Source organism: Erwinia sp. S43 (assembly GCF_016624745.1).
Taxonomy (GTDB): Bacteria; Pseudomonadota; Gammaproteobacteria; order Enterobacterales; family Enterobacteriaceae; genus Erwinia; species Erwinia coffeiphila.
Genome location: NZ_JACVTX010000014.1, coordinates 1 through 57,169 on the forward strand (window position 1 = coordinate 1; position 57,169 = coordinate 57,169).

Consider the following 57,169-nt stretch of genomic DNA (forward strand, 5'->3'; position numbering starts at 1 on the left):
AGGCATCAAATAAAGCAGAAGGCCATCCTCACGGATGGCCTTTTTGCGTTTACGCGTTATCAATACTCCCTTGACGAACTCCCCACGGTACAGGTATCCATTTTTTACTATCCGTGTACCTGTCTTCTGCCAGTTCCTAACAACGTTAACCACTCCGAATAAGACATTGTTACTCAACCTTTTCACCACTCAGAACAGTAAAAATCGCTAAATCCACTGCATTAGATGTCCGAATAATTTCCTCAGGTTGTGCCATAATCGGGCTGCGTCTAAAAGGCTATATGCCATATAAATCATAATGTTATAAACACATCATCATCACTACCAATAGCTTTCTTTGGCACTAAAGTTGGCGAGGAAAACTTACGAGGATTTTACATGGACTCAATTACCGAAAAGCAGCAGGGAGACACACTGACTGCACGGCAACGAATCTGGGCGATTGTCGGAGCATCGTCCGGCAACCTGGTTGAATGGTTTGATTTCTACGTTTATTCATTCTGTTCGCTCTATTTTGCTCATATTTTCTTCCCCTCGGGCAATCCAACTACCCAGCTGTTACAGACTGCCGGTATTTTTGCCGCGGGATTCCTGATGCGGCCGATCGGCGGCTGGCTGTTTGGTTACATTGGTGACAAGCACGGGCGCAAGACCTCTATGCTGATTTCCGTCTGCATGATGTGCTTTGGTTCGCTGGTTATCGCCTGTTTGCCGGGCTACGATACCATTGGCGTCTGGGCTCCTGCGCTGCTACTGCTGGCGCGTCTGTTCCAGGGGTTATCAGTGGGGGGAGAATATGGCACCAGCGCAACCTACATGAGTGAAGTTGCGGCAGAAGGGCGTAAGGGTTTTTACGCTTCTTTTCAGTATGTTACGCTGATCGGTGGTCAGCTAATGGCTCTTCTGACGGTGGTCGTGCTCCAGCAAATTCTCTCCGATCAGGAACTGCGCAGCTGGGGTTGGCGTATTCCATTTGCCCTGGGCGCGGCGCTGGCCATCGTGGCACTTTATCTGCGCCGTTCACTGAATGAAACCTCAGACAGCGCCTCACGCGAGAGTAAAGATGCCGGATCGCTGAAGGGATTATGGAAGCATCGCCGTGCGTTCATTATGGTACTGGGTTTTACCGCAGGTGGTTCACTCAGCTTTTATACCTTCACCACCTACATGCAGAAATATCTGGTCAACACGTCCGGTATGGATCATAAGACGGCCAGTGGCTTGATGACCGCCGCGCTGTTTGTATTTATGCTGCTGCAGCCTGTTATCGGCGGCTTATCGGATAAAATTGGCCGCAGGAGCTCCATGCTGATCTTTGGCGGGCTGGCTGCGGTTTGCACGGTGCCGATCCTGACGTTATTGCAAAGCGTACACGATCCGATCATCGCGTTCGTTTTAGTGATGCTGGCGCTGGTAATCACCAGTTTTTACACCTCAATTAGCGGCATCCTGAAGGCTGAGATGTTCCCGCCAGAAGTCAGGGCGCTGGGGGTAGGGCTGTCCTATGCGGTGGCCAATGCGTTGTTCGGGGGATCTGCGGAATACGTAGCTCTGTCGCTGAAGGCGGTGGGCAGTGAAACCACTTTCTTCTGGTACGTCTCCCTGATGGGCGCGGTGACTTTCCTGGTGTCACTGATGCTACATAAGCGGGGCAAGGGTCTTAAGCTGTAACTAGTGGCCGATATTCCATAACGTATAGCCGGTGGCAGCACCGGCTAAATCCCAGGTAAAATCTTTCCAGCTCCATCCGGTTCCGCCTTCCCGACTGTCGTACAGCTCTTTCGCCGCACCAAGGGAGATGGCAAACGTCAGGCCAAAACTTGCACTACGTCCTTCGCTCCAGTTTTGTCGTTCACCGTAGGCATTTCCCGCTGCCGCCAGAAAGGCGGAAGAGATAAAATGCTGAGCCTTATCACGCCCGGTCCATTCATCCTGGGCCAGATGAGTGCAGCCGCTACAGCAAAGCAAAACCAGGGGAAAACAGATGCGCATATTCGCTCCGGTTAAAAAAGCCCCGTAAAAACGAGGCTGTATAACAGGTCAGACACTACAGAATTCTGCTAATCAGTCGGTCAATGCGAATGCGCCGCAGACGACGGATCAGCTTACGGACCTTAACTGGATAATCGGCAATGCTTTCCAGATCGCGGAAGTGCTCAACCACGGTGGTATGCTGACGGATCAGGCTAAGTTCGCGATCGCGCTGTTCAGTCAGCTGCTGGAGAGGATCGTGGATCAGGACCGCATTTTCCAGATCGAGGCGCCAGGCGCGTGGATTCAGGTTATTGCCGGTGACCATAATCCATTCATCATCTACCCAGAGTCCCTTAAGGTGATAACTGTTCTCGCCGTCTTTCCATAAACGCACGGTAAGCTGCCCGACATCAATGTAATACTGCAGGCGGCTAAGGAAGCGGCGCAGGTTGATTTCGTACAGATAGGGCAGCGCACCGATAATCTTAAATGGCTGATCTTCAGGGATATAGAAATCATTCGCCGTCTTATCGCCAACGATAATCTCAACCTCTTTGCCCCGGCGCAGCAGCCAGATAATGTTTCGAACCAGAATCGCCGGCAGGTTGAAGTAGGGGGTGCAGATCGTCAGCTTGCGCTCGGCGCAGGGCATCAGATGGTAGATGGTTTTATTCAGCAGACTGCGTTTACCCAGCCCAACCAGTGGGGTGACCGCAAGCTGCTCATTGTTGGCGTTGCCGGTGAACTGATAGTCAAAACCACGCAGATCCTGGCGGAACTGGCGGGTTTCATTTTTGATTTCCGGGCTTTTAGGTCGCTGGTGACGATCCAGGCGGTGAACGGCTTCGGCCTGGATCAGATTTTTATCGATCCATCTGAACATCGTATCGGCCAGCTCACGGTTGGTAATGAGCTGATAGCGGTCATAGCGGTATCGGTCACGCTGATGCAGATAGACATCGTTGAAGCTGGCACCGGTATACAGCACCGTATCATCGATAATCGAACCTTTCAGGTGCAGCACGCCCAAAGCTTCGCGGGTGTTGACCGGAATGCCGTAAACCGGGATCGCAATATCTTCGTTCTGACTGGCCATTTCACAGTACCAGTCTGCATTCGTTGCGGAAGCCGCTGCGCCGATTCGGCCGCGCTGAGCGCGGTGCCAGTCGACCAGGACGCAAATATCCAGCGTGGGCCGCAGCCGTTTAGCCGCGTAAAGCGCTGAGAGAATCGCCTGGCCGCCTTCATCATTTTCCAGATAGAGAGCCACGATGCAGATACGCCGTGTCGCCGTCGCGATTTTTTCCAGCAGCGTCTGGCGAAAATCCGCAGGAGAATACAGCGTGGCGAAATCAGCAACTGACTGAGAAAGTTTAGGCAGTTGCGCAAGGTGCTGTTGGTGTTTATTGCGTTTAAAATTTGACAACATCACAGTGCGTTTCTTCTCTGTTCATTGAATGGCCTTTATCCGTAAAATCATGACCCTAACCGAGAATAATACCATTAGTTTGTGCGAAAGGCGTTAGATTTACTTTTCATTGCCGCCTTCCTGTTCGCGCAGCGGCAGCGACAGACCAACAATATCGTCTTCCAACTGCACGTCGACGACAAACCCCAGTTTGCGTGCCAGTGCCAGCATGCCCTGATTACGCGGCATCGTAATACCATTTAACTGCTGCAGGCCGTGATCGCGGGTGTAAACAATCATTTTCTCCAGCAGGCGTCGGCCAAGCCCAAGGCCTTTCAGATCGGAGCGCACCAGGACGGAAAACTCCGCGTCGATATTGTCCGCATCTGAAATTGCGCGGGTTACACCGATAATCTCATCCAGTCCATTATGCTGACGGATGGCAACAATCGCCATTTCCCGATCGTAGTCGATTTGCGTCATGTTAGCCAAATCATCATGGGTGAACTCATTGATCTCGCTGAAGTAGCGATAGTAGAGATCTTCTTTGGTTACCTGAGCGATAAACTGCTGTAGCAGAGGTTCGTCCTCTGGAAGAATGGGCCTGAAGAGGCACTCTTGTCCATTCTTCAGGACGATTGTCTCTTCCAGCGCATGCGGATAGGGACGGATGGTCAGACGGTCTTCCGCATCACCGTGAAACTCCGCCAGCTGAAGCGTTACGTCCAGCAGGGTAAACTCGTTGCCTGTGGCCAGCAGGGGGTGAATATCCAGACGAACAATCTGCGGGCAGTCGACAATCAGGTCAGACACCTGAACCAGCACCTGGCTCAGGCCAACGATATCAAGCGGATGTAGCGCACTACGTCCGCGGATCTTGCCGCTTTTAATCGCCTGAATCACCAGATAGCGCGCCAGCGTCATATTCAGCGGCGGCAGTGCCACCACTGCCTGGCGGTCACCCTGCCAGGAGATACCGCCTTCACCCAGCATAATCACCGGACCGAATAGCGGGTCCTGCTCAACCACAATTCGCAATTCCTGCGCCCCGGCACGGTTCGCCATACTTTGTACCAGCAGGCCGTGAATGCGTGCCTGCGGCGAAGTCAGCCTGACGCGATCGATAATCGCCTCGGCTGCCTGCTGCACCTCGGTCGAAGTCCGGAGATACAGCATCACCCCCTGGACTTCTGACTTATGGCGGATATCCGGCGAGCGCAGCTTCAGCGCCACCGGATAGCCAATCTGCGTGGCGATCTGTACCGCTTCACTGCTATCGCCGGCAATCCAGGTCGGAAGCGTATTCAGCCCGTAGGACTGGAGAATTGGCTGTACTTCATGCGTATCCAGCGTGGTGGCACCATTTTCCAGCGCCTGCTGGATCAACTGATGAGCATCACTGGTATTGGCGGTGAGGTTCGCGGGCAGAGCCGGGGTTTCACGCAGCTGCTTCTGGTTACGCCGGTACTCAACCATATGCATAAAGGCCGTCACCGTCCCTTCCGGTGTACGATAGGTGGGGATACCGGCATCGCTGAACAGTCTTCGGGCTTCCTGGGAAGAATGTTCGCCACACCAGTTAGTCAGCAGCGTTATCTGCCTGCCGCGCGGATGCTGTTTCACCAGCTCAATCACCCGCTGAGCCGTTAGCGTCGGTGGCGCAACGGCGCTGGGCGCATGAATGATCAGCAGGGCATCAACGTCATGGCTGTCGAGCAATAGCGACAGCGCCTGCAAATAGCGCTCCGGCGTGGCGTCATCTTTTAAATCCAGCGGGTTACCCGGTGTAATCCCTTCCGGGAGCCGCTCACCGAGTTCAGTAAGTAAAGACTCACTCAGCGTTGCCAGCTTGCCGTTGCGGTCGTACAGCTCGTCCAGCGCCAGCGCGGAGGGCGCGCCGCCGTTGCTGACAATCATCAGCCGTTCGCCGCGCAGCGGGCGCATATGGCTGAGCGTTTCCACTGCTGAAAACAGTTCGTGAGTATCCTGCACGCGCAGCAGACCGGCGCGCTGAATGGCCGCATCCCAGGCGGCATCCATTCCGCCATGGGACTTCAGCAGCTGGTTGGCGTGAGGGCTGCGGCCACTTTTGATCACCAGAATCGGTTTATTACGCGATGCGCTGCGGGCGGCAGAAACAAAGCGGCGCGCATCGCTAAGATGCTCCAGATAGAGCAAAATCGCGCTGGTTTTGCCATCGCGCGCCAGGAAGTCGAGCAGATCGTCGGCATCGATATCCAGGCTGTCGCCCAGTGCTATAAACCAGGAGAAGCCAAGCTGGCGCTGCTGCGCCCAGTCGAGAATCGTGTTTGACACTGCCGCCGACTGTGAGATAAAAGCCAGCTTGCCTTTAAGAATCGGCACCGGGGAGAAACTGGCATTCAGCCCCTGCCACGGGGCCAGCAGCCCAAGGCTGTTCGGGCCAAGCAGGCGGATTTGCCAGCGGCTGGCGCAGGCTTCCAGCTCGGCGAGCTGGCTGGCGGGCGCGGAGAGAATAATGCAGGCTTTACAGCCACGTTCGCCGAGCGCGGTCAGCAGCTCCAGATTACGCCGGGCGTGAGTGCAGATAATGGCGAGGTCCGGGGAAAGCGGCAGGCTGGCAATATCAGGCCAGGCCAGTACGCCGCAAACTGCCTGATATTTTGGCGTCACTGGCAGTACCGGTCCGCTGAACCCGCCCGCCAGCAGATTACGCATCATCAGATATCCGGCGCGTTCGGGCCGGGTGGAGGCTCCGATCACGGCGATCGATTTCGGTCGCAACAGTGCTTCTAAACCGCGTTGACTCATCTCCGCTCCCTTCGAGAAATTATCCGCTACCCTGCAGTAACGTATTTTGATTCTACTCCGGGCGGCGAGAAGATGCTGCGCTGCGTATCAGTTAATTGATCGTGGGCAGAATTTGCGATTCTTCATCAACATTCTCAACGGAAGCCTGATACAGAGGGTGGTGCGGTTTCCCGGCCAGATAACGCTGGCGGAACAGATCGAAATGGCGGAACAGCGCTTCACCGGCAGCGGTATCTCCGGCCTGTAACAGCAGTTCTGCGGCGACTTCAGCGGTACAGTGCTGGCCCTCGCCGTGCGACTCGCGTAACAGATAGTTTGAAGGGCGGGTCAGCGTTAGCGACATCACCGGCAGGTCATCGAGCCACGGGCTTTTGCGAAACATTTTCCGCGCTTCAGTCCAGGTGCCGTCCAGCATAATAAACAGCGGCGGCTTGCCGCTGAGCGGCGGAGTATTCAGCACCGGACGATCGGTATCGGCGTAAGACTGCGGAAAAACCACCATTGGCTGGAAGTCGGGATTCTGAACAGCCCGGAGCAGGTCGGGATCGGGCTCCGTGCGTGACCAGCCAAACGCCTCGGTATCCGGCAGGATATCGGCAATCAGCCGCCCGGTGTTGCTGGGTTTCATCGGCTCGCTGTCGAACATCACCAGACAAAAGCGGCTGCGGGCCTGCTGCGGTTCGAGCGTGGCGCACAGGCAGTTCTTCTGCGGCAGCAGGCAGCGCTGGCAGCGTTTGATGCGGTTACCACGGGCAAGGAACGGGCGGGTGGCGCGGGCAAGTCGTGCGGCGCGCAGACGAAGGACGGCGTTATCGGTCATCAGAGATCATCAGCAAAAAACGCTATTCTAGCGGATTCTGGCCGGGCGTGCCCGGCCTTGGTAACGCAGTAGGGTGAAGACCTAATTACTGGTCCTCAGTACATCCTTTTTTCCAACAGGATATCGGCACAGGCCTAGATGTTTTCATCAAGCCACTGGTCGAACGGCGCTTTCGGCATTGCGCCGCTGAGCATATCTGCCATCTGACCCTGCTTAAAGACCATGATGGTAGGAATGCTGCGGATGCGGAAGCGTGCGCTCAGCTGCTGTTCGGCCTCGGTATTCACTTTCAGGAAGCGTACTTTACCGCTGCGTTCTTTTGCTACGGTTTCATAAACCGGTGCGAAGTTCACGCACGGCCCGCACCACGGAGCCCAGAAATCAATGACTACCGGCAGATCGTCCTGTAGATATTTATCCAGCGTATCGGCAGTGGCATTAATCACCTGGCCATCAAACAGCGGGTCACCGCAGCGACCGCATTTCGCACCATCGGTAATACGCTCTTCAGGCACGCGATTGGTTGCCTGGCAGGATACACAAACTGTATTCATCATTTACCTCGCAGATCGGCGAAAGGGTAAGCGTTCACTTACCTCATTGATCGTTATAGTCCTGTTATTATGAGGGGCGAGAATCCTGGCAACAAAGAGATTTGTTCAATGGATATAATAGGTAATGTCTCATACGCTTCAGGATACAAAACGCGCGGCTGCACTGGCGATATTTGCCGAACGGCGGCTTTTATTGGAAGTTGATAGCTAACTGTTGCCACATCAGGTAATCTGCGCGCTTCGCGCTCAGCCCAGGTGGAGGAAAAATGAACGACGAATCGAAAGGTAAAAGCAGCAAGGTTAAAGTGATGTATGTCCGCAGTGATGATGAAGGCGGCGGCAGCAAGGGTGGATATAATCCTCGCACCGGTAAAGGCCCTCGTCAGGATGACGCGCGGCGTCCATCTCGTCATGCTGACAGTAAGCCACGCGGCGGGCGCGATCGCAGCGAAGGGCGTTCTGACTCTCCGTGGCGCACCGTTTCCCGTGCACCCAATACCACGCCAGATGCGGATAAACCGGATCATGGTGGTATCAGCGGTAAAAGCTTTATTGATCCGGAACAGCTGCGCCGTCAGCGTATGGAAGAGACTCGCGTGTATGGCGAAAATGCCTGTCAGGCGCTGTTCCAGAGCCGTCCGGAGTGCATCGTACGCGCCTGGTTTGTGCAGAGCGTAACGCCACGTTTCCGTGATGCATTAAAGTGGATGGCGGCAAATCGTAAGGCTTATCACACCGTTGATGAAGCCGAGCTGCAAAAAGCGTCCGGTACTGAACACCACGGCGGCGTGTGCTTCCTGATTAAGAAGCGCGTTGGCACGCCGGTGAGCGAGTGGCTGGCTAAAGCCGATCAAAAAGATTGTGTGCTGGCGCTGGAAGGCATCGGTAACCCGCACAATCTTGGTGGCATCATGCGTAGCTGCGCGCACTTCGGTGCAAAAGGCGTGCTGGTGGACGACGCGGCGCTGCTGGAATCCGGTGCGGCAGTGCGAACCGCCGAAGGCGGCGCTGAGCATGTGCAGGCGATCACCGATGAGAGCTTTGCCGTGGGTCTGGATGCATTCCGCCGTGCAGGCTACACCATCGTTACCACATCCAGTCATAAAGGGACTTCCCTGTCGCAGGCAGAACTGCCGGCGAAAATGGTCCTGGTTCTCGGTCAGGAGCGTGATGGTCTGTCAGACAGCACTTTCCAGCAGGGCGATCTGAGCGTATCGATCGGTGGAACGGGCAACGTGGAAAGTCTGAACGTTTCCGTAGCAACCGGTATTCTGCTTGCCGAATGGTGGCGCCAGAACAAGGCGTAATGCCATAAAAAAGGCGGATAGTCTTATCCGCCCTTGAAAATATCGCTGAAGGCGGCCGGTTCACCGGCCGCCTTTTTTAATGCGCGCCGCCGCCGCCGCCTCCGGCACCAAACGGAGGGCGGGCGAACCACACCAATATCAGCAGGATCAGGAACACCCCGGCAGATGCCCAGAAAATCTCATTGGCGGAGATAATCAATCCCTGGTTGGTGATCTGCTGCGCCAGATAAGCGGATGCCTGATCGTGGCTCATGCCTAACTGCTCCAGCTTGCTGTACATCTCCTGAGTATTGGCGCTGTAGGGCGTTACGGACTCGGTAAGATGGGCATGGTGTAGCGACTCACGGTCAGTCCACATGGTCGTGGTGATCGATGTACCAATCGAACCGGCCAGCGTACGGGTAAAGTTAGACAGGCTTGATGCCGCCGCCAGCCTCTCCGGCGGCAGGCCGGATAAGGTTATCGTGGTGAGCGGCATAAAGAAGCAGGCCACGGCAAAGCCCTGAATAAACTGCGGCCACGCCGATGCGGCAAAATCCATCCCCGGCTCGAAAGTGTACGCACGCCAGTAGAAGCATATCGCGTAAACAATAAAGCTGAAGGTCACCAGCCGTCGCATATCCAGCTTATGGGCGAAACGGCCGATAATCGGCGACAGAATCACCGGGATGATCCCAACCGGGGCCGACGCCAATCCTGCCCAGGTGGCGGTATAGCCATACACCTCCTGCAACAGCTGCGGTAGCAGAACGATAGAACCAAAGTAGAGCATATAGGCGAGGCTGATCGACAGACAGCCAATGGTGAAATTGCGCGACTTAAATAGCGACAGATCCACAATCGGATGATCGTCGGTCAGTTCCCAAACCAGTAGGACAACCAGAGCCACCACGGCGACCACCGTCAGCGTAATAATCTCCGGGGAACTAAACCAGTCCAGCTCTTTACCCCGGTCTAGCATCACCTGCAGACAGCCGACGCCGACAACCAGCAGCACCAGACCGACAGTATCAATCGGTCGGATCACCGTTGGCGTCTCGCGATTGCGCAGCGTTTGCAGCGTCAGCACCACCACCGCAACGCCAATCGGCACGTTGATAAAGAAGATCCAGCCCCAGTGGTAGTTATCGCTGATCCAGCCGCCCAGAATCGGGCCGCAGATCGGCGCGACGATCACCGTCATCGCCCACAGCGATAGTGCAATACTGCGCTTCGCCGGAGGATAGTTGCTGAGCAGCAGGCTCTGCGAGAGCGGGATAAGCGGACCGGCAACGATCCCCTGAATCACGCGGAAGAAGATCAGCATGCTCAGGCTTTCCGACATGCCGCACAGCCACGAGGCGACGGCAAATGCCACCGTTGACCACAGGAACAGTTTCACTTCGCCGATGCGCTTTGCCAGCCAGCCGGTAATCGGGATCGAAATGGCGTTTGCCACGCCAAACGAGGTGATAACCCACGTTCCCTGGGAGTTTGACGCCCCCAGGTTACCGGCAATCGTTGGAATGGCCACGTTTGCAATCGTGGAGTCCAGAACCTGCATAAACGTAGCCAGCGACAGCGCAATGGTCATCAGGACCAGTGGCGCGCCCTCAAGCGGTTTTTGTGCCATCACAGCCTCCCGCTGGCTTAGTTAGCATTCGCGCGGATGATATCGGCAATCAGGGCGTTAGCCGGGGCCAGATCCAGCGCCAGCGCATCACTTTCGTAAGCAGGTTTACTGCGCACGCTGGTGGCCAGAACCGCGCCGTCACGATTGCTGGTATCAATTTTTACCAGTGTAGACAGACCGATACGCAGCGGATGTTTTGCCACTTCCTGCGCATCCAGCTCAATACGCACCGGCAGGCGCTGAACCACTTTGATCCAGTTGCCGGTCGCATTCTGCGCTGGCAGCAGTGAGAACACACTGCCGGTGCCCATATCCAGGCCGACGACCTTACCGTGATAGACCACGTCATCACCGTAGATATCACTCACCACGGTAGCGGACTGGCCAATACGCACGCCTTCCAGCTGAGTTTCTTTAAAGTTAGCATCCACCCACAGATTATCAGCAGGAACCACGGCCAGCAGTGGTGTAGCGCTGGTGATCTGAGAACCCACCTGTACGCTGCGGCGTGAAACATAACCATTAATCGGGCTGATTATGCTGGTACGCTGCAGGGCCAGCCAGGCATCGCGCAGTTCGGCCGCGCTTTGCTTAACGGCAGGCTGATTTTCCAGCGAGGTATCCAGAATCATCGCCTGATTGGCATTGTACTGCTGGGTAGCCACATCGAGCTGAGCCTGAGCCGTAGCCACGGCATCACGAGCGTGTTGCAGGTCTTCACGACCAATCAGATTGGCGGCACCCAGCGGTTCACGGCGCTTTAAATCTGCCTGCGCTTGTTCCAGGGCCGTTTTTTGCAGTGCGATGGTGGCCTGATACTGCTTGCCGTTGATAATGAGCTGATGGGTTTGCCGAACGCTGGTTGCGAGTGCCGTTTGCGCTTTTTCAAACGCCTGCTCGGCATCGGTTCGATCCAGAGTGATCAGGACATCGCCTTTTTTCACATAATCGGTGTCATCAAACCACACTTTATTGACGCTGCCTGAAACCTGCGCCATAACCTGGGTCTGGTTACCGGCAACGTAGGCGTCGTCCGTTTCCTGATAATGACGTAATACCAGGAACCAGTAAGTCAGATAGGCTACCCCGATAATAACGAACAGCACAGCCAGAAAAATCAGCGCGCCTTTGCGCGTCTTTTTTTTATTTTTCGGCTGCTGCGGATCCTGCGTGACCGCGTTTGCACTCATGTTTTTCTCCACGTTCTCTTGCCATTCAGGTTCGCCGGACATCCTGTCAGCAACAGCCTGAGTCTAAAATGCCAGCGGGATTAGCGCTGGCATGAGTTTATTTTTGGATGCTTAAAGTAACGATTCCCTGATACGGGTGTGTCGCACAATATGCTATTAGTGGTTCAATTAACGAGAAAGTGAGGCGATAACCTGTTCTTCATCCATTTTATCAAGGCGATTTAATAATTTACGGATAATGCCTTCCAGCTGAGATTTTTCGGAATCATTCAGCGATGACCACAGAAGCTGCAGGCTCTGATGCTGAGGTGGCAGCAGCTGGCGCAGGAAATCATTGCCCTTAGGCGTAAGATGCAGGTGCAGACAGCGGCGATCGTTATCGCTCTCGCGGCGTTCAATCCATCCACGTTTTTCCAGTTCGTCGGCGATACGGGTCGCGTTTGTACGGGAAGACCCGAGAGCTGAACTCAGCTCGGAAGGTTGAATGCTGTGATCTTCCTGCGCATCCAGCGTGATCAACGCCATGAACAGCGTCTCGTTAATTCCCTGTGCCTTCAGCATCTTGTTGCGGTTTTCCAGTAGTTTGCTCTGCATATGCATACACAAACGGGTCAGCATGATCTCCTGTAACGGGAAATCTTTCTGACGGTTCGCTCGAAAATTAAGCATCTGTTCAATGGGAGAAAACGAACTTTCCATTATAAAGGGACCTCATTAATTGAAACTGGTGTCGTAACGATGATGGCATTAGAGAAAGATCGCTTTCCCGGTTGGTGGCTGTTCACAAAGCCGCACTCATCATCAGTAATTTCCAGGTCACTCCATAACCCAGGGCGCTGAGCAGCGTTGATAAAACAATGCTGCGCGAAAAATAGAACGTCATACACAGCACGGCGAAACCGAGCAGCGTAGGAATTAATCGATCAGGATGCCGCAAAATATCGGGCAGGCTGGAGACAATCAGCAGGGCGCAGATAGAGGCAATGCCGATACTGTCTAACAGCAGGCCGGTCACGCCACGCTTGATGCTGGTGGCCTTGTTCCTGCCGTGCAGGCGCAGAGGCAGATAGCGAAACAGGAAGTTCACCAGGCCTACCAGCACACCGAGTATAAGAATTTGTGAACTCACGGGCGCTCCCTGCCGCCCGGCGGCGGTAACAGTCCTGCCAGACAGCCGGCAACAATACCGCTGAGAATGGCAACCGGAATAGAGAACAGCATCATTCCGGCCAGCGCGCCCGCCAGCGCGGCGATAACGGTAAAGCTCTGTCGGCGCTGGAACGAGGCCAGCAAAAAGCTCAGGAACAGCGCGGGTAGCATAAAGGTCAGCGCGCCTTCAACGGCGGGGTAATCATCTAAAAGGCCGTTACCGGACCACGCGCCTGCAACCGTGCCGGCAACCCAGGAAAACCAGGAGCAGATGGCAATACCCAGCATCCAGTTTTCGCTCCAGCCACGGTTGTCTCGGTAAAGTTTTGCGGTCGCTGCGGCGAAGACTTCATCAGTCAGGCCAAATGCCCAAAAAGGTGTTTTACGTGGGTTAAGTTTTTGGGTGATGCGCTGGCGCAGGGAAGGACCGTAAAGAATGTGTCGCACATCCATCGCCATCACGGTTAGTGCTGCGATCCACAGGGAAGCTCCGGCGCTGAGCAGTGCGGTAATCACAAACTGGCTGGCTCCGGCATAGATAATGCAGGAAAAAAATATCGCTTCTAACGGCGTGAAGCCCAGCTTTGTTGCATTCAGTCCAAACGCAAAGGCAACCGGCACGTAGCCAATAACGATTGGCAGACTGTCGATAACACCTTCGCGCCAGCTGGAAGGTGGGAAATCTGTATTTTCCGAAAGATAATTTTGTTCAGCTGTCATAGCCCGTATCGCTTGTGTTGCTGAATAATTGCATGTGAAAAAATAACCAGCTTGAATAAATCGCGTCTAACATTACCAGAGTGTGAAATCTGTTAACAGGCCGTCATACTTGAAAAAACTTCATTTTTGACTCAAAAAATCAGCTGAAGCAGACTCATGCTTAGAGTTTCGCCACCAGTTGAATAGATTAACGACGGTTAACAGAGCGCCACAAACGCAGACGCCATACCAGCCTGCCATCTGATAGGCCGATGCGGAAAGCAGTGAGCCCGCGGCACCACCAATAAAGTAGCAGGTCATGTAACCTGAGGTCAGACGATTACGCGCTTCCGGCATATGGCGATAGATCACGCTCTGGTTGGTGATATGCACACCCTGAACGGCCAGATCGAGCAGCAAAATGCCAATAACCAGTGCGATAAGTGAGTGAGCGCCAACTGCTGTGATTCCCCACGACAGCAGCAGAAGTATCAGTCCTACGCTGGTGGTCAGCCGGGCTTTACCTTTATCGGCCAGCGCGCCAGCCTGGCGTGCTGCCAGTGCTCCTGCCGCACCGACCAGTCCCAGCAGACCGATTTTGCCCTCGGAATAGCCCCATTCGGGCGAAGAGAGCAGAAACGCCATTGAGGTCCAGAGCACGCTGAAGTTAGCAAAAATCAGGCAACCAGTGATGGCCCGGGTGCGCAGAATGGGGTGCTGAGCAAACAGTGAGAAAATCGAACCCAGCAGCTGGCCGTAGTTCAGCGAAACCGATTGCTTATAGCGCGGCAGATAGCGCCACAGGGCCAGAGACATACAGACCATCAGCACGCTGGCGACCCAGTACACGGTACGCCAGCCGCCCAGCTGTGCCAGCCCGCCCGCAACGGTCCGCGCCAGCAGTATCCCCAGCAGCAGCCCGCTCATTACCGTGCCAACAACCCGGCCGCGTTTTTCCGGTGCAGCCAGCGTAGCGGCCAGAGGGACAAGGATTTGCGCCACCACGGAAAACAGTCCGGTGAGAACGGTTCCCAGCAGCATTAGCGGCAGCGTTGGGGAGAGCGCGGTAATGACCATCCCGCCTGCCGCCAGCAGACTCATGGTGACAATTAAACCACGCCGCTCAAGCATATCGCCCAGTGGCACCAGCAGCAGCAGCCCGGCGGCGTAGCCAAGCTGAGCGGTGGTGACGATAAAACCGGCCTGATGGAAAGAGAGATCGAATGCCTGGGCAATGGTTGCCAGCAGCGGTTGAACATAATAATTACAGGCAACGGACAAACCGGTGGCGACAGACATCAGCGCAACCAGCGCCGGATTCAGTCCGGTATGGGGGGATTTCATAGCAGCCAGAACAGGGGTAAGAAATATCTCATAGGCTAATAGTAACCTAAAAAACTATTTCACTCACAGAATAATTAACAGGACAAACCAGTTCGCCCGGAGCTCTCCGCGCTGTGAATACTGCCCTCAATGCGGACTTTTACAGCCTGGGAGGAGTGTGAGATCGGGGGGATGGCGCGATCGAAATAAAAGGGCCGCTCGTTGAAGACGAGCGGCCCTTGAAAACGCGTTGTCGAAATGATTTCGCAGCGGCTAATGTGCCTTTATTTCGCTGCGGCCAGCGCGTCCTTCACCCAGCCATCGAACAGCGCCTGGTGTGCTTTGATCCAGCCGTCAACGTGGGCGTTGATATCCGCTTCTGAAGCCTGGCCGCTGTGCATACGTGCATTCTGTGCGTTGATATCGGCAATCGGCAGCTTCATTTCCGAGAACAGTTTCGCCGCGGCAGGGTTTTTCTCCGCCCAGGCTTTGTTAGCAACAATGTGCATGGTGTTCACCGGGAAGCCATAGTTCGCGCCGTTAGGCAGCTTGGTATCCACATCTTTCTGCTCGCCAGGCATAGAGGAGAACGGCACCTGCAGCCACACTACATCGCGGCCCGGCACCAGCACGTCGCTGACCCAGTACGGCGTCCAGGTGTAATACAGGATCGGTTTACCTTCTTTAAAGCGGGTAATGGTATCGGCGATCATTGCCGAGTAGTTGCCCTGATTATGCTCAACGCTGTTGCTGAGATTGAAGGCTTTAATCTGGTGGTTAATCACCGCTTCACAGCCCCAGCCAGGCGTACAGCCGGTCAGATCCGCTTTGCCATCGCCGTTGGTATCAAACAGCTTCGCCAGTTTCGGGTCTTTCAGCTGATCGATACGCGTAATGTGGTATTTCTCGGCGGTTTTCTTGTCGATCAGATAGCCCTGAGCAGCGCCCTGGACGTAGGTACCTTCACGGTAGAATTTTGCGTCGCCGCCTGCGGCTTTATACATATCGTCGTGCAGCGGCTGCCAGTTAACGGCGGTAAAGGTGGCATCACCGGAGGCAATCGAGGTGTAACCCACGTTGTAATCCACCTCGCTGGTGCTGTCTACGGTATAGCCCAGTTTTTCCAGCGCGCGGCTGACCAGCTGCGTCTGGAAGCTCTCTTCGCTGATGGTGCTCTGAACCGGCTTAACGGTAATACCTTTACCCGGCAGATCGGCGGCGGAAACCTGAGCGGCGGCCAGCGTAGTTAACGCGGCGGCCAGCAGTGCGGTCTTGCGCATAGTAACTCCTGGTTGTCATTAATTGTGGGGAGGTGAGCGGCGGCACGATGTCATGCCGCCGAAAGCTTATTTGATAAACGGACGGGTCAGCAGACCGAGTGGCCCGGTGGCGTACCAGCGGCGGTTACCCCGGCTGCGAACGTCGCGGCCCAGTGACTGGGTCAGACGGTCGAGGATAATCGCCAGAATCACAATACCGACGCCGCCTACGGTAGCCAGACCCATATCAAGTCGACCGATTCCGCGCAGGACCATCTGGCCCAGACCGCCGACGGCAATCATTGAGGCGATCACCACCATCGACAGGGCCAGCATCAGCGTCTGGTTCACGCCGGCCATAATGGTCGGCATCGCCAGCGGCAGCTGCACTTTGAACAGCATCTGGCGCGGGCTGGCACCGAACGATTCCGATGCCTCGATCAGATCGGCAGGCACCTGCTTGATGCCAAGAATGGTCAGACGAACGATCGGCGGCAGAGCAAAGATAATCGTCACGACTACGCCTGGGACGTTACCGATACCGAACAGCATGACGATCGGCACCAGATAAACAAAGGCCGGTGTCGTCTGCATGGCATCCAGCAGCGGGCGGATAATTTTTGCCGCTCGCTCGCTGCGTGCCAGCCAGATCCCCAGAGGGAGCCCGATGACGATACAAAACAGCAGTGCGGTCAGCACCAGCGCCAGGGTGACCATTGCCTGCGACCAGGCACCAATAGCCCCGATGGCGACCAGCGAGATAAGCGTGGCGATACCCATTCCCAGGCCTGACATCTGCCAGGCAATCAGCGCAAACAGCACGATGGCCACCGGGGCGGGCATGCCCGTTAACAGCTGCTGAAATCCACTCAGAATGTAATCCACCGGCAGGCGGATACCCTGGAACAGCGGACGGAAGTGAGAAACTACCCAGTCGATGCCGTTTGTCACCCAGCTATCCAGTGGGATCAGCGTTTTGTGAAACGGATCGAGAATATTGAAGTGTTCCACCTGCGGAGCGGGCGCGCTGTTCAGCCAGTCGCTGCCGCCGCTGGCTGCTGCATGACCACCGTCCGGCGCACCCCAGGCATCTCCGCCCGCTGCGCTGCCGCCGTCGGCAGGGGCAGCACTGCTGCCAGACGTTGCGCCACCGTCGGCAGGTGCTGCCGCACTGCCACCCCAGGGATCGCTGCTGGCGGAAGCTGCGCTACCGTCAGCCGGTGCGTTGGATGATGCGCCACCATCGGCAGGTGCTGCCGTGCTGCCACCCCAGGGATCGCTGCTGGCTGAAGCAGCGCTACCGTCAGCCGGTGCGGCCGCTGTATTGCCGCCATCGGCCGCGCTGGTGGAGGTATCCCACGGATTACTGGTTTGTTTGCTCATGGTTGGCCTCCATCACGATCTAATGCCTGTAGTAACATGCCCTTGGAAATAATACCGATGTATTGACCCTGTTCGCCGGTAACCGGAACCGCGCAGGGAGCCTGCGCCACATGGGACAGCAGATCGCTTAACGAGGTATCGCCCGGCACCGCCGCAGGATTTTCCAGTAGTGCATGATTCAGCCCCTCTCCGGCGGCGAGAGCCGCTTTCAGGGAATCGGTGGAAACTACGCCAATAAATTTTTCTTTCGCCAGCACGTAGCCGTACTCGCGGTCGTTATCCTGCAGCAGCTTGATTGCTGAACGCGGGCCAAAGCCCGGAGCCTGACGAATCAGCGCTGCGGCGCTGCGGCGGGCAATATCTTTTGCGCTGAATACCTGGCTGATATCCACGCCGCGGAAGAAGGTGCGGACATAGTCATTGGCCGGGTTATTGAGGATCTCATCCGGCGTGCCGACCTGCACCACTTCACCGCCCTGCATAATCGCAATACGGTCGCCAATACGCATGGCTTCATCAAGATCGTGGGAGATAAATACGATAGTGCGCTGATGCTTCGATTGCAGTTTTACCAGCTCATCCTGCATCTCAGTACGAATTAATGGATCGAGAGCAGAGAACGCTTCATCCATTAATAATATATCCGGATTAATCGCCAGAGCGCGGGCTAATCCAACACGCTGACGCATACCGCCGGAGAGTTCATCAGGATAAGAATGCGCGTAATTTTCCAGTCCGACCTGACGCAGTGCTTCCAGGGCTTTTTCCTGTCTTTCCTGCAACGGCGTTCCCGCTAATTCCATGCCGAAAGCGGTATTATTTAATACCGTCATATGCGGCATTAGCGCGAATGACTGGAATACCATGCTGATCTTATTTCGGCGAACCTGGCGCAATTCACTGTCAGATATTTTGGCAATATCTTCGCCGTCGATGATGACCTGGCCGCGGGTGGGTTCAATCAGACGATTGAGAAGGCGAACCATGGTGGACTTGCCGGAACCGGAGAGCCCCATGATGACGAAAATCTCGCCTTCTTCAATGGCCAGACTGGCGTTCTTAACGCCAAGAGACAGTCCGGTTTTTTCCAGAATGGCCTCTTTGCTGAGCCCTTTATCAATATACTTAAATGCCCGCTCGGGATGTTCCCCAAATACTTTATATAAATTCTTAACTTCTAATTTAATTGCCATGCATTAATTAATTCCTGGTTGATTAATTTTCTTATAGGGGTTCTTCTTTCAGTTTAGTTATTAACGATATATACCGTAGCACACTGAGACTGAGAGGCAACCCTTGAGGTGGAATTTGAAAATGATCGGGGAGATGTCAGTATCAAAGAATGTCAGTGCTGGTAAGGGATTGAGCGGTGTTGAGCTGCGGTGAAAAAAATCAATATTTACCTAAGAAACATCCTTATGTTGCGGAAATATGAACCCGTCATGGGTAAATATAAGGCTAAACAGACGGGTCTGGCAGGCAGTTATTGAAAGCAAAAAATCAGCCGATTGGCTGATTTTAATTACTAATTTCGCGAGGGACTATTATAAGCGGGGATTCGGCAAGAATCCCCCGATGAAGCAATTAAAAATCCCAGTCTTCGTCTTCAGTATCGACGGCTTTACCCATCACGTAGGATGAACCGGAGCCGGAGAAGAAGTCGTGGTTTTCATCGGCATTCGGTGACAGTGCAGACAGGATCGCCGGGTTCACGTCGGTCATTTCCGCCGGGAACAGCGCCTCATAGCCCAGGTTCATCAGCGCCTTATTGGCATTGTAGTGCAGGAACTTCTTCACATCTTCCTGCCAGCCAACGCCCTGATACAGCGCATCGGTATATTCCACTTCGTTTTCATAGAGTTCCAGCAGCAGGCCAATGGCGAACTGTTGCAGGTCCTCTTTACGCTCGGCGCTCTCACTTTCCAGCGCTTTCTGGTACTTATAGCCAATGTAGTAGCCGTGCACCGCTTCATCCTTAATAATCAGTCGGATAAGGTCGGCGGTGTTGGTCAGCTTGCCGCGGCTGGACCAGTACATCGGCAGATAAAAACCGGAGTAGAACAGGAACGATTCCAGGAACACGCTGGCGATTTTCTTCTTCAGCGGGTCATTTTCGTAGTAGTGCTGCAGAATGATGTCGGCCTTACGCTGCAGCGGCTCGTTTTCCTCGCTCCAGGCGTAGGCGGCATCCACATCGCTGGTGTGGCACAGGGTGGAGAAGATCGAGCTGTAGGAGCGAGCATGCACCGCCTCCATAAAGCTGATGTTCGACATCACCGCTTCTTCATGCGGGGTCAGCGCGTCGGCCATCAGCGCCGGTGCGCCCAGGGTATTCTGAATGGTATCCAACAGCGTCAGACCGGTGAACACACGGATGGTCAGCTGTTGTTCATCGGCATTAAGGCCGTTCCACGCCGGAATATCGTTCGACAACGGAACCTTTTCCGGCAGCCAGAAGTTACTGGTCAGGCGGTTCCACACTTCCAAATCCTTTTCGTCTTCGATTTTATTCCAGTTAATAGCGTGAACTTTCTTCAGTTTCATAGTGATATCGTGAGTTCCGATTCGGCACCGGCCGGTAGAAAAAAAGTTGACGGGCCGGAAGATCCGGCCCGCGATTTAATGTGCTGTTACAGCGAGCAGGAAACGCAGCCTTCGACTTCGGTTCCCTGTAGCGCCATCTGGCGAAGACGGATGTAGTAGAGCGTCTTGATGCCTTTCTTCCACGCATAGATCTGCGCTTTATTGATATCGCGGGTGGTGGCGGTATCGCGGAAGAACAGGGTCAGTGACAGGCCCTGATCGACATGGCGTGTGGCTTCGGCGTAGGTATCGATAATCGCTTCCGGCCCGATGTCGTACGCATCGCGGTAGTAGTCCTGATTATCGTTATTCATAAACGGTGCCGGATAGTACACGCGGCCGGTTTTACCCTCTTTACGAATCTCAATCCGCGACACAATCGGGTGAATGCTCGACGTTGCGTGGTTGATATACGAGATCGAACCGGTTGGCGGGATAGCCTGCAGGTTCTGGTTATACAGCCCGTCTTTCATCACCGCCGCTTTCAGCGCCTGCCACTGTTCCTGGGTTGGAATTTCGATCCCGGCATCGGCAAACAGGGCGGCAACGCGAGCGGTGCGCGGCTGCCAGCTCTGCTCAACGTACTGATTGAAATACTCACCGCTGGCATAGCGTGAATCGCTAAAGCCGCTGAAGGTGGTCCCGCGCTCGCGTGCCAGCAGGTTCGACGTGCGCAGCGCGTGATAGGTGACGGTATAGAAGTAGATATTGGTGAAATCCAGGCCTTCTTCACTGCCGTACTGAATGCGCTCACGCGCCAGATAGCCGTGCAGGTTCATCTGCCCCAGGCCGATAGCGTGCGACAGCGCGTTACCCTGCTCAACGGAAGGTACCGAGCCGATGTGGCTCTGATCGGAAACCGCCGTCAGGCCGCGCACGGCGATTTCAATCGTCCACGCGAAGTCTTCGGAATCCATCGCATGGGCGATATTCAGCGAGCCAAGGTTGCAGGAAATATCCTTACCGATGCGGCGATAGCTGAGATCGTCGTTGTATTCGGTTGGCGTATTGACCTGCAGGATCTCCGAGCACAGATTGCTCATATTAATCCGGCCGTGGATCGGGTTAGCGCGGTTGACCGTATCTTCAAACATGATGTACGGGTAGCCGGATTCAAACTGGATTTCCGCCAGCGTCTGGAAGAATTCGCGCGGATTAATAAACGTACGGCGGATGCGTTCGTCGGCCAGCATCTCGTCATATTTCTCGCTAATGCTGATATCGGCAAACGGCAGGCCGTAGAGGCGCTCCACGTCATACGGCGAGAACAGCGCCATCGGCTGATTGTCTTTCGCCAGCTGGAAGGTCACGTCCGGGATCACCACGCCGAGCGACAGTGTTTTGATACGGATTTTTTCATCGGCGTTTTCGCGCTTGGTATCGAGGAAGCGCAGGATATCCGGGTGGTGAGCGTTCAGATAAACGGCACCGGCACCCTGGCGTGCGCCCAGCTGGTTCGCATAGGAGAAGGCATCTTCCAGCATTTTCATTACCGGAATAACGCCGGATGACTGGTTTTCAATACGCTTAATCGGTGCACCCGACTCGCGCAGGTTGGAGAGCAGGAATGCCACGCCGCCGCCGCGTTTGGACAGCTGGAGCGCCGAGTTTACCGCACGGCCAATCGACTCCATATTGTCTTCAATACGCAGCAGGAAGCAGGATACCAGCTCGCCGCGCTGCTGCTTGCCGCAGTTCAGGAAAGTTGGCGTAGCGGGCTGGAAGCGTCCGGCAAGGATCTCATCGGTCAGCGCCAGCGCCAGCCCCTGGTCACCCTGAGCCAGGGTCAGCGCCACCATGCACACGCGCTCGGTAAAGCCTTCAAGATAGCGTTTGCCGTCGAAGGTTTTCAGCGTATAGCTGGTGTAAAACTTCCAGGCACCGAGGAAGGTCTGGAAGCGGAAGCGGCGCGAATAGGCCTGCTCGAACAGCGCGCAGACGAAGTCGAACGGGTAGGCGTTCAGCACATCGGCTTCGTAGTAGCCTTCAGCAACCAGATACTGCAAACGTTCGGCCACGGAAGAGAACTGCACGCTATTTGGGATCACGTGCTGAATAAAATACTGACGCGTGGCTTCGCGATCTTTTTCGAACTGGATGTTGCCTGCGGCATCATACAGATTCAGCATCGCATTGAGCGCGTGATAATCAGGTGCGGCCGCTGCGGCCTCTATGAGGGTGCTGTCTGTCGCTGCCAAAATTCGGTTACTCCCTTGTAAACGTTAGCGATATCGTCTGCGGTGCCCATTAGCTCAAAGCGATAGAGGTACGGCACCTGACATTTACGCGCAATAATATCGCCAGCGAGGCAGTAGGCCTCACCGAAGTTCCGGTTTCCGGCGGCAATCACACCGCGGATAAGCTGACGATTATTGGTATCATTAAGAAATTGAATCACCTGCTTAGGTACCGCGCCATGACTGGTGCCCCCGCCGTAGCTGGGCACTATCAGAATGTAGGGCTGGTCGACCTGCAGGCGCTGAGCGCTGTCTAACGGAATGCGTCGCGCCGGCAGGTTTAAGCGGGTGATAAATCGATGGGTGTTTTCCGACTGGCTGGAAAAATATACCAGCGTAGTCATCGCCTTAACCCCGGACGGCTGCCAAATGGCTCAGTGCCTGAATTTTATCCGGGCGGAAGCCGCTCCAGTGATCCTGTTCGGCCATCACGACCGGGACCTGGCGATAACCAAGAGATTTAAGAGTTTCTACGTGAGCAGGTTCGCTATCGAGGTTGATCAGCTGATAGTCGATCCCTTTCTTATCCATCGCATTTTTTGTCGCGTTGCACTGGACACAATTATTTTTAGTGTAAATAATAATGCGCATGATTCGTATTCACCTTACGGGCTGGTTAACTGAGTATCTGGCGCGGAAATTACTGCCCGACTCGCGCCGCCACTGCCACGCCATGTTGCGTGGTCTTGATGAAGTGAATACTAGATATAGTGGCCTTAAAAAGCAACCACACAAGATATAGGAAAAGCGTATTTATTTAGTCAACATGCTCACAAGCCTTACGCCACAAGGTTTTGTGCAGATAAAAAAAATGCCCACACTGTGATCTGTGAGCATTTGTTCAAAAAATAAACGGTACTAACGGCGGGTTGTGCTAGTGGTGATTAATGCGCCGATCAGCACGCCGAGAGCGGTACCGATCCCCACGCCGTGCCAGGGTTTATCACGCACGTAAGTGTCAACCTGAGCACCTGCATCTCTCGCTGCCTGAGTCACCCGATTATGCCCCTGTAGTTTGGCACGAGTCTCTTTTAGCAGTGTTTCAGCACGGTTTTTGGCACCTTCCACGTCATCCTTAGCTTTACTGCCGTAGGATTTCAGCAGGTCATCAAGCGTATCTGCCAGCAGTGATACATCTTCACTCAGATCAATATCGTTATTTTTCACTGTCCGATTGAACATTTTTGCTCCCTAATTCTGAAATGTACTATTAAGTATAGGACAGGCTAAAAATCGGTAACGCTGAAAATCTGCGTTTTGGATTATTCCGAAAGCACTGACTATGTGGCCTGAGGTAAGGTTGCGGGGTTTGCAGACACAGAGGAAAAAGCATGTATTTACGACCTGATGAGGTAGCTCGCGTACTGGAAAAGGCGGGATTTGAGATGGATACGGTCACTGCCAAAAGCTACGGTTACAGTCGGGGTGAAAACTACGTCTATGTTAATCGTGAGGCGCGTTTAGGTCGTACGGCGCTGGTTATCCATCCGACACTGAAAGAGAAAAGCCAGGCGATTGCGGTACCGGCATCGGATATAAAAACCTGCGAACATTACGTCCGCTTTCCCATGTATCTGGTGGGCGACACAAACGATCACTACGGAATTCCCTACGGATTCAGCTCACGCGCCGCGCTCGAGCGCTATCTGGAACGGATGTTTGACTGATTTCCCCGCCGGATGCCGAAATCACGCAAAAAAAATGCGCCCGCAGGCGCATTCGGAATTCAGTACGTTTTTGCCACAATCAGAAGTTGTAACCTACAACCAGGTAGTAGCCAAAGCCGTTAGATTTGACGTGGAACGGACCGTTGCCGAAGTTCAGCTCGGTGCCATCGTTCCACTGGCCGCCGTTGTGGAAGTAACGTGCCACGAACGAGTAGTGCCAGTGATCGTAACCCAGTGACAGAATATGGCTGGAGGCGATGGAGTTGCTGGTACGCGCAGGCGCAGAGTTATCGCCCAGATCGGAGCCCCAGTCAAAGTTGGTGAAACCGATATAGCTCAGGTTACCGCCCCACAGACTGGTGATCGGCACAAAGTATTTCACCTTGAAGCGATAGCCATCCCACTCATTTTCGTTCGCGGCACCGTAGTTCGCCCACTGATATTTTGCGTAAACGTTCAGTGACAGGCCAACATCTGAATGCGTATCGATATCAGTACCCAGACCCATATACCAGGTGTTCTGGCGGTTTGCGCGGTTGTCGCCCATATCGTAGATATAGTTGTTAGCGAAATACCACTCTTTAAACGGACCAAAGCCCAGATTAACGCCGGTCAGCTTATCGATAGAGAAACGTGGCTCAATTTCCATAAAGAATGGAGAACCGTTATCCCAGGCACCTTTATCGTTGCCGTTGCCCACGCCGAAGAATTTAGGCACATCGATATAGCCGTAGAAATCAAACCAGTCTTTTTTCGCGAAGGCTTCATATTCCAGGTAAACATCGTTGTTCAGCTGCGGTCCGAAACGGGTGTGGTAGCTTCCAACAACGTTAACACTCTGGTGCCACCAGTCGGAAACGTATTCAGGGCTGCTCGAATCAGCGAAAGAGACGTTGGTATAAGACAACGCTGCCAGTGCACCAGCCATCATAATTTTATATTTCATTATATTACCACATGCTCAGAGACCATCCTCCGCAGCCAGCGCGAGGGTCAGGTTGGGTTAGTAAAGCCTTCAAAACGGGTACCGCCGCAATTGACGAAAATCCCCATCAGTAATGTTGCGGCAGTGTGCCGTTATCCGGCCATTAGGAAATAGAGATTGCTCACACTTGTCAAATTCTGTTTCATTTCAAGTCAGCTAAAGTGTGATGAATGTCACACAAATGTGTGTGGGATTAGGGAACTTTACGTTTTAGTGCCAGTTAGCTCATTAAATCAGCAGTTAAACGTTTGCCTGTGGCGAGTTTTAGAAAAGGGGATCGCCGGTAGAAAAAAAGCTGATGTGCTGAGGTTAAAAATTGAAATGAAATATAACTTTTGATTATGGCTTTTCGGCGTGAAAGGTGGTTTTTTGCTCAGTTGCAGCGGTAATGTAAATTGGCCAAATGCTGTAAATCGGCTTTTTTTGCCTCCCTGGCCAGTGCGGGGAAATCAGAAAACAGGTAGCGTGAAACCGGTGCAGGCAGGCGAGCCATTGAGCGCCCGGGGCGTATTTCAAGGCGGCCAAAGTGGGAAAGCTCAACGCCGTTAAAGCGGTCGGGCAACGTCAGCCAGAGCGGAGGAACACTTTCCGGTGCACGTGACGGCAGCCGCCTTTCGCTAACGTCATAATTACGGTAGCGCAGCAGAAATTTATCCGGCAGGCGACAGGCACTGTTCCACCAGAGACGATCGAGCATATCGAAATGAAAGCGCGTTGCGGCGGGAGGCTCTGCTTCAAGCTGTTCCAGCGCCTGCGGGATCATCGTGCGCATGGCGTGCTGATAGCGAGACAGCGATGCGCCACCTCCCGCATTGAGTAAATCGATCGCCACGCGGGCACCGAGCAGATTGGAATAGAGGTCTTCCGGAGAAAAAGCGGAAACGCCTTCGGAAAATCCCTTCACTGATTCAAATCCATACCACTGTGCCACCTCGTGCCATGCGGCAAGTTCAAATGCCAGATGCGCTGCCAGAAATACTGCCAGTCTGTAACGCTCTGTGGCACTGGCCGGTGCAGGATAGGAAAACAGCTGGATTTCGCGCTCACCTAACTCATCGCCCAGTTTCAGCGTTGTTGCCTGGCCTATCCGGGGCCAGATATGGCTGAACAGCCATAGCGTGTTATCAGCGCTGTCGCGCAGATGGGCCAGATCGATGAAGCCGCCCCGCCGCGTGTAGACCAGGCCGTTGTGTTCGCTGTTCAGGCCACTCAGCGTGCTCAACATGTCCATTAGACCCGGGTTGAAATGGTGCTTGCCGGTGTCTGTCGGGGCAACCACGTTATCGACCTGATACCACGGCACCGGCACGCCAAAAAGTTTCACTTTAAGGCTATAGCCGAAAGCACAGCATGGCCTCAGACCGTTCGGCTGCGGCAGTGGTCGCGTCAACAGCCATACCTGCGGTGACTGACCTGCCGGAAGGCTGAGATCGGCCATGGGAATTATCGGATCATCAGGTTGCTGAGCCTGGCCGTTAGCGAAGAAAATGAATGGCAACAGCAGCAGTGACAGGCCGATAAAGCGGAAGATCAAAACGCCTCCCCGACCTGGAAGTAAAAACCTGAACTGTGTTGGCCAAGGCCATAATCAAGGCGGATGTTCATATTTTTCTTAAACTCAAAGCGGTATCCGGCCCCGACAGACGGCAGCCAGTGCCCGTCAAGAACCTCACTCGGTTTGTCCGACATACTACCGGCACCCAGCCATGCCACAACGCCGTGGCGCCAGCTGAGTTTTTTGCGCCATTCCAGCTGGCTGGTCAGCATATTACGATTGCGATATCGCCCTTCGTAGTAGCCGCGCAGATGATGGCTGTCCCCCAGCAGTGACTGCATCGTCCAGGGGACGTGTCCGCTGGTAAAACGACTGTAAACCTCCCAGGCCAGCAGGTTAGTGTCATTTATGGCGTGATAAATGTTGTACTGCGCGTCTAAAGCATCAAAACGATTATCGCTGGCAATCGCCGGGCTGTAGCGGGTCCATGACAGGTTCAGCACCTGGCCGCGCGACGGATTCGCCACAAAATCGCGTGAGTCATAGCTAAACAGCACGCTGGCTCCTGAGCTGAAGATATGGCGTGACTCATCCTGATGATAGAAACTGCCGTTGGTTTTGTGCTGTAGCGATGACGCGCCTTCATAGGAGATCGACCAGCCAACACCGGCGTAAGTATGGTTAGCCAACTGATAGAGTATACGTGGCACTCCGCTCAATTTTGTTGAGTCGTAGGACTGCTTTCCACGCTGTTTTCGTCCGGCGTGGTATCCCTCTCCCCAGTAGTGCAGCGGTCTGCGGCTGAGGTCGCCGGACAGGTAAAAACGCCAGCTGTCATTATCGATAAAGGTGTAATTCTCATAGCCGATGCCGAAGGCACCTGTAGAGCTGGCAAATCCGGTAAAGGAGAGTGAGGAGAGCGGCGTATCGCGCTGGCGGTCGTCCGGCCGGTAAAGACCGACCGCCGCCACCCCGACGCCGACGCCCAGTTCCGGGGTATAAAAAGGGCCGGGAACAATTCCCCAGTCAATGGTTTTACGCATGTCGGCTTTACGGTCCGCCCCCAATTTATTCAGAAATCGGTCGATTTTTTCCCGGTTGGGGAATACGTTGGCCTGACTTACGGAGGGTAGAGTCATCAGGCCACAGAGCAGGAAGGTTTTAAACTGCATATTCAGAAACGAAACTCTCCGCCGACCATAAAGCTGTTACGGTTGGAAAAGCCCACTTCACTGGTGATATTAAAGTTTCGGGTTAGCTCATACTGCCCGCCGACCAGAATATTCCACGGTGATTTAAGATGCTGCTTAACCCGGAAACGCCCTTTATCATCGGCGTTAACGAAGTTGACCAGGCTGCTGAGCTGCGCTGGCATATGCAGGTCGCTGATATTCCCCCTGAAGTCCTGATCGACATCCTGATACATCGTGCCCACCCACAGGCTGGCATGGGTAACCGGAATGGAGAATCTCTCTACACCGGGTACGGTAAAGCGATAACCGACGCGTGGAGTAAAGGTAAACGCAGAAATATTACCGTCCAGAATGTCAAAATGCGTTTCGGTATAGTTGAAGTCCATGGTACCGAACCAGTCATGATAACCGTAGGCCAGCGTGGTGCCGCCGCCCCAGGTGGTGCCTTTAAATTTCAGCGTGAAATCCAGATCCTTCAGCTCTGGCGGGCAGCCTGCATCCGTAATGCAGGCACTGACGCTGGAAACGGAGCGCCCTTTGGTGTGCCCGACAATGCCGTATACATTCATAAACGGAAACAGCCACATGTCCAGCCTGGCCGTATCGGTTTTACTTTTTTCACGAGTGTGCCCGACGAGAATATTAAACATATTATCGACCGGGATCGGGGTCATTCCGGGAAACAAGCTGGGGATTTTCAGATTGGAGAAATCGATACTCTTAACTTTGATATTCTGATGAATATCCATATGGTTGTAACCAATACCATAAGGATCGGGCAGATCGTAACCGCGCTCACGTAATTCCTTACCAAAGAAAGGCAGAGGGCCGGTTGTTTCACCAAAAAGATCCGGGGCTCGCTCCCTGGGCGGCGTGGTGGTTACTACCGAGGGGGTTAGTGGGTCGCTGTGATAATCGTAAGAAGGTGCATCTTTTTCCATAATGGGTACGGCGGCTTGTGTGACCATGACGGGTGCTGAGCACAACAAAATACCGCAAAGCGTATACGCTTCCCTGCAGTAAACCTTTCTCATAGTTCCATTCCATTTGAGGCTATGCAATATATGCAATAAAGGACGCATCATAATTTAATAATACGTAATTTATTAAAACAGAAAATGCGACTGGTTATAGTTTTATGATTTTTTTAAAAATAAATTCCCATGGTTTTAATTTATTAATTCTAAATGATTAGTCTAAGTCTTAAATATAATTCCGGGGGATGTTTTCAGTCTGTTTCAGGAAATGATGCCGGAATAAAACGACGAGCGGTTGTTCCGGCACCGGGCGAACATCATTCCTTAATAAACTGGCTCAGTAGTTGCAAAACCAACGGCAGTTCGGTCATACCGTTACGGCTGAGGAAATGTCCGCAGTCGGGTAGCGCGTAGAAAGGGGCGTTGAGCTGCTGACTGAAGCGCAGCGAGAGTACGGGAGGAACAATATCGTCGTTGAGTGATGCGATTACCGCGCGGTGTGGCACCCGTTGAACAACACGGTTGGCATCGAACGGCACCGACATAAAGGTGTCCAGCTCGGGCAGTGGGGGCACCGCTTCACTGAAACCCGCGACCATAATGACGCCGCCGGCATCCTGTCCGGCGGGCTGATGATTCAGATAGCGCAGGGCGGTAATGCAGCCCAGGCTATGGCCAACGAACCAGGTTTGGTTGTCCACTTCGCCGACACATTCCGTCAGTGCGGTCTGCCATGCTTCATTCTCGGGATGCTGTGAATCAGGTAACGCCGGTACGGTAACCGTCATGCCCAGCGCTTTCGCTTCCGCTTTTAGCCAGTCAAACCAGTGGTGGTGCGGGCCTGCCGTGTAACCGTGAATAATAAATAAGCGGGGTGATGCCATTAGCTTTTGCTCCTGAACGGTGGAATTCGCTCTACAGCATAGCGAGATAATGTACCGATCTCACTTACAACTCGATTTACCCTTCGCAATCACCAGTAACGGTTCCGCCCGTTGCTGAAACGCCTGGCGCAAAACAATGCGGCTGGCGAACTTATCAATGCCGATTTCATCCTCTGGCAGACGACGCAACTGCTCGTTGAGGCGATGAGCAGACGAGGCGTTCCACAGCAGATCGTGGCTGGCACCAGAGTGCGATAATCCGCGCAAAGCCAGATTGAATTGGGTCAGGCGCAATTCGGCCAGACGTTCGGGTAACGTTGTTGGATTAAGTAGAAACAGAGGGCAATAAGAAAGGTGGCGATGAATGAATATGAAAATAGTGGGGAGGTCAGTAATTTGGCTTTTCAATTTTCATTTATCGATGTGGAATTATAGCCATCTAAAACAGGGTGTGTTTTTGTCTGCCTTATCACAATAAATAGTAGCCATCTTATTCCGGATCGTTATTGGAATGTTACCGTGGCTTAAGACTTTTTACCGGTAGCAGCAAATTCGAGCATTGCCAGATTATTGATGTTAAATTAATCCGGTAGCAACCCGGCTATGAATCCTCCCTATATTTGATGGAACAAAACTGGTGAAAAAGGACAAACATCTCAGAACAGGCGGCGATCCGCGTGCACTCCCGGATTATATTGCGCTGCGTGAAGAATTAATGAAGCTGTCTCATCCCGCCCGGCCCGATGTGGACTGGAAATATGCGGAATCCCTTTGCCTGAAACTGTTCGAAAGCAACGGTGTTGAATTACAGACTGCCGCCTGGTATTTGTTGGCACGAACGCATCTTGCCGGGCTGGTGGGCATTAATGAAGGTCTGGCGCTGATAAATGCGTTAAGTACCTATCAGTGGTCCGTGATGTGGCCCGGCAGCACACATAACCGGATGGAAATAATTACCGCGATGAATCAGCGATTGCAGAAAGCCTTTCGAACGCTGCCGCTGGTGGATCGCGACGATCTGGCTTTGCTCTACCAGACCGAAAAAAGCCTGAACGCACTGATGGAGGTGCTGGCGCGGCATGAGCTGAAGCAGGCCAGCCGACTGGATGCCTTACAGCAGCTGGTTGGGCAGGCGATTACCCGTCTTGAGAATGCACCGCATGCTGAAATCCCCGACTCGCCGGTGATACTTCCTCCGCAGGCCGTTATTTCAGAATCGATGGAGAGCCTTGCCGCATCCGGCCCGCGTATTTACGTCGTGCATCCAGCTCCTTCCGAGGCCGCTGGCTCGGCAGGTGAGCGCTCAGGAACATATCCGGGCGCTTTGAATGGCACATCACCTGGCGATTCCGGGCCGCTCCCCGTTGCCCTGCACCCTGCCGGTAAGCTGTCCCGAGGCCGTTCGCGGCGCGCATTTCTCGCCGGGATGGCCAGCGCGCTGCTGATAGGTGGGCTGCTGCTGTGGGGCTGGCACAGTTTTACCCGGCCTTCTGCGGCACATCAGCAGTTCTCAGCCTCGTTGACACCATTGCCCGAGCGGCTGACGGAGCAACAGCTGAGTGAACTTCGGCAGTCCGTGCCGCAGGCGGATCGCCATACGGATAAGATGCAGAAACAGCTTAAGTGGTTAATGTCGCTGCCTCCGGGCTGGCCTGAGCAATATAGTCAGCAATTAATGACTCAGGGCTTGGCGCTGTGGCCGGGCAATCCTGCGGTGTTACAGATGCAGCAGACGTGGCAGCAGCAGATGGAAAACAATGCGGTACCGCTGGCGGCGCTGAGTAACTGGCATCAGGGAATGCTCAAGCTGCAGCAGTTGGCCGAGCGCCTGAACGGTCTGGATGAAAAGCGCGGTAAATATATGACCGTCAGCCAACTGAAATCAGACGTTTTTGCCATTACTCAGGATTTTAACCGCGCACCGCCCGTTGAGGAACTGCTGCGCCAGTTTGAGGCGGATTCGCCGGATTTACAGCACAGGCAGGTTGAGATGGCCCTCGATCGGCTGCAAAAAAGGTATGTTTTGCTTAGCGGAAAAGCGTCCCAGGTGCGGCAGATTAAGCAGACAGCAAAGGGGGAGTAACTGTTATCCATTGTGGCGAATACGATTATCCCAATTTCATCCTCTGATGAATTGGGATAAATCTCACGAGGTTTTCGATGTTTTACCTTAATTGTTAACAATGTGTTTTTTTCGTTAATTAAAAATCTGCGCAGGTGTTTCTAACCTTTTCGCTCAATAGCGTATTTATGGATATATTATTATTTATGCAGAAGTATTTTTTGCCTGACTTGTAACCGGCGGAAGGGAGGCATATCATTCACGCCCCACAAAAACCGAACCACACGATGTCCTTATTCAAATGAACGATTTCTAAATCTTGTGGAAGGGATGCGTTTCTATTTGCGAGTCAAGTTAAATATAATATTTCGGTAAATTAACCATCCTGAAGTAAGCGTTAATTGGTTTTTTAGGATGATTTTGTGATGGGGAAACAACTGTGTTATCCGGTTAATATTGACTGCAAATCGAAGGATTCGGAAATTCTTAAAATCAGGGTTGAGTGTTAATGAGTCGAAAATTATTCAGGCAGGAAGCCGTAGACCATCAGAAAAGTTACTGGAACGGTCGGGTCATTTTACTGAGGGGCGTTTCATCCGTTGTTATTACCGCGTGCTGCCTGACATTTCTGGCACTTGCGATTGCCATACTGTGTTTCTTCAGTTTTACCCAGCGTATTGATGTTGACGGAGAGGTCATTACCTTACCCCATCCGTTGAATATCTCTTCACCGCAGCAGGGATTCATCCTGCGACAGTTTGTTCAGGTAGGGGATACCGTCACCAGGGGAACCGTGCTGTTCGAGCTGGATGTATCCAGGACAACCAGCGTCGGTAACGTTAGCGATGCCAGTATTTCCATGGTGCAGGAAAAGATCACCAATGCGGAAGAGATCATCGGGAAGCTGAAAGAAAATAAGGAAGATTTTCTTAAAACTACCCAGCAGCAGATTACGCGTTATGAAAATTCACTCAAAGAGACGGATGACATGCTGGTGGCGGCAAGGCGCGGCCTGGCGGATATGGAGCGCACGCTGGAGGGCTACAGCGGCTATCTTAAACAGGGATTAATCACCAAAGATCAGTACAACGGTCAGCACTCGCTGTATGTCCAGCAGCAGAATACCTACCAGTCTTTGTCCTCGCAAAAGATGCAGCTGGAACTGCAAATCACTCAGTTACGCAGTGACCTGACGGTGAAATCGTCGGATATCGATAACCAAATCTCCAGCCAGTACAATCAGCTGAATGACTATCGTACCCAACTGGTGGAAAACAGCGCCAACGGTACGATTATGATCAAATCCTCCATTGATGGTCGTCTGGAGTCGATTGCCGCTACGCCAGGACAGATGGTAGAAGCTGGCAGCAGCCTGGCACAGATTAAACAGACCCACGGCGTGAAGTATTATCTGATGCTGTGGCTGCCGGATACCAGCCTGCCGTATGTCAAACCCGGGGATGTGGTCAATATCCGCTACGACGCGTTCCCTTCCGATAAATTCGGTCAGTTTTCCGGAAAGATTATCTCGATCTCATCCATGCCCGCCACCCGCCGGGAATTAAGCGATCTCAATAATCCCGCAGCGAACTCCGACTCCCCGGTCACGCTGTATAAAACCATCGTGGATATTAAAGACAAAGAGTTTATCTATAAGGAAAGAAAATTAGTGCTCGCCAACGGTCTGAAGGCGAGGAGCGTGGTGTTTATGGAGGAGCGCCCGCTCTACATGTGGTTGTTCTCGCCAGTATATAAAATTGTGCAAAGCCTAAAGGGACCGGGTGATGAATAAAAACGTACTTGATCAGATTTATAAACGCATTAATTTTTCAATCCGCAGTAAGGTTCCGGTGATTATTCAGTCCGAGGCCACGGAATGCGGTAATTCCTGTCTGGCAATGATTTGCGGCTACTACGGCAAAGATATCGATCTGTTTAACTTCCGCAATCGCTACGGATCTTCCTCGCAGGGGGCCACCCTTAACGTGCTGGATAAGGTTGCCCGCGAGGTGGGGATGAAAAGCCGCGCGCTGTCCCTTGAGCTGGAGGAGATAAAAGAGCTCAGGCTGCCCTGCGTGCTGCACTGGTCGCTGAATCACTTTGTGGTGCTGGTGGCGGTCAAAGGTAATCGCTATGTGATTAACGACCCGGCGATGGGCAGACGAGTGGTGCAGAAGAAGGAGATGTCCGAAAACTTTTCCGGCATCGCCTTAGAAGTCTGGCCCGACAGCCACTTTAAGAAAGAGAAGCTGCGATCTCGGATTAGTCTGACGGATCTGATGCACAGCATCGTCGGCCTGAAGCCGGCGTTAACCAAAATCTTTATGCTGTCGATCGTCATTGAAATGGTGAACCTGCTGCTGCCGATGGGCACTCAGATGGTCACCGACCATGTGATCCCGCCCCGCGATCACAACCTGCTGCTGGTGATCTGTATCGGGCTGATCTTCTTCACCATCTTCAAAACCTTTGTCAGTATGATCCGCGCGTGGGTGTCGCTAAAGCTGGATACCTATACCGATATTCAGTGGAAGACCAGCTTCTTCGATCACCTGCTTAGCCTGCAGCTCTCATTCTTTGAAAAGCGGAAACTGGGGGATATTCAGTCGCGCTTCAGCTCGCTGGATACCATCCGTTCAACCTTCACCAGCAGCATTGTCACCGGCATTATGGATACTATCATGGCGGTCGGACTGCTGGTGATGCTGACCCTGTACGGCGGCTGGCTGGTGCTGGTGGTGCTGGGTTTTACCCTCTGCTACATCCTGATCCGCCTGTCGACCTACAAATTCTATCGCGCGATCAACGAAGAGCTGATCGTGAAGCGTGCGCGCTCAGGATCTCATTTTATGGAGTCGCTGTACGGCATTGCGACGATCAAATCCCTCAACCTGAAGCACCGGCGTTCTCAGCACTGGCTGAATACCAACATTGATGCCAGTAACGCCACCTTACGGCAGACGAAATTCGACATGATGTTCGGTGGGGTGAATAGCTTTATCAACTCTCTCGATCAGGTGGTGATTCTGTGGCTGGGGGCGATGATGGTGATTGAGAACAACATGACCCTTGGGATGTTTATGGCCTTCAACGCCTACCGCGGGCAGTTTGCCGAACGGGCCTCATCGTTGATTAATCTGACTATCCAGCTGAGGATGCTGTCATTACATAATGAACGTATTTCCGAAATAGCCTACAGCGAGCCGGAAAAAGAGCTGCCGGTGCGCAAAGTATTTGAAGAAAGCGTCGGCGTGTCGCTGGAGATTAAGAACGTCAGCTATCAGTACGATGCGCTGTCGAAGCCGATTTTCTCCAATGTGAATATCACCATCGCTCCGGGCGAATCCGTGGCGCTGATCGGCACCTCCGGCATTGGGAAAACCACCTTGTTAAAAGTGATGTCTGGTCTGCTGCAGCCGGACAGCGGCGAAATATTTATCGGCGGTTTTGACGTGAATAAAATCGGCATCAATAACTTCCGCGCCAGTACCGCCTGCGTTCTGCAGGAAGACCGCCTGTTTTCCGGTTCGATAGCCGATAACATCGCCGGTTTCGATGATGAACAGGATATGGAACTGGTGCTGGAGTGCGCGATGAAGTGCAATATTCACCATGAAATCATGATGATGCCTATGGGATACGAAACGATGATCGGCGAGCTGGGGGGCGGGATCTCCGGCGGGCAGAAACAGCGCCTGCTGATTGCACGCGCGCTGTATCAGAAACCCAATGTGCTGTTTATGGATGAAGCGACCAGCCACCTTGATGTTAACAACGAAAAGATGATTAATGCGTCAATCGTCGCGCTGAATATCACGCGTATTATCGTGGCGCACCGTCCTTCGACCATTGAAAGCGCAGACAGGATTATCGATCTTTCCCAGCCAATGACCGGCTGAGTGAATGAACCAGCGGCGATTCCGTTGCCGCTGGAGTAACGACTGCTGCTCCCGGCGAATCATGCCGGGAGCAGACTGAACACGCGTCAGAGCTTACCAGTTATCCAGAATGCGCTGGCGCACTTCCTGCGGATAGCCCTGTTCGAATGAAGCGTGCAGATGGCGGGTGGTTTGCAGCGTATCGAACACCACCTTGGCACCTTTACCCGCCACGTACTCCTCTTCTTCGTAGCACTGCGGCAGGCGGATGACGCGCTGATCTTCAAACACCGCGCGGCGACCCACCGGATGCACGCGGGTGGACAGCACCCATACCACCTCACGCAGGTTGGTCGGATCGAAGTCGTCATCCACCACGTAGACCTTCGGAATAAACACCATTGCGCTGGTTTTAAACAGCACTTCACCAATGCGCTGTGACAGCTCTTCGCTGGACATACCCGGCAGCAGCTCGCGCCAGTTTTCCGGCATGACAATCAGCAGCCAGTGCACCGTTGAATCTTCCGGAATCCAGGCCGCTTTGACCGGCAGTTCCGCTTCCCTCAGATAGGTCAGCGCATCGGCCGCCAGCCCCATCGCCCACAGCGTGTGGGATTCATCGGTTGGACGGCCGGTGATCGACATTGGCCAGATCGGATCGTCGCGGTAGGTAATGGTTTCCACATGGAAGGTGGGCTGGGCGGAAGAGCCGGAGCCAAGGTAGCCGCCGTACTCGCCGTACGGGCCTTCCTGACAGTCGCGGGTAATTGATACGTGCCCTTCAATCACAATCTCAGCGGTGGCCGGTACATCCAGATCGATGCTGACCGCTTTCACCACTTCGACGGGCGCACCGGCCAGCGTGCCAATGTAATCCGCTTCGTCGGCGTGTGCCGGGATCGGAATACCGGAAACGCAGGAGATCGCCGGGGCAGGGCCCTGTACCAGTGCGTATGGCATCGGCTCACCGATCTTCACCCACTCCGCCCAGATCTGGCCAATATGCTGGCTGGGAACGATCAGACCGACCATTCTTTTCCCGTCAACCTTCATCACGCGAGCGATGGACCAGTTCACCCATTTCCCGTCCGGGGTTTTCACAATCAGCGTGCCCCAGGTATTGGCGTAGCGACCGCCATCCTTGTCGTGGGCAAACGGAATAGGGAAGCGGTCGAGGGTGGCCTGTTCGCCGCGCAGGATGTTCTGCTGGCACGGCGCGGCGGAGGACTCTACACGCACCGGCGGAATGCCAGGCTTGTGGCGGGCGGCCGACAGCGCTTCAACGATCTCCAGGCCGGTGGATTCCGGCGCAAGGCCCAGCGACATCGCCACGCGGGCATACGGCATATCGCTGCGTGAAGAGAGCGATGCCGGTGCGCCAAACAGGCGGAAACCGGATTCTACCCCAGTGATATGATGAAACAGCGGAGCGGGGGACTGGATTTCGTAGCTGCGGCGGGTGATGGCACTTGGCTCAAAATCGCAGTCGACCTCGCGGGTCACATGCATAATGTCGCCCATGGCATCCAGCGCATCGATAAAACTCCTTAAATCATCGTAATACTTCATCCGGCTCTCCTGATTCGTAGCGGAAGATGGCGGGCGTTAGCCCCAGCGTTTTGTGAGATCGTTGTCAAGACCGAACTGATCGAGAATGCGCGAGACAAAATGATTGATAATGTCATCAATGCTGGCCGGATTGTTATAGAAGGCGGGCATGGGCGGCAGCATCATCGCGCCGGCGCGCGACAGCGCCAGCATATTTTCCAGATGGATCACGTTCAGTGGTGATTCGCGTGGCACCAGTACCAGTTTTCGCTGCTCTTTCAGCGTAACATCAGCCGCGCGGGCGATAAGGCCATCGCCGTAGCCGCCACGTATGGCGGCGAGGGTTTTCATACTGCAGGGCACCACCACCATGCCGTCGACGCGGAAGGAGCCGCTGGAAATCGCTGCGGCCTGGTCGTGTTCGCTGTAAGTCCTGGAGGCGAGGGCGATAACGTCCTGTACACTGTAGGGTGTTTCCATTTGAATCGTGGCGCGGGCCCACTTGGAGATCACCAGGTGAGTTTCCACGTCCAGGTCTTTCAGTGCGGTAAGCAGGCGAACGCCAATTGCCGCGCCTGTAGCACCGGTCATGCCGACAACAAGCTTCATGTGGTTCTCTTTTGCTAAACTTTTGGGTTATAGTTTGAGTATAAACAGTTTGAGTTCGAACTATAAGATTATCGTTTTAAGGAGTCAAGACGGTCCATGTCACAAAATCCTGACTTAATTGTTGCCGCTCCTCTGTGGCCGCACGGCGACACCTCGCTGATGCACCTTGTGCGCCGCGCCGGGCAGCACTCCACAACCTGCTGGGCTCAGTGCGTTGATACCGGTTTGTCCGCCGTGCAGTACGCCATTCTGGTGGTGCTGGCGGAAGAAACCTGTTGCGATCAGCAAACGCTGGGAAACCGCGCCGGGTTTGACAAAGCAACGGGCACGTATGTTATCGACCGGATGACCAAAAGCGGGTTAGTCAGCGTCGTCGTCGATCCGGATAACCGCCGCCGTAAGCTGGTGTCGATGACGGCTGACGGTGAAATCATGCTGGCACGGATGGTGGAACAGGCAAAAAGCGCAGAAAAAACCATCGCTTCCGGCCTGAACGAACAGGACATTCGCGATCTGAAGCGCCTGCTGAGCAAGCTGGGCGGATTACAGGAGCCCTGAGAATCATGCAGCAACAGATAGCGACTGAACAAAACGGTGAATCCAAGCCCGATCTGACCATCGGCTTTCTGCTGATGAAACAGTTCACTCTCGCGTCAGTGGCGGGGCTGGTAGAGTCGCTGCGCTTTGCAGCCGATGAATCTTTCTCCAGCCGCCAGATTTTCTGCCGCTGGGAATGGATGACCTGCGATGATCAGCCGGTCACCGCCAGCTGTGGACTGCCCGTATCACCGACGGCGGCGCTCGATTTTTCCCGCAACTGGGATTACTTCGTGGTGGCCGGTGGGCTGCTGGAGGAGACGCGCCAGCCGCCGCAGTGGCTGCTGCATGCGCTCAGAGAGATTCATGCGCGCAATATCCCGATCATCACTCTGTGCAGCGGGGCTTTTGTGGCGGGTAATGCCGGTCTGCTGGACGGGCGACAGTGTGCGATTCACTTCACCACCCGCGATGAGTTTCGCCTGCGCTTTCCGAAAGCGATCCCGGTGATCGATAAAACCTACATCAAAGACGGCGGCATTATCTCCTGCCCGGGGGGAACGGCTATCGATCTGGCAGCCGATCTGATCCGCCAGCACTGTGGGCTGGTACGATCGCAGAAGGTGCTGAAGTACCTGCTGGTGGATGATACGGCGATACCTGCCAGCCGGGCGAAGCAGAAAGAGAATCAGAACCCGCCGGACGTCTATGAAAACGATGTGGTTAATAAGGTGATCGAGCTGATGAAGCACCACCTCGATTCGCCGGTTCCTTTAACCGAAGTGGCTGCTTTTGCCGGAGTCACGTTCCGTCAGCTGAACCTGATTTTTACCAAATGCACCAGCTATTCGGCGGCGGTGTACTGGCGACGGATGAGGCTGGAACAGGCGCGCAAGCTGATGGCCGACTCCAGCAACAGCATCAACGCCATCGCTGCCGCCACCGGCTTTGCCGATGCCTCACATCTGATCGCCTGGTTCCGCAAGCAGTATGGCGAAACGCCCAGCTCTTACCGAAAACGCCGCAGGGAAGTGGAAAAGCTGATTAAACCGTGAAAGCAGGGGCTGCGATGCAGCCCCGAGGTGAGTTTACCAGGCGTTATTCTTGGACAGATTCGCCCTGGCTGCGGCCGCTTCAGGCCGCTCATCGCTCAGCGAGGCGGCATCTTCCAGGCTGCGTGAGGCGGTTTCCGGTGCCAGGAACCAGGACACAATCAGCCCCACGGCGGTGATCCCGGCAGCGATGTACATCGTTGCGCCAATGCCGATCGTCTGTAGCGAAACCGGGATCAGCCAGGTGCCGATCGCCGCCCCAATCCGCGACATCGATGTACCAATCCCCACCGCACCGGCACGGATCTCCGTCGGGAAGATCTCATTTGGATAGACCAGCTGCAGCACCTGCGCACCGCCGATAAACAGCGCGTAGGTGCCGAACAGCAGCAGGATCACCGGTGACGGCCCGTCGCGCAGCATGCCAAGCAGCGCCAGCGCCAGGCCGGACCACAGGAAACTTTGCAGCAGCAGTTTACGGCGTCCCAGCGTGTTCACCAGCCGGGTAGCGATAATACAGCCGATAACGAACAGCAGCGTAATCGCCACCGAACCGTAAGAGGCCCAGCCGCCGCTGAGGTGCAGGGCATCCAGCACCTTCGGCGCAAAGGCGTAGACGGCAAACACCGGGATGACCGAGCAGGTCCAGAAAATGGTAATAAACGCCATGCGCTTGCCGTAGCCGGAGTGCAGCAGGCTCCTGAACGACAGGTGCTTATTTTCCGACTGTGTGGGCAGGTTTTTCAGGCTGAAGTCGTTGCCATAAACCTGGCGAATAACGACTTCGGCTTCGGCATGGCGTCCTTTACTGATGAGCCAGCGCGGCGATTCCGGCGTGCCTAAGCGGATCAGGAACAGCAGCAGGCCAATCACTGCGGTGCTGGCCAGCGTTATGCGCCAGGCTTCTGCCCCGCCAAAGTAGAGAATCGCTTCGCCGGTCATATAGGCGGTGGCGGCACCGGCAAACCACAGGATGGTCAGTGTTGCCAGGCACGGCCCACGGTATTTTTTTGGCAGAAATTCGACCAGAAACGCGGTGGCTACCGGGTACTCAATCCCCACCGCCACGCCGCTGAGCAGGCGCAGAATAAACAGCATTTCACCGCTTTGTACCCAGAACTGGGCCAGCGAGCAGAGGATAAACAGCGTAGGGCCAACGAAATAGATCAGACGCCTGCCGAGGCGATCGGTCAGTACGCCGCCCAAAAAGCCGCCAAAGAAGATACCGATCAGCGCCGATGCGGCAATCAGCCCTTCCCAGAAGGCGTTGAGCCCCAGCGCCGGGGAGACTTTGGTCATGGCGATGCCGATGATGCTCAGCACGTAGCCATCGACAAAGGAGCCGCCGCCGGAGCGAACGGTCAGTAATCGGTGGAAGCGGCTCAGCGGCACGTCTTCAACAGAAATATGAGCAGACATGGTAACTCCTGTTTTTTCTCCGATACCGTTGAATAAAAAGCACAACATAATGACTGTAATAAACATGAAAGCGAGGGATGCTTATTACGGTCACGGGGTTTATTACTTTTAATCACAGCATTAACGGGATTATTTTAAACCAGATAAATCCACCAGAATGTTATCCGGAGCAGGTTGTTTTCATTAATTGATTAAGCAGGTGAACGGTTATTATCAGTTTTTTTATATTCTATAAACTCTCCTTCGGTTAAAGAGGATGGAACAGGAATTGTTTTTGTTTAAAATTCAGTGAGTACGATCTGTAGAGGTTGGGAGGAGAGTCCTCCTCCCGGGGTAAAAGCTAAGAGGCCTTACAGGAGAGCTTTTTTTCAGCCACCGTGCGGGTTGCCCACCAGCAGGCGAGAGAACCGAGACTGACCATCGCGGTGCCCTGCCAGAAGGAAACCGAAAGCTGCGAATTGAGCATAAACGCCGCCAGAACCGCAGAGATAATCGGAATAAAGTAGGATGCCGCCGCCAGAATGGTGACGTTCCCGTGCAGAATACCCACGTTCCAGGCTGCGTAACCGAAGCCCATCGCCATGGCCGCCAGCGCCAGATTAATCCAGACTTTCGCTGATAAAACAAACTCGGGCTGCGGCGACAGCAGGAATTTCACCCACAGGGTTAGCGCAGTTAAAATAAAGAACAGCGTAATGCCGTTGCTGCCCTGCGCAATTCTTTTCGTTACCACACAATAGATTGCCCAGATAATTGCACCGCTAAATGCCAGACCATAGCTGAGCGGGTTATCCATTATATTGCTGGCCATTTCGCTCAGTGAAAATCCGCTGTCACCACCCAGCACGCGGCAAATTCCCATGACTGAAATAATAACGCCAGGAATAATTAACAGGCTGGTTTTCTGCCGGTTAACAATAACCGATAAAACAATGGTCATACTGGGCCACAGATAATTCACCATACCGACTTCAATCGCCTGGCGGCCGGAGTGGGTGAACCCCAGCGACAGCGACAGGCACAGCTCGTAGCAAACAAACAGCACGCTGCCGATAATCAGATAGCTGCGTGGAAACTTGCGGATGTTGGGGAAGCCGATGGTGAACAGCAGCAGCACGGCGCTGCAGGTGTAAATCAGCGCTGCGCCGCCAATCGCACCAAATCCTTCACTGACGCTCTTAATCAATCCCACAATCGCGCTCCAAAGCAGGATGGCAATCAATCCTGTGAGCGTCGCTTTGTTCTGGGGCATAGCCTTCTACCTCTGTTTACGGTGTTCGCCAGCGAACCGGACGGATATCTGTTAAAACCTGGTTAAATGCAGCATCAAAATTATGCTTCCTGGCCGGGGCTGTAAATATGCCAGATAGCGTAATAATCTCATAATGTGATCGTTATCTGAAATCATGTAGAAAATTTTTCCCATTTTAAAATAGTTTTAATTTGCTGATTTTTAACATTTAAAAAAATAATTTCGTATGAACGTACCATTCATACGAATTTTTTTTGTATTTTACGGGTATACAAAAAAATCCCCTTCATTGACCTGTCAAACCGGGCTGTGCAAATTGTTAACAAACGTCGCCATTTTCTGCCGCAAAGCGGGTGATTTTGGTCCTGATTTTCGCTCTGGAGGTTAACGTGTTGACATTTGATGGTATCTTCACCCCGGCTATCACCCCTTACGCCGCCGATGGCAGCATTGATTTCGCTCGCTTTGCCGACGTGCTGGAATCGCTGATTGAAGCCCGCGTACACGGCATTATCATCGGCGGTTCTACCGGTGAATACTACGCGCAAACCACCGAAGAGCGCCTGGCGCTGGTGGAACATGCCCGCAAGGTGATTGGCAACCGCCTGCCGCTGGTGGTGGGGACGGGAGCTATCCGCACGGAAGATGCCGTTGCTTTTGCGCAGCACGCCCGCGAACACAAGGCCGACGCCATTCTGGTGACCTCGCCACCTTACGCGCTGCCAACCGAACTGGAAAATGCCCACCACGCGCTGACCGTGGATAAAGCCGCTCAGCTGCCGATCATGCTTTACAACTACCCGGGCCGTATGGGTATCAGCATGGGTGAAACCTATTTCACCGAAGTCAGCAAATCGAAAAACGTGGTGGCGATTAAAGAAAGCTCCGGCGATCTGAACAACCTGCATCTGCTGGCCATCAAATACCCGAACATTGCGCTGTCCTGCGGCTGGGACGACCTGGCGCTGGAGTTCTTCGCCTGGGGCGCACGCAGCTGGGTTTGTGCTGGCTCTAACTTTATTCCACGCGAGCACGTTGCGCTGTACGAAGCCTGTGTCATTGAGAAGGACTTCGCCAAAGGCCGTAAGATCATGGCGGCGATGATGCCGCTGATGAACTTCCTCGACGGCGGTAAGTTCGTGCAGTCCATCAAATACGGTTGCGATCTGGCCGGTCTGACCTCAGGCCCGGTGCGTGCACCGCTGCTGGCGCTGGATGAAGAAGAGAAAGCGCAGCTGCAGGCTGTGATTGAAGGCGTAAAACGCAACGTCGCAGCGGTTACCGGGTAAGGGGATAGCATGAGCCAGATTCAGACATTAAATGATGTGGCCGCTGTGGTTGAGGGGCTGAAATTTTCCGATAAGGCATTTATTAACGGTCGCTTTGTGGCGGCAGCCTCCGGCAAAACCCTGCCAACCACCAACCCGGCGACCGGCGATAAGCTGGCCGATCTCGCCGCGTGCGATATTACCGACGTGAACAGCGCCGTTGACGCAGCACGCGCCGCATTTGACGCTGGTAGCTGGAGCCAGCTGCCGCCGGGCGAGCGTAAAGCGGTGCTGCTGAAACTGGCGGCACTGATGGAGCAGGAAGTCACCGAGCTGGCGGTACTGGAAAGCCTCGACAGCGGTAAGCCGGTCAGCGAATGCCTGGCGGTAGACGTGCCGGAAACCATTCACATTATTAAGTGGTACGCGGAAGCGATCGATAAGCTCTACGATCACACCGCCCCGGTGGGTAACGGCGCGATGGCGCTGGTGGTACGTGAACCGATTGGCGTGGTGGGCTGCGTGCTGCCGTGGAACTTCCCGCTGCTGATGCTGGCGTGGAAAATCGGCCCGGCGCTGGCGGCAGGCTGCTCGGTGGTAGTGAAACCGGCCGAACAGACTTCACTGACTTCGCTGCGCGTGGCGGAACTGGCCTTTGAGGCGGGCGTACCCGCTGGCGTGCTGAATATCGTTACCGGCACCGGCAAGGATGTGGGCGAGCCGATTGGCCTGCATGCGGATATCGATATGGTCAGCTTTACCGGCTCCACTGCGACCGGCCGCCGTTTCCTGCACTATTCGGCCGACTCTAACCTGAAAAAAGTGGTGCTGGAGTGCGGCGGTAAAAACCCGGCGGTGGTCTTTGATGATGCTGAGGACCTGGCAACCGTGGCCGGACACGTGCTGAACGGCGCCTTCTGGAACATGGGTGAGAACTGCTCTGCCACTTCGCGCCTGCTGGTGCAGGAAGGGGTGAAGGATCGCCTGCTGGCGCTGATCGCCGAGCAGATCGGCAGCTGGCCGATGGGCAACCCGCTCGATCCGGAAAACCGCCTGGGCACGATGATCTCCGCCGATCACTTCAGCAAGGTCAGCGGCTATCTGGAAACGGCACGCCAGGAAGGGCTGCGCATCGTGCAGGGCGGCGACACCGAGAACGGCATTTACGTCCAGCCAACGGTGATCGACGGCGTGACGCCGCAGAGCGCACTGTTCCGTGAAGAGATCTTCGGGCCGGTACTGTGCATCACCACCTTTAAAACCGAAGCCGAAGCGATTGCGCTGGCCAACGACACCCCTTACGGGCTGGCGGCATCGGTCTATACCGGCAAACTGAACCGCGCTATTCGCGTCTCCCGTGCCGTGCGTGCCGGTACGGTAACGGTGAACTGCTTTGGTGAAGGCGATGCCACCACGCCGTTTGGCGGCTACAAGCAGTCCGGCTTCGGCGGGCGTGATAAATCCGCCTTCGCGCTGGATCAGTACACCGAGCTGAAAACCATCTGGATTGATGTACCGGGTGCCGACAGCTAAGTCTTAGCTTTGACCCTCCGCTGCCCGCTATTCCCGGTGGGCAGCGCTTACTCTGCCAACATTCCCAGTCCTGAGAGGGCAGGGTGTACCGCTTTTCCCGCCAGAATCGCTCTACTCTAGTGTTAAAATTGCCTCGCGATGAATTTCGTTACCTGTTGATTATACGTAAGTCTTGGCTGATTGATGAAAGTGTTATGTCGATCCAGGTATCGCATGAAATATTTGAATTATTTTTGCTGTATACGCACTTTTTCTGTAGGTTAATCGGCATGGGATAGCGCGTTTCTCGCGCAAACATTGAAGATGATGGCGTTCAGGAGGCAACATTGAGATCGGGTAAAGCTGCACTATATGAGGATTTAAAACGTCTCATTTTAACCATGGAACTCGATCCCGACGAGCTGCTGGATGAAGCCAGCCTGACGGCACAGTACGGTTTATCGCGCACGCCGGTAAGAGAAGTCTTCCAGCGGCTGGCCGGTGAGGGCTATCTGGAGATTGTGGAAAAACGCGGCGTGCGGGTGATCCCAATGAGCCACTCCAGCCTGCGCAATTTCTTCCTCGTTGCCCCCATGATCTATGCCGCCACCGGGCGCCTGGCGGTGCAGAACTATAAGCCCTCGCAGATGAAGGCGCTGAAGGAAACGCAGAAGCGCTTCCGCAAAGCGGTGCAAACCCGCGATGCCGAAGCGCTGGCGCTGGAAAATAACCGCTTCCATGAAATCATGGGCGAGATGGCGGCCAACCCCTATCTGCAACCGAGTCTGGGCCGCCTGCTCATCGATCACTGCCGTATTGGCCACACCTTCTTCCGCCCGCAGAATGCCGATATGGAACGCCGCCTGCAACTCGCTGCCGAGCACCACGACGCGTTTATCGTCGCTATTGAAGCGCGCGACGAGCAGGCCGTGGTTGACCTGGTGTTCGAGCACTGGGAGCTTTCCCGCGAGAATATGGAAATCTTTATTGCGCCGCAGGGGCTGAAGGCGGACTTTTAGCCGCTTTTTATAACGCGTTATTACTAACGATTAATCACGAATAAAGGCCAGCAGGTCGGCATTGATCACATCCGCATGGACGGTATGCATGCCGTGTGGGTAGCCCGGATAAATAATCAGTTTGCTGTTGGCCAGCAGTTTATCCTGCAATACCGCTGCGGCTTTGTAAGGCACAACCTGATCGTCGTCGCCCTGCATCACCAGCGTTGGTACGGTAATCGCTTTTAAATCTTCGGTCTGATCGGTTTCAGAGAAAGCCTTGATACCTTCATAATGCGCCTGAGCGCTGCCGGTCATGCCCTGACGCCACCAGTTCTGGATGGTGCCTTGTGACACCTGTGCACCGTCACGGTTGAAGCCATAAAATGGACCTGATGCGACATCAAGATAGAACTGAGCACGGTTGGCAGCCAGACCTGAACGGAAGCCGTCGAAAACCTCCAATGGGGTGCCTTCAGGATTGTCAGCGGTTTTCAGCATCAGCGGCGGTACAGCGCTGATCAGCACTGCCTTAGCGACGCGGCCCTGCGGCTGGCCATACTTCGCGACGTAACGAGCCACCTGACCACCACCGGTAGAGTGACCGATATGAACCGCGTTCTTTAAATCCAGATGCTCAACCACGGCGGATGCATCGGCTGCATAGTGGTCCATGTCATGGCCTTCGCTCACCTGGTCAGAACGTCCGTGGCCACGACGATCGATGGCGATGACGCGGAAGCCTTCAGCCAGGAAGAACAGCATCTGGCTGTCCCAGTCATCTGCACTCAACGGCCAGCCGTGATGAAACACAACGGGCTGCGCGTCTTTCGATCCCCAGTCTTTGAAATAGATATTTACACCATCATCAGTCGTTACAAATGCCATGAAGCGTACTCCTTTATGAGGAAAGATCTTTTTCTTCTACGGAATGTGTATTCCGGAAGACTTTAGGCAGGAACCATTTCAATATCATGAACATATTATCAATGGGTTTTAAACGTATTGGTGGTTGCATTAATGTCTAATGTTTCCAAAACCATAGTAGATAAATATTCTCAATATTTTTTGCAAACTATGCCATTTGGAAAACTTAGGTCATGAGTGGACTCCGCCCCTGGCTTTTTTCCATTCAGAAACGGAATGCTGGCGTGATAATCACACCTCGGAACTGAGTTTGCGGCAGAGATGCCAGAATGCGAACGGGGCCTTGTCTCTGAAGGATGCCGGGTGCAAAATCGAGGCTGGCTCATACTCTATAAGCAGAGCCCTCCCCATTCTGCTCTGGGCTGAATGAGCTCCTCCGAATTTTAAAGATATCCAGTGAAAGGATTCAGATGATGGCATTTGAAGAAAAGAAGCAAAAGGCAATCGCGCTGATGGAAGAAAAAAAGATGTGGCGGAGCAACTATGCGCCACCGATCCTGCGTTTGTGTTGGAAGCTTGGGGCTAATGTACCGCCCTCACCGTTTGCCCCTTTCTGGCTGAATACGTTGTTATATACCGCCTGGTTCGGCCCTATTTGGGGCGTTTGCATGTGGTTTAGCCGCTGGCAAAATCAGGACTTCAGCGTGTTGCGTGCGGTGTCTACTGCCCTCATTACGGGTTTGCTGTTTGGTATATCCATGGCGCTATTTCACTATTGGGGCAGGTGGAAAAACAAACTACCCGACTGGAAGAGCCTTTGATAGGGCGGTGCTCTAAACCACATGAGCTGGTGTTTGATGAATCGGGATTAGCGTATGACGATCTCCTGATAGGGTATATTCAGTGTGTTGGGAGATCTCTGTAGGTGAGTGGTTTTTAGCGGGATAATTGCAATACCATCTATATTATGCGGCGGAAAGCACTAAGCCGCCAAACAGACCCAGAGGGCTTTTTATCTTCTTGAGAAGTTACCAGGCATCCAACACAAACTACCTGATAGAACTATCTTCAAGGCTCAGCAAAAAAATGATAAGAGAGATTTATTCCATAAAATAACTGCGTGTAACTATATTATCTGATGTATATTGCTGAAAGGATTAACAATAAAGGACGATGTAAAATGCCAATTCCAGCTTATCTGTGGCTTAAAGATGATGGCGGTGCGGTGATCAAGGGAAGTGCGGATGTGCAGCACCGGGAAGGTAGTATTGAAGTTGTCGGGTTTTCTCATGCAATAACGCTTCCGGTTGACTCCCAGACGGGGAAAGCTACGGGCAAACGAAAGCATGCGCCTATCTCATTCGAAAAAGACTTTGATTCTTCCAGCCCCTATCTATTCAAAGCCGTGACAACGGGCCAGAAGCTCATGTCAGCAGAGTTCAAATGGTACCGTATCAACGATGCAGGTCAGGAGGAGGAGTACTACAACATGCTTCTGGAAGGCGTGATGGTGATCTCCTTCAGCCCAGGTATGCCCAACACGAAAATCGCTGGTCTTGGCGGCATTAATCACAGCGAATCGGTGTCATTGATGTACGAGAAAATCACCCATAAATACTGTGACGGGAACGTGCAGCACTCGGATGCCTGGAATGAGCGGTGACACAAGGGGCAGGTGCCCCTTTTTAAGGCGCAATGTAGGCAATAAGGTAAATGACTGCTATCACAGCGGTAACAGTCAGGACGGTTTTAAGTAGTTTATTCAGAAACACTCTCATATAACTGTTTTGTAATTCCGGCCTTTTCATCAGACAGGGGGCCGTCATTATTGCTGAATAAACGGGGACGGTTAATAACAGATCCAGGTAAATATTTAACTCGTCAAATATCATCATGGTCTGCTCACCCATGCCCGCAACGCCCCTCCATCCTGATACGGTATAAACGAACTCCCAACTGATGATGCGCTCGCCAAGTGAGAAATAGCCATCAGTCATAACGACTGCAATGAATGAGGCAATGAAAATCGCAAACCCCATAAGCTTACGGGCAGCTTGTGCCATTAGCGATAACCTCTATTTTTCCGTATGCCCTCAATTTCGAATTGGGAATATCAAATTTTTCCGTATTCAGGATGATCTCCCGCAACCTTAGAAAATCAGTCCGGTGCACCAGAGTAATACATCCTTCTGAAATACTGCCGGGGTGTAGCCTGAATCCCCCTCTTTCGACGCCCTCGATAAAGGTTGTGTCATCAATACTCCCATCAGCACGAAAAAGCGCAAACCATTCATAATGATTGATGATGGAAAGGGTCTTGATGGATTTGTAAACGTCTATCCCCGCCGCCCGGACCCTATTTTTCCAGTCTCCGGTAGGTCTGTCTACGATGTAATAGTTGCCGGGAGGGATCGGGCCCAGCTTCGACATGTGGCCGCACCCGCCTTTGTTCATGTAGACCTGCTGCCCGGAAAACGCCATGAAAGTGCCAACGCCGTAGATCGTTAGTGGTGCAATATCCGCACCGTTTAGAATAAACTTCCCCTGTAATGCCATCCGTGAACGCCCCTATAGTAAACCATGTGTATTATATGGTTTTTGGGGGATAATAACAGATAACATTCGAAGAACCTGTGGAGTTTCACATGATAAACGTCAGAATGGTTGTTCTGATTCTGAACTCTATATCTACATTCTCTGCACAAAATCGGTGATGTTTTGCAGCGTTGACTTGCCCCCAGAATTAGATACAACCGTCAGTTAGTAATGTCGGTTTGTTTGCCTTCACATTTTTCATTTCGCCACCGTGCTGCAAACTCTGATGGCGTCTGATAATTTAGTGCCGGATGTGGACGACACTCGTTATAATCCTGCCGCCAGTCGTTAATGATTTTCCTGGCGTGAACGATATCGCTGAACCAGTGCTCATTCAGACATTCATCGCGAAATCGTCCGTTAAAGCTCTCAATAAATCCGTTCTGCATTGGCTTGCCCGGTTGGATTAAGCGTAACTCAACAGCATGCTCAAAGGCCCATTGATCCAGTGTGCGGCAAGTGAACTCCGGCCCCTGGTCCGTTCTTATCGTCGCCGGATAGCCCCGAAAAATTGCAATACTGTCCAGAATACGCGTGACCTGAACGCCTGAAATCCCGAATGCGGTGATAATTGTCAGACACTCCTTCGTGAAGTCGTCCACACAGGTCAGGCACTTGATCCTGCGACCGGTGGCCAGCGCGTCCATGACGAAATCCATTGACCAGGTCAGGTTGGGTGCCGCCGGGCGGAGCAGCGGCAGACGTTCCGTTGCCAGGCCTTTACGACGTCGTCTGCGTTTTACGCCCAGCCCGCTGAGATGATAAAGGCGGTACACGCACTTGTGATTAACACGAAGGCCTTCACGGCGCAGTAACTGCCAGATGCGGCGGTAGCCAAAACGTCTGCGATCCAGTGCCAGTTCAGTGATGCGCCCTGAAAAATGCGTATCAGCCGCCGGACGCTGAGCCTCATAGCGGCAGGTCGACAGAGGCAAACCTGTAAGCCTGCAGGCACGGTGTTGCGACAGGCCCGTTGTCTCACACATGACTTCCGCGGTTTCCCGCTTATGGTCTTTTCGGCCCAGAGCCACCTGAGGCGCCTCCTTATCCAGCATAGCTTCAGCGAGCAGCTTCTTTAGTCTGGCGTTCTCTTCCTCAAGCGACTTCAGGCGCTTAACCTCAGGCACTTCCATACCGCCATACTTCTTACGCCATGTGTAAAACGTGGCGTCTGAAATAGCATGCTTGCGGCAGAGCTCACAGGCAGAAATCCCGGCTTCAGCCTCGCGGAGGATACTGATGATCTGTTCGTCGCAAAAAATGCTTCTTCTTGGGGGAACTTATGAAGATATTACTAACATCGCGGTGTATTAATCAGTGGGGAGCAGATCAGTGAAGCTGCTTGGTGGCTGGACAAACTCTTTTAGGGTTATGAGTGAGTTACACACACTTTTAGTGGACACAATGCATATGAATTGTACAATGTATTTCCATCATGTCCAGAAATCGAGATAAGAAATGAAAGAATTTTGGGATATCTTTGGTAGCCCCCCTTTTGTAGCCATAGCTTGGGTCTGTACAGTTGCCAGCTGCATCTATGCCTTTGTCCAACAAAGCAATGTGACTAAGATTAAACAGAAATTCAATGCTCTGAACATCACTCATAATGAGCTTGAGCTTAAAAATAACACACTTCAACAAAATAATGAGTCTTTGGAAATTTCGAATAATGATTTAAAGATTAAAAATATAAATCTTGAACAAAAAATAATCGAAATTGAAAAAAATGATATTCACCATAACAATCAAGAAGTGCATCAGCATGGCCAAAACAACTTTAACCAAGGTGTAATCAAAGGTGACTTTAATTACACTAAATAAGAGTCCTGGGCTTGTCTATGTGTGAAACAATATTTGACATTAAAAATATCGAAGGGAACTTCTACAATGTAGCGTCTCCGGAGAGCAATGTTGACTCTATTATCAATGTTATCATTGCTGATATTTCATCGGTTAAAGTGAGGATTGACCGTGGAGATCGATCTTTTCCGGCTAGTGTTGCTACGAAAATCGATCACAACATGCTTAAAACTAAGCGTCGTATAGTTTTACAATACAAGTTTTACTCCTCACATATTGAAAGAGCCTACACTCTTGCAGAACAAAACATAATAAATGGAAAACAGACTGCGATGGAATTGCTTAATGATATGTACTGTAAATCTCTAGAGAAGTATGAAATCGATTCTTTTGAGCCAGATATAGTACAAGTACGGCAGCACGCTGATGACATTATCAGCGATGTAATCAAACAACTGAGGAGCTTTGTTTACAATTCAGCCAATGCAACCAAATACAAAGAACAGGTAGAAATTGGCCTAAATGTAGTTGTTGCTCATGCTTTTGTCGAATGCTGTGTCTTGGAGAACCCTAACAATGCTACCAATTAAAGGCTCTCACCCAGAGATGAATGTTCTCTACATCGGTGGATTTATTCTCAAGAAACTTCATGAACGCAAAAAAAAATGTATGACGCTCACCCAGTTAATGAATGTTGGGACCAAAGAGCTTTCCATTTCTGTAGACTACATAATTTTAGCGCTCGACTGGTTGTATATTATTTCTGCTGTTGGCTACAATAGCAAAGAGGTTTTTATCAATGAAATTGCTTAGGTTTATCTTAGAGATCGATGGTGAGGTAAAACGAAGTGTACCATTTTTCGACAACTTAAATATCATTACAAGTAAAAAGGAATCTGATGCACCAGGCAACAGCGTGGGTAAATCTACTTTAGGACGAATTCTAGATTACTTGTTTGATGGCTCAATTAGCCCAATCTACATTGATGATGAGTTTCAAACACCAAAACGAGAGATTGAACATCTTTTCACCAATAGTGAAGTTTACGTATCACTTGAATACCTAGGCATAGACAATCAATACAGTGTCGTCAAACGTAGACTTTCTACTGATACAGAGTTGCAAAACTACATTTTGAATGGGCGTGAAGTAACAAATAAAGAGTATATCTCCCATATCATGAGTAGCATTTTTAATGTTTATTCTGCGAAACCAACTATTAGAAAACTAGCTCCGAAATTTTTTAGAACAACACAGCACCGTATGACAAAAACAGTTAACTTTGATAATGGGAGGAACGTTTCTAAGTCGGATGTTAATACTGTTTTTCTATATTTGTTCAATTTTAATGACACTGAAATACTTAGTAAAATTCATAAGTTAAAGACCACTATCAAGAGATATGACAGAAATCTAAAAGTATTCAACAGTGTGATCTCTCAAGATAAAATTGTTGGTTCGATAGCTAAAATAAAAGGTGAGCTTGCTAAGTTGGAAAAGTCCCTCTTATCGTCTGAAAAAGGGATCGATAAACTAGAAATTGTATCAAAAATCAACATGATTGATGATGAGCAAAACTCTTTGTCTAATGAGATATTGTCGTTGGATTTAAAGATAAAAAATATATTTGAAACTAACGAAATACTAAAAAATAATGAGCAGAATTATTTACTGGATGAGTTGAAGGCAATATATAAGTATGCATCTGTTAAAATAGAGTCTACGCTTGAAGATTATCAGCAAGCACTTGTATTTCATAACCATCTTCTAAGTACTAAGCGTGAGTTTGTTTCTCATGGCTTGGATAAGCTTCAAGAGGAACATGAAAAGGCAATTGTCAAGCTTGGGGCGTTAAATAATCAGAAGCAGACCCTTTTCTATGAGCTAAAGTCGAAAAAGAAAATAGAAGAGATGTCTGACACAATGAAAGAAATTGGTATGTTAGATAAAGAGCTAGCCAAACTAACGGCCATTATCGATAAAAAAGATGATATCGACTCAAAGTTGGTATTTGAAAGGAAGAACTTAACTGATTTATCTGGGGTGCTGGAAACTGAGCTTAGTAATGTGTCTTCTTTTGAAGAGAAGTATATCGAAAATTTCAAAGATTATACTCGTTCTTTTTATGGAGTTGAATACAACTTTAGTCTTCACTTAGATCAAGAAAAAGGCGAGTGTGCTCCACATGTTGATGATGTGGAATCCAACAATGAAGGTGGGTTGAAGAGACTTGAAGTCGTGACTTTTGATCTGGCATATATTAAAACTGTTTGTGATAAAAAAGCGTTGAGACCTAATTTTGTACTGCACGATTCTATTGATGAAATCGACATTCAACATGTTAGGAAAATGTTTGATGAGTCTATAAAACTATCTGGCCAACATATTTTATCTATGCTATCTGATAAGTTAGTTCAAGAAGATTATCAGAAATATAAACGTTACATCATTTTGGAATTATCCCAAGATGATAAATTTTTCAAAGTGTAATGCCGTTGGCTGAGAATTTAGCAACCTTTTGATGGTGTGTATATTTTAATAATCCATAAATGATTTATTAAAATAATAAGGGCGCTGTAAGTTGCGCTCTTCTTATATAAAAACTAACTCTATTGTTGGCTGAAAATGATATTGTGTTTCTGGTGCTCAGCTCCCATATTATTAATGCAGTAAACAATGTAAAATATGTTGAAAATGAAAGTGTAGGATATGTTCATTTTGAGTTCAAATTTGAATTTTTCAAAGCATAAGCCTGTATAGCTGCTTTAGCTTTAAACCCCCAAACGATGTACATAACAACGGATGCGAACGACAACAGTGCGGCAATGTAGTCCAGAATGGTATCTTCGTCACTGATTTCATAGCTGAAATCTGACAAAAACCACCCCAATCCCGTAGCAACGGCAATCCAAAGCGGATAATTACTATCAACAAAGTTGTCCTTCATGGCTTCGGTTAATTTTCGCTGATTGAGAAAAAACCACATTAACGGATAAATACCACCTGTTACAACTGTCGATATCACAAAGTTTAATACCTTAGTGTCAAGGCTTTCTTTTAATAAGTTTATATCGTTCATAATTAATTTTTCCAGCGGAAGGTTGAAATACCTTTGTTGGTTTCAATAAGAACTTCACGAGGCCTGCACTTGCCATAATCAATGTCAGAAGAAACAGTAAAGTAATAGACGCCACCTGTGTTAAGATTCAGTCAGTACAGGGTGTTTCATGGTCGTCGGAAATCTGATTTCGTCCACCATTATTCAATCGATCAAGCATGTTGTGCTTGTAAATAGACCCGTTTTAGTTCCACGTATTATTTGATATACCGGCCAAGATGACCCTGGCCCAAAATCAATACAGTGCTAAATCAGAGATCTTCGTCTTTTTGTAGGCTCCGGATAAATTCAGCCGGGATCATCTCATTTAATGATGAATACGTTCTCTCATGGTTATATTCCCTGCGCCAGTTGTCGAGTTTATCCTGCGCATTTTCCAGTGAGAGGAACCAGTGAATGTTCAGACATTCATCCCGCAGACTACCGTTAAATGATTCAATAAACGGGTTATCTGTCGGCTTTTCTGGACGAGAGAAGTCCATTGTCACCCCATTTTCATACGCCCATTTATCCAGGCTCTTCGAGATAAACTCGCTGCCGTTATCTGTCTGAATACGCACAGGCTGGCGTTTACTCAGTAACCGTAATGCTTCCATCACAGCCACCACATCCTCGCCCTTCAGCGACTTTCCTGGGGGAGTCTCCCTGCGTTTGGACCCAACAAAAACAATAGAGCTTTTCGTTGGGCCTATGATTGGACCTAAAAGGTTCGAATCTAATTAGTCGACATCAGACTTCGCGCAACAAACCCAAGACACAAAAAAGCCCGCAAGGCTTTCACCTTGCGGGCTTTCAGGACTTCGGCGGACAATTCTGGTATCGCCGCTAAAGAATTTGGTGGAGCTGGCGGGAGTTGAACCCGCGTCCGAAATTACTACACCGTCGGCACTACATGCTTAGTCCAGTCTTTACATTCGCCGGTTAGCTGCGAACGGACACGCTACTAACAAACTAGCCTGATTAGTTTTAACGCTTCAACCCCAGGCAGGGCTTCCACGCGATCTCTTTTGGGTTTGACCTCTCTTTGATCCCCGTCTTAAGAGCGGAAGCTAGGGAGAGAGGGCTCTTAGCAGGTTATTAAGCTGCTAAAGCGTAGTTTTCGTCGTTTGCGACTATTTTTTTGCGGCTTTTTACGAGGCAAACCGCCCCTCGGCATGCTCCTAGGGCTTCGCAAATCCCGTCGAATCCAGAATCAGCCCCAAGTAGAGAATCAGTATAACAGAAAAACCTGTCGCTATGCCAGTGGCTTAGCGGTTCGCGTGCTTCATAATACGCGCTTTGTCTAATTTCCATTCGCGATCTTTGATGTCATCGCGCTTGTCGTGCTCTTTCTTACCTTTTGCCACGCCGATCTTCAGTTTGGCCCAGGCGTTTTTCCAGTACATCGACAGCGCCACGATGGTGTATCCGTCGCGGTTGGCTTTGCCAAAGATGGTGTCGAGCTCGCGCTGCTTCAGCAGCAGCTTGCGGCTGCGGGTTGGATCGCAAACCACGTGCGAAGAGGCCACGCTCAACGGCTGGAATGTTGAACCGAATAGAAAAGCTTCACCGTCGCGCAGCAGAATGTAGCTGTCGCTGATATTGGCCTTTCCGGCACGGAGAGATTTAACTTCCCATCCCTGTAGCGAAAGCCCAGCTTCGAACTCTTCTTCAATGAAGTATTCGTGGCGGGCACGCTTGTTCATGGCAATGGTAGCGGAACCGGGTTTATGTGCTTTTTTCTTTATCATAGTGCCACTTAGTGTACATGAAGCCGTGATTTTTGGCATCCCCTGTAACGTGACCGAAAGGGGAAAGGGGTATTCTAGCAGATGCCAGCCAGGAGAGAATTTTTGTTTGAATCCCGGCAATGGTATTATTCAAAAGTTCTAAGTTTAGACAGGAATTGTTATGTCCCAGATTAGTCGTTCGGCGCTGGTGCCGTACAGTGCTGAGCAAATGTACCGGTTAGTGAATGATGTCAGCAGCTATCCGGAATTTCTGCCGGGTTGTACCGGCAGCCGTGTACTTGATGCCAGCAACGATCAGATGACCGCATCCGTAGATGTTTCCAAGGCGGGCATCAGTAAAACCTTTGTTACCCGCAATACCCTGACGGATAACCAGAGCATCCATATGCAGCTGGTTGATGGTCCGTTCCGCAAACTGAGCGGCGGCTGGCGATTTATTGCGTTGAGCGATGAAGCCTGCAAAGTTGAGCTGAACCTGGATTTCGAGTTCACCAATATGCTGGTAGAACTGGCATTTGGCCGCGTATTTAAAGAGCTGGCCAGCAGCATGGTTCAGGCTTTTACCCAGCGAGCGAAAGAGGTCTACAGTGCCTGATATCGCGGTTGAAGTTGTCTATGCACTGCCGGAAAAACAGTATCTTTATAGCGTTAAGGTACCCGAGGGCAGCACGGTTGAAGAGGCTATCCGGGCTTCGGGCCTGCTCGACCTGCGCAACGATATCGATCTGAAGGAAAATAAAGTCGGCATCTACAGCCGCCCGGTTAAGCTGCATGATGAAGTGCAGAGCGGAGATCGTATTGAGATTTATCGCCCGTTGATTGCCGATCCGAAAGAACTGCGCCGACAGCGCGCCGAGCGCGCGGCAAAAAAATAAGGCGCCGTTGCGCCTTATTTTGTATCCATTCCACAGCCGTTAAGGCGGAGTGGATCAACCCTCAGATTTTGTCAGAGCCGGTTTATTATCAATGTTGGTCAGCGTGCCGTTGCTGTCGAAAGTCAGTGTCAGGGTTTGCTGCTTGATTGGCTCATGGCCAGGCTGCTGGCGGAATACGTAGTACCAGACGTTGTTGCCGAACGGATCGTGCATCATCGGCGTACCCAGAGTGTAAGCAACCTGCTGTTGCGTCATACCGGTGTGGATCTTGGCAACATCGTTGGCAACCAGGTAGTTACCCTGGTTGATATCAGGCCGGTAAACCACTCGCTCCAGAGTGGAACATCCAGCGGTCATCATCAGAAGAACCACCGCAGCAGCAGTCAGCGTTTTACAGCGCATAAGTATGTTTATTCCTTTGTGGCTATTTATATCCCCACCCACCTGAAGCAGCCGCCCCGGCAATCTGGGTCTATCAGTGTACAACTACGATACCAGCGTAAGTTGCCGATGATAATAAACCTTTACGCAGTTTAAAACCTCTGCGAAGCAAGGATAT

Annotated in this window: 55 protein-coding genes, 1 other RNA gene and 1 pseudogene; 19 read left to right on the top strand and 38 right to left on the bottom strand. The window is 52.3% G+C overall.

Annotated features, from left to right (window positions below; all coding sequences use genetic code 11):
* The first annotated feature begins 378 nt into the window (after nt 1–378).
* Entirely contained in the window at nt 379–1,671 is a 1,293-nt protein-coding gene (locus IBT47_RS16395; protein ID WP_200561489.1) for an MFS transporter, read from the top strand.
* On the opposite strand, the gene IBT47_RS16400 is transcribed toward IBT47_RS16395, so the two are convergent.
* The 5 genes from IBT47_RS16400 to trxC form a co-directional block, all read right to left on the bottom strand.
* Entirely contained in the window at nt 1,672–1,992 is a 321-nt protein-coding gene (locus IBT47_RS16400) for a YfiM family lipoprotein (RefSeq protein WP_200561491.1), read from the bottom strand.
* A 55-nt stretch (nt 1,993–2,047) separates the two neighbouring features.
* The gene (gene pssA / locus IBT47_RS16405; RefSeq protein WP_234471941.1) at nt 2,048–3,403 is read right to left on the bottom strand and encodes a CDP-diacylglycerol--serine O-phosphatidyltransferase; all 1,356 of its coding nucleotides are present in this window, start codon (nt 3,401–3,403) and stop codon (nt 2,048–2,050) included.
* 99 nt (nt 3,404–3,502) lie between these two features.
* Entirely contained in the window at nt 3,503–6,172 is a 2,670-nt protein-coding gene (locus IBT47_RS16410; protein ID WP_200561495.1) for a bifunctional acetate--CoA ligase family protein/GNAT family N-acetyltransferase, read from the bottom strand.
* Nucleotides 6,173–6,263: 91 nt separating this feature from the next.
* Nucleotides 6,264–6,992 carry a tRNA-uridine aminocarboxypropyltransferase gene (locus IBT47_RS16415; RefSeq protein ID WP_200561497.1) on the bottom strand — a complete coding sequence of 243 codons (729 nt, stop codon included), beginning with the start codon at nt 6,990–6,992 and terminating at the stop codon, nt 6,264–6,266.
* Between the two features lie 134 nt (nt 6,993–7,126).
* The gene (gene trxC / locus IBT47_RS16420) at nt 7,127–7,546 is read right to left on the bottom strand and encodes a thioredoxin TrxC (RefSeq protein WP_105593345.1); all 420 of its coding nucleotides are present in this window, start codon (nt 7,544–7,546) and stop codon (nt 7,127–7,129) included.
* Between the two features lie 266 nt (nt 7,547–7,812).
* Between trxC and IBT47_RS16425 the strand changes: the two genes are divergently transcribed.
* Nucleotides 7,813–8,853, top strand: coding sequence for a tRNA/rRNA methyltransferase (locus IBT47_RS16425; protein ID WP_200561499.1), 1,041 nt, complete (start codon nt 7,813–7,815; stop codon nt 8,851–8,853).
* A gap of 76 nt (nt 8,854–8,929) precedes the next feature.
* On the opposite strand, the gene emrB is transcribed toward IBT47_RS16425, so the two are convergent.
* The 14 genes from emrB to IBT47_RS16495 all read right to left on the bottom strand — a co-directional run bounded on the left by emrB (nt 8,930) and on the right by IBT47_RS16495 (nt 23,470).
* On the bottom strand, nt 8,930–10,468 hold the full coding sequence (gene emrB, locus IBT47_RS16430; protein ID WP_105593132.1) for a multidrug efflux MFS transporter permease subunit EmrB: 1,539 nt from the start codon (nt 10,466–10,468) through the stop codon (nt 8,930–8,932).
* 14 nt (nt 10,469–10,482) lie between these two features.
* Nucleotides 10,483–11,655, bottom strand: a complete 1,173-nt coding sequence (gene emrA / locus IBT47_RS16435; protein WP_200561501.1) for a multidrug efflux MFS transporter periplasmic adaptor subunit EmrA — start codon at nt 11,653–11,655, stop codon at nt 10,483–10,485.
* Between the two features lie 168 nt (nt 11,656–11,823).
* A complete protein-coding gene (gene mprA, locus IBT47_RS16440; RefSeq protein ID WP_105593133.1) occupies nt 11,824–12,354 on the bottom strand; it encodes a transcriptional repressor MprA in 531 nt (176 codons plus the stop codon).
* Nucleotides 12,355–12,436: 82 nt separating this feature from the next.
* Nucleotides 12,437–12,784, bottom strand: coding sequence for an L-valine transporter subunit YgaH (gene ygaH, locus IBT47_RS16445; RefSeq protein WP_105593134.1), 348 nt, complete (start codon nt 12,782–12,784; stop codon nt 12,437–12,439).
* Nucleotides 12,781–13,524 carry an AzlC family ABC transporter permease gene (locus IBT47_RS16450; RefSeq protein WP_200561503.1) on the bottom strand — a complete coding sequence of 248 codons (744 nt, stop codon included), beginning with the start codon at nt 13,522–13,524 and terminating at the stop codon, nt 12,781–12,783. Before IBT47_RS16450 ends, ygaH begins: the two co-directional genes overlap by 4 nt.
* A 120-nt stretch (nt 13,525–13,644) precedes the next feature.
* On the bottom strand, nt 13,645–14,847 hold the full coding sequence (locus tag IBT47_RS16455) for an MFS transporter (RefSeq protein ID WP_200561506.1): 1,203 nt from the start codon (nt 14,845–14,847) through the stop codon (nt 13,645–13,647).
* 263 nt (nt 14,848–15,110) lie between these two features.
* A complete protein-coding gene (proX, locus tag IBT47_RS16460) occupies nt 15,111–16,106 on the bottom strand; it encodes a glycine betaine/L-proline ABC transporter substrate-binding protein ProX (RefSeq protein ID WP_200561508.1) in 996 nt (331 codons plus the stop codon).
* 66 nt (nt 16,107–16,172) lie between these two features.
* Nucleotides 16,173–17,468 (bottom strand): glycine betaine/L-proline ABC transporter permease ProW, encoded by a 1,296-nt coding sequence (gene proW, locus IBT47_RS16465; RefSeq protein ID WP_200561510.1) that lies wholly within the window; start codon nt 17,466–17,468, stop codon nt 16,173–16,175.
* Nucleotides 17,465–18,661 (bottom strand): glycine betaine/L-proline ABC transporter ATP-binding protein ProV, encoded by a 1,197-nt coding sequence (proV, locus tag IBT47_RS16470; protein WP_200561512.1) that lies wholly within the window; start codon nt 18,659–18,661, stop codon nt 17,465–17,467. Before proV ends, proW begins: the two co-directional genes overlap by 4 nt.
* A gap of 391 nt (nt 18,662–19,052) precedes the next feature.
* Nucleotides 19,053–20,012, bottom strand: a complete 960-nt coding sequence (gene nrdF / locus IBT47_RS16475) for a class 1b ribonucleoside-diphosphate reductase subunit beta (RefSeq protein WP_105593140.1) — start codon at nt 20,010–20,012, stop codon at nt 19,053–19,055.
* Nucleotides 20,013–20,098: 86 nt separating this feature from the next.
* Nucleotides 20,099–22,225 (bottom strand): class 1b ribonucleoside-diphosphate reductase subunit alpha, encoded by a 2,127-nt coding sequence (gene nrdE, locus IBT47_RS16480; protein WP_370569913.1) that lies wholly within the window; start codon nt 22,223–22,225, stop codon nt 20,099–20,101.
* Nucleotides 22,222–22,632 carry a class Ib ribonucleoside-diphosphate reductase assembly flavoprotein NrdI gene (gene nrdI, locus IBT47_RS16485; protein WP_105593142.1) on the bottom strand — a complete coding sequence of 137 codons (411 nt, stop codon included), beginning with the start codon at nt 22,630–22,632 and terminating at the stop codon, nt 22,222–22,224. The genes nrdE and nrdI overlap by 4 nt, the downstream gene beginning before the upstream one ends.
* A 4-nt stretch (nt 22,633–22,636) precedes the next feature.
* Nucleotides 22,637–22,879 (bottom strand): glutaredoxin-like protein NrdH, encoded by a 243-nt coding sequence (gene nrdH / locus IBT47_RS16490; protein WP_105593143.1) that lies wholly within the window; start codon nt 22,877–22,879, stop codon nt 22,637–22,639.
* 267 nt (nt 22,880–23,146) lie between these two features.
* Nucleotides 23,147–23,470: a DUF883 family protein gene (locus IBT47_RS16495; RefSeq protein WP_200561516.1), complete on the bottom strand. Its 324-nt coding sequence runs from the start codon at nt 23,468–23,470 to the stop codon at nt 23,147–23,149.
* 149 nt (nt 23,471–23,619) lie between these two features.
* Here IBT47_RS16495 and IBT47_RS16500 point away from each other — a divergent pair, with 149 nt between their 5' ends.
* Nucleotides 23,620–23,955: a DUF2002 family protein gene (locus IBT47_RS16500; RefSeq protein ID WP_105593145.1), complete on the top strand. Its 336-nt coding sequence runs from the start codon at nt 23,620–23,622 to the stop codon at nt 23,953–23,955.
* Nucleotides 23,956–24,034: 79 nt separating this feature from the next.
* Here the strand turns inward: IBT47_RS16500 and IBT47_RS16505 are convergent, their stop codons facing one another.
* From IBT47_RS16505 to IBT47_RS16530, 6 genes are all read right to left on the bottom strand, one after another.
* Nucleotides 24,035–24,901 (bottom strand): nucleoside-specific channel-forming protein Tsx, encoded by an 867-nt coding sequence (locus IBT47_RS16505; RefSeq protein WP_105593146.1) that lies wholly within the window; start codon nt 24,899–24,901, stop codon nt 24,035–24,037.
* Between the two features lie 412 nt (nt 24,902–25,313).
* The gene (locus IBT47_RS16510; protein WP_200561518.1) at nt 25,314–26,474 is read right to left on the bottom strand and encodes a DUF4056 domain-containing protein; all 1,161 of its coding nucleotides are present in this window, start codon (nt 26,472–26,474) and stop codon (nt 25,314–25,316) included.
* Nucleotides 26,471–27,613 (bottom strand): BamA/TamA family outer membrane protein, encoded by a 1,143-nt coding sequence (locus tag IBT47_RS16515; protein ID WP_370569914.1) that lies wholly within the window; start codon nt 27,611–27,613, stop codon nt 26,471–26,473. The genes IBT47_RS16510 and IBT47_RS16515 overlap by 4 nt, the downstream gene beginning before the upstream one ends.
* Complete coding sequence (locus IBT47_RS16520; protein WP_234471938.1) at nt 27,610–28,596, bottom strand: hypothetical protein; 987 nt, start codon at nt 28,594–28,596, stop codon at nt 27,610–27,612. Before IBT47_RS16520 ends, IBT47_RS16515 begins: the two co-directional genes overlap by 4 nt.
* 326 nt (nt 28,597–28,922) lie before the next feature.
* Entirely contained in the window at nt 28,923–29,489 is a 567-nt protein-coding gene (locus IBT47_RS16525) for an alpha/beta hydrolase (protein ID WP_200561523.1), read from the bottom strand.
* A gap of 60 nt (nt 29,490–29,549) precedes the next feature.
* Entirely contained in the window at nt 29,550–29,897 is a 348-nt protein-coding gene (locus tag IBT47_RS16530) for a hypothetical protein (RefSeq protein ID WP_200561525.1), read from the bottom strand.
* A 229-nt stretch (nt 29,898–30,126) separates the two neighbouring features.
* On the opposite strand from IBT47_RS16530, the gene IBT47_RS16535 reads away from it, so the two are divergent.
* The 3 genes from IBT47_RS16535 to IBT47_RS16545 all read left to right on the top strand — a co-directional run bounded on the left by IBT47_RS16535 (nt 30,127) and on the right by IBT47_RS16545 (nt 35,450).
* Nucleotides 30,127–31,572 carry a VasL domain-containing protein gene (locus IBT47_RS16535; protein ID WP_370569911.1) on the top strand — a complete coding sequence of 482 codons (1,446 nt, stop codon included), beginning with the start codon at nt 30,127–30,129 and terminating at the stop codon, nt 31,570–31,572.
* A 487-nt stretch (nt 31,573–32,059) separates the two neighbouring features.
* On the top strand, nt 32,060–33,343 hold the full coding sequence (locus IBT47_RS16540; RefSeq protein ID WP_200561527.1) for an HlyD family secretion protein: 1,284 nt from the start codon (nt 32,060–32,062) through the stop codon (nt 33,341–33,343).
* On the top strand, nt 33,336–35,450 hold the full coding sequence (locus IBT47_RS16545) for a peptidase domain-containing ABC transporter (protein WP_200561529.1): 2,115 nt from the start codon (nt 33,336–33,338) through the stop codon (nt 35,448–35,450). The genes IBT47_RS16540 and IBT47_RS16545 overlap by 8 nt, the downstream gene beginning before the upstream one ends.
* 93 nt (nt 35,451–35,543) lie before the next feature.
* On the opposite strand, the gene IBT47_RS16550 is transcribed toward IBT47_RS16545, so the two are convergent.
* Together IBT47_RS16550 and IBT47_RS16555 are read right to left on the bottom strand one after the other, a co-directional pair.
* Nucleotides 35,544–36,998 (bottom strand): UbiD family decarboxylase, encoded by a 1,455-nt coding sequence (locus tag IBT47_RS16550; protein ID WP_200561531.1) that lies wholly within the window; start codon nt 36,996–36,998, stop codon nt 35,544–35,546.
* Between the two features lie 36 nt (nt 36,999–37,034).
* On the bottom strand, nt 37,035–37,586 hold the full coding sequence (locus IBT47_RS16555; RefSeq protein WP_105593158.1) for a non-oxidative hydroxyarylic acid decarboxylases subunit B: 552 nt from the start codon (nt 37,584–37,586) through the stop codon (nt 37,035–37,037).
* Between the two features lie 96 nt (nt 37,587–37,682).
* Between IBT47_RS16555 and IBT47_RS16560 the strand changes: the two genes are divergently transcribed.
* Both IBT47_RS16560 and IBT47_RS16565 read left to right on the top strand, forming a co-directional pair.
* A complete protein-coding gene (locus IBT47_RS16560; protein ID WP_200561533.1) occupies nt 37,683–38,144 on the top strand; it encodes a MarR family winged helix-turn-helix transcriptional regulator in 462 nt (153 codons plus the stop codon).
* Nucleotides 38,145–38,149: 5 nt separating this feature from the next.
* A complete protein-coding gene (locus IBT47_RS16565) occupies nt 38,150–39,178 on the top strand; it encodes a GlxA family transcriptional regulator (RefSeq protein ID WP_200561535.1) in 1,029 nt (342 codons plus the stop codon).
* 33 nt (nt 39,179–39,211) lie between these two features.
* On the opposite strand, the gene IBT47_RS16570 is transcribed toward IBT47_RS16565, so the two are convergent.
* Together IBT47_RS16570 and yddG are read right to left on the bottom strand one after the other, a co-directional pair.
* Nucleotides 39,212–40,594: an MFS transporter gene (locus tag IBT47_RS16570; RefSeq protein WP_200561537.1), complete on the bottom strand. Its 1,383-nt coding sequence runs from the start codon at nt 40,592–40,594 to the stop codon at nt 39,212–39,214.
* Nucleotides 40,595–40,934: 340 nt separating this feature from the next.
* Nucleotides 40,935–41,846, bottom strand: coding sequence for an aromatic amino acid DMT transporter YddG (gene yddG, locus IBT47_RS16575; RefSeq protein ID WP_105593162.1), 912 nt, complete (start codon nt 41,844–41,846; stop codon nt 40,935–40,937).
* Between the two features lie 389 nt (nt 41,847–42,235).
* On the opposite strand from yddG, the gene IBT47_RS16580 reads away from it, so the two are divergent.
* The 3 genes from IBT47_RS16580 to IBT47_RS16590 all read left to right on the top strand — a co-directional run bounded on the left by IBT47_RS16580 (nt 42,236) and on the right by IBT47_RS16590 (nt 45,645).
* A complete protein-coding gene (locus IBT47_RS16580) occupies nt 42,236–43,135 on the top strand; it encodes a dihydrodipicolinate synthase family protein (protein ID WP_200561539.1) in 900 nt (299 codons plus the stop codon).
* Nucleotides 43,136–43,144: 9 nt separating this feature from the next.
* Nucleotides 43,145–44,647, top strand: a complete 1,503-nt coding sequence (locus tag IBT47_RS16585) for an aldehyde dehydrogenase (protein ID WP_200561541.1) — start codon at nt 43,145–43,147, stop codon at nt 44,645–44,647.
* A gap of 326 nt (nt 44,648–44,973) precedes the next feature.
* Nucleotides 44,974–45,645 carry a GntR family transcriptional regulator gene (locus IBT47_RS16590; protein WP_105593164.1) on the top strand — a complete coding sequence of 224 codons (672 nt, stop codon included), beginning with the start codon at nt 44,974–44,976 and terminating at the stop codon, nt 45,643–45,645.
* 30 nt (nt 45,646–45,675) lie between these two features.
* On the opposite strand, the gene IBT47_RS16595 is transcribed toward IBT47_RS16590, so the two are convergent.
* Nucleotides 45,676–46,512, bottom strand: a complete 837-nt coding sequence (locus tag IBT47_RS16595; RefSeq protein ID WP_105593165.1) for an alpha/beta fold hydrolase — start codon at nt 46,510–46,512, stop codon at nt 45,676–45,678.
* Between the two features lie 452 nt (nt 46,513–46,964).
* Between IBT47_RS16595 and IBT47_RS16600 the strand changes: the two genes are divergently transcribed.
* Both IBT47_RS16600 and IBT47_RS16605 read left to right on the top strand, forming a co-directional pair.
* Entirely contained in the window at nt 46,965–47,312 is a 348-nt protein-coding gene (locus IBT47_RS16600; protein ID WP_200561641.1) for a DUF6404 family protein, read from the top strand.
* 359 nt (nt 47,313–47,671) lie between these two features.
* Nucleotides 47,672–48,154 (top strand): type VI secretion system tube protein TssD, encoded by a 483-nt coding sequence (locus IBT47_RS16605; protein WP_105593166.1) that lies wholly within the window; start codon nt 47,672–47,674, stop codon nt 48,152–48,154.
* A 22-nt stretch (nt 48,155–48,176) separates the two neighbouring features.
* On the opposite strand, the gene IBT47_RS16610 is transcribed toward IBT47_RS16605, so the two are convergent.
* The 3 genes from IBT47_RS16610 to IBT47_RS16620 all read right to left on the bottom strand — a co-directional run bounded on the left by IBT47_RS16610 (nt 48,177) and on the right by IBT47_RS16620 (nt 50,348).
* On the bottom strand, nt 48,177–48,554 hold the full coding sequence (locus IBT47_RS16610; RefSeq protein ID WP_200561544.1) for a hypothetical protein: 378 nt from the start codon (nt 48,552–48,554) through the stop codon (nt 48,177–48,179).
* A complete protein-coding gene (locus tag IBT47_RS16615) occupies nt 48,535–49,047 on the bottom strand; it encodes a DUF2778 domain-containing protein (protein ID WP_200561546.1) in 513 nt (170 codons plus the stop codon). Before IBT47_RS16615 ends, IBT47_RS16610 begins: the two co-directional genes overlap by 20 nt.
* A 200-nt stretch (nt 49,048–49,247) precedes the next feature.
* On the bottom strand, nt 49,248–50,348 hold the full coding sequence (locus IBT47_RS16620) for an IS3 family transposase (protein ID WP_200561643.1): 1,101 nt from the start codon (nt 50,346–50,348) through the stop codon (nt 49,248–49,250).
* Between the two features lie 196 nt (nt 50,349–50,544).
* On the opposite strand from IBT47_RS16620, the gene IBT47_RS16625 reads away from it, so the two are divergent.
* Genes IBT47_RS16625 through IBT47_RS16640 form a run of 4 tightly spaced genes read left to right on the top strand, consistent with a single transcriptional unit; the run spans nt 50,545 to nt 53,377 of the window.
* Nucleotides 50,545–50,907 carry a hypothetical protein gene (locus tag IBT47_RS16625; protein WP_200561548.1) on the top strand — a complete coding sequence of 121 codons (363 nt, stop codon included), beginning with the start codon at nt 50,545–50,547 and terminating at the stop codon, nt 50,905–50,907.
* Nucleotides 50,908–50,924: 17 nt separating this feature from the next.
* Complete coding sequence (locus IBT47_RS16630; RefSeq protein ID WP_200561550.1) at nt 50,925–51,476, top strand: hypothetical protein; 552 nt, start codon at nt 50,925–50,927, stop codon at nt 51,474–51,476.
* On the top strand, nt 51,463–51,699 hold the full coding sequence (locus tag IBT47_RS16635) for an ABC-three component system middle component 6 (protein WP_200561552.1): 237 nt from the start codon (nt 51,463–51,465) through the stop codon (nt 51,697–51,699). Before IBT47_RS16630 ends, IBT47_RS16635 begins: the two co-directional genes overlap by 14 nt.
* The gene (locus IBT47_RS16640) at nt 51,686–53,377 is read left to right on the top strand and encodes a DUF2326 domain-containing protein (protein WP_234471940.1); all 1,692 of its coding nucleotides are present in this window, start codon (nt 51,686–51,688) and stop codon (nt 53,375–53,377) included. The genes IBT47_RS16635 and IBT47_RS16640 overlap by 14 nt, the downstream gene beginning before the upstream one ends.
* A gap of 223 nt (nt 53,378–53,600) precedes the next feature.
* Here the strand turns inward: IBT47_RS16640 and IBT47_RS16645 are convergent, their stop codons facing one another.
* From IBT47_RS16645 to smpB, 4 genes and pseudogenes are all read right to left on the bottom strand, one after another.
* A complete protein-coding gene (locus IBT47_RS16645; RefSeq protein ID WP_200561554.1) occupies nt 53,601–53,966 on the bottom strand; it encodes a hypothetical protein in 366 nt (121 codons plus the stop codon).
* Nucleotides 53,967–54,256: 290 nt separating this feature from the next.
* Nucleotides 54,257–54,637 (bottom strand): annotated as a pseudogene (locus tag IBT47_RS16650) (integrase core domain-containing protein); the annotation flags it as partial.
* Between the two features lie 203 nt (nt 54,638–54,840).
* Nucleotides 54,841–55,205: a transfer-messenger RNA gene (gene ssrA, locus IBT47_RS16655) on the bottom strand.
* 47 nt (nt 55,206–55,252) lie between these two features.
* Complete coding sequence (gene smpB, locus IBT47_RS16660) at nt 55,253–55,735, bottom strand: SsrA-binding protein SmpB (protein WP_200561556.1); 483 nt, start codon at nt 55,733–55,735, stop codon at nt 55,253–55,255.
* 160 nt (nt 55,736–55,895) lie between these two features.
* Between smpB and IBT47_RS16665 the strand changes: the two genes are divergently transcribed.
* Together IBT47_RS16665 and IBT47_RS16670 are read left to right on the top strand one after the other, a co-directional pair.
* The gene (locus IBT47_RS16665; RefSeq protein WP_105593173.1) at nt 55,896–56,330 is read left to right on the top strand and encodes a type II toxin-antitoxin system RatA family toxin; all 435 of its coding nucleotides are present in this window, start codon (nt 55,896–55,898) and stop codon (nt 56,328–56,330) included.
* Nucleotides 56,323–56,610 (top strand): RnfH family protein, encoded by a 288-nt coding sequence (locus tag IBT47_RS16670; RefSeq protein WP_200561558.1) that lies wholly within the window; start codon nt 56,323–56,325, stop codon nt 56,608–56,610. The genes IBT47_RS16665 and IBT47_RS16670 overlap by 8 nt, the downstream gene beginning before the upstream one ends.
* A gap of 54 nt (nt 56,611–56,664) precedes the next feature.
* On the opposite strand, the gene bamE is transcribed toward IBT47_RS16670, so the two are convergent.
* Nucleotides 56,665–57,012: an outer membrane protein assembly factor BamE gene (bamE, locus tag IBT47_RS16675; RefSeq protein ID WP_105593175.1), complete on the bottom strand. Its 348-nt coding sequence runs from the start codon at nt 57,010–57,012 to the stop codon at nt 56,665–56,667.
* Nucleotides 57,013–57,169: the final 157 nt, after the last annotated feature.

What these genes read in the sequence shown, in the direction of transcription:
- IBT47_RS16610 (WP_200561544.1), bottom strand. Translation starts at nt 48,554, where the DNA reads ATGGCACAAGCTGCCCGTAAGCTTATGGGGTTTGCGATTTTCATTGCC.
- IBT47_RS16565 (WP_200561535.1), top strand. Translation starts at nt 38,150, where the DNA reads ATGCAGCAACAGATAGCGACTGAACAAAACGGTGAATCCAAGCCCGAT.
- bamE (WP_105593175.1), bottom strand. Translation starts at nt 57,012, where the DNA reads ATGCGCTGTAAAACGCTGACTGCTGCTGCGGTGGTTCTTCTGATGATG.
- IBT47_RS16600 (WP_200561641.1), top strand. Translation starts at nt 46,965, where the DNA reads ATGGCATTTGAAGAAAAGAAGCAAAAGGCAATCGCGCTGATGGAAGAA.
- IBT47_RS16625 (WP_200561548.1), top strand. Translation starts at nt 50,545, where the DNA reads ATGAAAGAATTTTGGGATATCTTTGGTAGCCCCCCTTTTGTAGCCATA.
- IBT47_RS16585 (WP_200561541.1), top strand. Translation starts at nt 43,145, where the DNA reads ATGAGCCAGATTCAGACATTAAATGATGTGGCCGCTGTGGTTGAGGGG.
- IBT47_RS16555 (WP_105593158.1), bottom strand. Translation starts at nt 37,586, where the DNA reads ATGAAGCTTGTTGTCGGCATGACCGGTGCTACAGGCGCGGCAATTGGC.
- IBT47_RS16570 (WP_200561537.1), bottom strand. Translation starts at nt 40,594, where the DNA reads ATGTCTGCTCATATTTCTGTTGAAGACGTGCCGCTGAGCCGCTTCCAC.
- IBT47_RS16505 (WP_105593146.1), bottom strand. Translation starts at nt 24,901, where the DNA reads ATGAAATATAAAATTATGATGGCTGGTGCACTGGCAGCGTTGTCTTAT.
- IBT47_RS16645 (WP_200561554.1), bottom strand. Translation starts at nt 53,966, where the DNA reads ATGAACGATATAAACTTATTAAAAGAAAGCCTTGACACTAAGGTATTA.
- IBT47_RS16395 (WP_200561489.1), top strand. Translation starts at nt 379, where the DNA reads ATGGACTCAATTACCGAAAAGCAGCAGGGAGACACACTGACTGCACGG.
- IBT47_RS16550 (WP_200561531.1), bottom strand. Translation starts at nt 36,998, where the DNA reads ATGAAGTATTACGATGATTTAAGGAGTTTTATCGATGCGCTGGATGCC.
- smpB (WP_200561556.1), bottom strand. Translation starts at nt 55,735, where the DNA reads ATGATAAAGAAAAAAGCACATAAACCCGGTTCCGCTACCATTGCCATG.
- IBT47_RS16560 (WP_200561533.1), top strand. Translation starts at nt 37,683, where the DNA reads ATGTCACAAAATCCTGACTTAATTGTTGCCGCTCCTCTGTGGCCGCAC.
- IBT47_RS16630 (WP_200561550.1), top strand. Translation starts at nt 50,925, where the DNA reads ATGTGTGAAACAATATTTGACATTAAAAATATCGAAGGGAACTTCTAC.
- trxC (WP_105593345.1), bottom strand. Translation starts at nt 7,546, where the DNA reads ATGAATACAGTTTGTGTATCCTGCCAGGCAACCAATCGCGTGCCTGAA.
- IBT47_RS16665 (WP_105593173.1), top strand. Translation starts at nt 55,896, where the DNA reads ATGTCCCAGATTAGTCGTTCGGCGCTGGTGCCGTACAGTGCTGAGCAA.
- IBT47_RS16500 (WP_105593145.1), top strand. Translation starts at nt 23,620, where the DNA reads ATGTATTTACGACCTGATGAGGTAGCTCGCGTACTGGAAAAGGCGGGA.
- yddG (WP_105593162.1), bottom strand. Translation starts at nt 41,846, where the DNA reads ATGCCCCAGAACAAAGCGACGCTCACAGGATTGATTGCCATCCTGCTT.
- IBT47_RS16425 (WP_200561499.1), top strand. Translation starts at nt 7,813, where the DNA reads ATGAACGACGAATCGAAAGGTAAAAGCAGCAAGGTTAAAGTGATGTAT.
- nrdI (WP_105593142.1), bottom strand. Translation starts at nt 22,632, where the DNA reads ATGACTACGCTGGTATATTTTTCCAGCCAGTCGGAAAACACCCATCGA.
- proW (WP_200561510.1), bottom strand. Translation starts at nt 17,468, where the DNA reads ATGAGCAAACAAACCAGTAATCCGTGGGATACCTCCACCAGCGCGGCC.
- IBT47_RS16450 (WP_200561503.1), bottom strand. Translation starts at nt 13,524, where the DNA reads ATGACAGCTGAACAAAATTATCTTTCGGAAAATACAGATTTCCCACCT.
- IBT47_RS16495 (WP_200561516.1), bottom strand. Translation starts at nt 23,470, where the DNA reads ATGTTCAATCGGACAGTGAAAAATAACGATATTGATCTGAGTGAAGAT.
- pssA (WP_234471941.1), bottom strand. Translation starts at nt 3,403, where the DNA reads ATGTTGTCAAATTTTAAACGCAATAAACACCAACAGCACCTTGCGCAA.
- IBT47_RS16605 (WP_105593166.1), top strand. Translation starts at nt 47,672, where the DNA reads ATGCCAATTCCAGCTTATCTGTGGCTTAAAGATGATGGCGGTGCGGTG.
- IBT47_RS16410 (WP_200561495.1), bottom strand. Translation starts at nt 6,172, where the DNA reads ATGAGTCAACGCGGTTTAGAAGCACTGTTGCGACCGAAATCGATCGCC.
- nrdH (WP_105593143.1), bottom strand. Translation starts at nt 22,879, where the DNA reads ATGCGCATTATTATTTACACTAAAAATAATTGTGTCCAGTGCAACGCG.
- proX (WP_200561508.1), bottom strand. Translation starts at nt 16,106, where the DNA reads ATGCGCAAGACCGCACTGCTGGCCGCCGCGTTAACTACGCTGGCCGCC.
- IBT47_RS16455 (WP_200561506.1), bottom strand. Translation starts at nt 14,847, where the DNA reads ATGAAATCCCCCCATACCGGACTGAATCCGGCGCTGGTTGCGCTGATG.
- IBT47_RS16525 (WP_200561523.1), bottom strand. Translation starts at nt 29,489, where the DNA reads ATGGCATCACCCCGCTTATTTATTATTCACGGTTACACGGCAGGCCCG.
- nrdF (WP_105593140.1), bottom strand. Translation starts at nt 20,012, where the DNA reads ATGAAACTGAAGAAAGTTCACGCTATTAACTGGAATAAAATCGAAGAC.
- IBT47_RS16635 (WP_200561552.1), top strand. Translation starts at nt 51,463, where the DNA reads ATGCTACCAATTAAAGGCTCTCACCCAGAGATGAATGTTCTCTACATC.
- proV (WP_200561512.1), bottom strand. Translation starts at nt 18,661, where the DNA reads ATGGCAATTAAATTAGAAGTTAAGAATTTATATAAAGTATTTGGGGAA.
- IBT47_RS16640 (WP_234471940.1), top strand. Translation starts at nt 51,686, where the DNA reads ATGAAATTGCTTAGGTTTATCTTAGAGATCGATGGTGAGGTAAAACGA.
- IBT47_RS16520 (WP_234471938.1), bottom strand. Translation starts at nt 28,596, where the DNA reads ATGGTCACACAAGCCGCCGTACCCATTATGGAAAAAGATGCACCTTCT.
- IBT47_RS16415 (WP_200561497.1), bottom strand. Translation starts at nt 6,992, where the DNA reads ATGACCGATAACGCCGTCCTTCGTCTGCGCGCCGCACGACTTGCCCGC.
- IBT47_RS16545 (WP_200561529.1), top strand. Translation starts at nt 33,336, where the DNA reads ATGAATAAAAACGTACTTGATCAGATTTATAAACGCATTAATTTTTCA.
- mprA (WP_105593133.1), bottom strand. Translation starts at nt 12,354, where the DNA reads ATGGAAAGTTCGTTTTCTCCCATTGAACAGATGCTTAATTTTCGAGCG.
- IBT47_RS16595 (WP_105593165.1), bottom strand. Translation starts at nt 46,512, where the DNA reads ATGGCATTTGTAACGACTGATGATGGTGTAAATATCTATTTCAAAGAC.
- emrA (WP_200561501.1), bottom strand. Translation starts at nt 11,655, where the DNA reads ATGAGTGCAAACGCGGTCACGCAGGATCCGCAGCAGCCGAAAAATAAA.
- IBT47_RS16540 (WP_200561527.1), top strand. Translation starts at nt 32,060, where the DNA reads ATGAGTCGAAAATTATTCAGGCAGGAAGCCGTAGACCATCAGAAAAGT.
- IBT47_RS16400 (WP_200561491.1), bottom strand. Translation starts at nt 1,992, where the DNA reads ATGCGCATCTGTTTTCCCCTGGTTTTGCTTTGCTGTAGCGGCTGCACT.
- IBT47_RS16615 (WP_200561546.1), bottom strand. Translation starts at nt 49,047, where the DNA reads ATGGCATTACAGGGGAAGTTTATTCTAAACGGTGCGGATATTGCACCA.